The 55658-nt window shown below is 65.5% G+C and carries 56 protein-coding genes and 2 pseudogenes (2 of these 58 only partly in view); 20 read left to right on the top strand and 38 right to left on the bottom strand.

Annotation, left to right across the window (positions count from 1 at the left end; all coding sequences use genetic code 11):
• The 6 genes from HNR59_RS19640 to HNR59_RS19615 form a co-directional block, all read left to right on the top strand.
• Positions 1 to 609 carry the 3' portion of a TRAP transporter substrate-binding protein gene (locus HNR59_RS19640; RefSeq protein WP_183832841.1) on the top strand. It extends 396 nt beyond the left edge of the window, so 609 of the gene's 1005 nt are visible here — the last part of the coding sequence; the start codon falls outside the window, past its left edge; the stop codon is at positions 607 to 609.
• 128 nt (positions 610 to 737) lie between these two features.
• The gene (locus HNR59_RS19635) at positions 738 to 2579 is read left to right on the top strand and encodes an AMP-binding protein (RefSeq protein ID WP_183832839.1); all 1842 of its coding nucleotides are present in this window, start codon (positions 738 to 740) and stop codon (positions 2577 to 2579) included.
• Positions 2576 to 3514, top strand: coding sequence for a DUF1295 domain-containing protein (locus HNR59_RS19630; protein ID WP_210307466.1), 939 nt, complete (start codon positions 2576 to 2578; stop codon positions 3512 to 3514). The genes HNR59_RS19635 and HNR59_RS19630 overlap by 4 nt, the downstream gene beginning before the upstream one ends.
• A 12-nt stretch (positions 3515 to 3526) precedes the next feature.
• Positions 3527 to 4426, top strand: a complete 900-nt coding sequence (locus HNR59_RS19625) for an SDR family NAD(P)-dependent oxidoreductase (RefSeq protein ID WP_183832837.1) — start codon at positions 3527 to 3529, stop codon at positions 4424 to 4426.
• 154 nt (positions 4427 to 4580) lie between these two features.
• Complete coding sequence (locus HNR59_RS19620) at positions 4581 to 4733, top strand: hypothetical protein (RefSeq protein WP_183832835.1); 153 nt, start codon at positions 4581 to 4583, stop codon at positions 4731 to 4733.
• A gap of 45 nt (positions 4734 to 4778) precedes the next feature.
• On the top strand, positions 4779 to 5162 hold the full coding sequence (locus HNR59_RS19615) for a hypothetical protein (protein ID WP_183832833.1): 384 nt from the start codon (positions 4779 to 4781) through the stop codon (positions 5160 to 5162).
• Here the strand turns inward: HNR59_RS19615 and HNR59_RS19610 are convergent.
• The 13 genes and pseudogenes from HNR59_RS19610 to HNR59_RS19550 all read right to left on the bottom strand — a co-directional run bounded on the left by HNR59_RS19610 (position 5063) and on the right by HNR59_RS19550 (position 18770).
• Positions 5063 to 6220 (bottom strand): annotated as a pseudogene (locus HNR59_RS19610) (IS5 family transposase). The gene HNR59_RS19615 and the pseudogene HNR59_RS19610 overlap by 100 nt on opposite strands.
• Positions 6221 to 6644: 424 nt before the next feature.
• A complete protein-coding gene (locus HNR59_RS19605; RefSeq protein WP_183832831.1) occupies positions 6645 to 7520 on the bottom strand; it encodes an SDR family NAD(P)-dependent oxidoreductase in 876 nt (291 codons plus the stop codon).
• A complete protein-coding gene (locus tag HNR59_RS19600; RefSeq protein WP_183832829.1) occupies positions 7517 to 7969 on the bottom strand; it encodes a MaoC family dehydratase in 453 nt (150 codons plus the stop codon). Before HNR59_RS19600 ends, HNR59_RS19605 begins: the two co-directional genes overlap by 4 nt.
• Positions 7966 to 8781: an SDR family NAD(P)-dependent oxidoreductase gene (locus HNR59_RS19595; RefSeq protein WP_183832827.1), complete on the bottom strand. Its 816-nt coding sequence runs from the start codon at positions 8779 to 8781 to the stop codon at positions 7966 to 7968. The genes HNR59_RS19600 and HNR59_RS19595 overlap by 4 nt, the downstream gene beginning before the upstream one ends.
• Positions 8778 to 10550, bottom strand: coding sequence for an acyl-CoA dehydrogenase family protein (locus HNR59_RS19590; RefSeq protein WP_183832825.1), 1773 nt, complete (start codon positions 10548 to 10550; stop codon positions 8778 to 8780). The genes HNR59_RS19595 and HNR59_RS19590 overlap by 4 nt, the downstream gene beginning before the upstream one ends.
• Positions 10551 to 10595: 45 nt before the next feature.
• On the bottom strand, positions 10596 to 11540 hold the full coding sequence (locus HNR59_RS19585) for an NAD(P)H-dependent flavin oxidoreductase (RefSeq protein ID WP_183832823.1): 945 nt from the start codon (positions 11538 to 11540) through the stop codon (positions 10596 to 10598).
• A 160-nt stretch (positions 11541 to 11700) separates the two neighbouring features.
• A complete protein-coding gene (locus tag HNR59_RS19580) occupies positions 11701 to 12657 on the bottom strand; it encodes a winged helix-turn-helix transcriptional regulator (RefSeq protein WP_183832821.1) in 957 nt (318 codons plus the stop codon).
• An 83-nt stretch (positions 12658 to 12740) separates the two neighbouring features.
• Positions 12741 to 14051 (bottom strand): TRAP transporter large permease, encoded by a 1311-nt coding sequence (locus tag HNR59_RS19575; protein WP_183832819.1) that lies wholly within the window; start codon positions 14049 to 14051, stop codon positions 12741 to 12743.
• The gene (locus tag HNR59_RS19570; protein ID WP_183832817.1) at positions 14048 to 14563 is read right to left on the bottom strand and encodes a TRAP transporter small permease; all 516 of its coding nucleotides are present in this window, start codon (positions 14561 to 14563) and stop codon (positions 14048 to 14050) included. The genes HNR59_RS19575 and HNR59_RS19570 overlap by 4 nt, the downstream gene beginning before the upstream one ends.
• Positions 14564 to 14582: 19 nt before the next feature.
• The gene (dctP, locus tag HNR59_RS19565) at positions 14583 to 15587 is read right to left on the bottom strand and encodes a TRAP transporter substrate-binding protein DctP (RefSeq protein WP_183832815.1); all 1005 of its coding nucleotides are present in this window, start codon (positions 15585 to 15587) and stop codon (positions 14583 to 14585) included.
• A 231-nt stretch (positions 15588 to 15818) separates the two neighbouring features.
• Positions 15819 to 16184, bottom strand: coding sequence for an acyl-CoA thioesterase (locus tag HNR59_RS19560; RefSeq protein ID WP_183832813.1), 366 nt, complete (start codon positions 16182 to 16184; stop codon positions 15819 to 15821).
• Between the two features lie 58 nt (positions 16185 to 16242).
• The gene (locus HNR59_RS19555; RefSeq protein WP_183832811.1) at positions 16243 to 17070 is read right to left on the bottom strand and encodes an alpha/beta fold hydrolase; all 828 of its coding nucleotides are present in this window, start codon (positions 17068 to 17070) and stop codon (positions 16243 to 16245) included.
• Positions 17067 to 18770, bottom strand: coding sequence for a class I adenylate-forming enzyme family protein (locus tag HNR59_RS19550; protein WP_183832809.1), 1704 nt, complete (start codon positions 18768 to 18770; stop codon positions 17067 to 17069). The genes HNR59_RS19555 and HNR59_RS19550 overlap by 4 nt, the downstream gene beginning before the upstream one ends.
• A gap of 301 nt (positions 18771 to 19071) precedes the next feature.
• On the opposite strand from HNR59_RS19550, the gene HNR59_RS19545 reads away from it, so the two are divergent.
• From HNR59_RS19545 to HNR59_RS20855, 5 genes and pseudogenes are all read left to right on the top strand, one after another.
• Entirely contained in the window at positions 19072 to 20265 is a 1194-nt protein-coding gene (locus tag HNR59_RS19545; RefSeq protein ID WP_183832807.1) for an acetyl-CoA C-acyltransferase, read from the top strand.
• A gap of 26 nt (positions 20266 to 20291) precedes the next feature.
• Positions 20292 to 21788 carry a carotenoid oxygenase family protein gene (locus HNR59_RS19540; RefSeq protein ID WP_183832805.1) on the top strand — a complete coding sequence of 499 codons (1497 nt, stop codon included), beginning with the start codon at positions 20292 to 20294 and terminating at the stop codon, positions 21786 to 21788.
• 11 nt (positions 21789 to 21799) lie between these two features.
• A complete protein-coding gene (locus HNR59_RS19535) occupies positions 21800 to 23236 on the top strand; it encodes an aldehyde dehydrogenase family protein (protein ID WP_210307462.1) in 1437 nt (478 codons plus the stop codon).
• 11 nt (positions 23237 to 23247) lie between these two features.
• The gene (locus HNR59_RS19530; RefSeq protein WP_183832803.1) at positions 23248 to 24003 is read left to right on the top strand and encodes an SDR family NAD(P)-dependent oxidoreductase; all 756 of its coding nucleotides are present in this window, start codon (positions 23248 to 23250) and stop codon (positions 24001 to 24003) included.
• 235 nt (positions 24004 to 24238) lie between these two features.
• Positions 24239 to 25060, top strand: a pseudogene (locus tag HNR59_RS20855) (transposase); the annotation flags it as partial.
• A 343-nt stretch (positions 25061 to 25403) separates the two neighbouring features.
• Here the strand turns inward: HNR59_RS20855 and HNR59_RS19520 are convergent.
• The 9 genes from HNR59_RS19520 to HNR59_RS19480 form a co-directional block, all read right to left on the bottom strand.
• Positions 25404 to 26189 (bottom strand): alpha/beta fold hydrolase, encoded by a 786-nt coding sequence (locus tag HNR59_RS19520; RefSeq protein WP_183832798.1) that lies wholly within the window; start codon positions 26187 to 26189, stop codon positions 25404 to 25406.
• Between the two features lie 22 nt (positions 26190 to 26211).
• Positions 26212 to 27726 carry a carotenoid oxygenase family protein gene (locus HNR59_RS19515; RefSeq protein ID WP_183832796.1) on the bottom strand — a complete coding sequence of 505 codons (1515 nt, stop codon included), beginning with the start codon at positions 27724 to 27726 and terminating at the stop codon, positions 26212 to 26214.
• Between the two features lie 26 nt (positions 27727 to 27752).
• Complete coding sequence (locus HNR59_RS19510) at positions 27753 to 28343, bottom strand: PadR family transcriptional regulator (protein ID WP_183832794.1); 591 nt, start codon at positions 28341 to 28343, stop codon at positions 27753 to 27755.
• 3 nt (positions 28344 to 28346) lie between these two features.
• Entirely contained in the window at positions 28347 to 29837 is a 1491-nt protein-coding gene (locus HNR59_RS19505) for a tripartite tricarboxylate transporter permease (protein WP_183832792.1), read from the bottom strand.
• Between the two features lie 12 nt (positions 29838 to 29849).
• On the bottom strand, positions 29850 to 30299 hold the full coding sequence (locus tag HNR59_RS19500; protein ID WP_183832790.1) for a hypothetical protein: 450 nt from the start codon (positions 30297 to 30299) through the stop codon (positions 29850 to 29852).
• An 81-nt stretch (positions 30300 to 30380) separates the two neighbouring features.
• Positions 30381 to 31346, bottom strand: coding sequence for a Bug family tripartite tricarboxylate transporter substrate binding protein (locus HNR59_RS19495; RefSeq protein WP_183832788.1), 966 nt, complete (start codon positions 31344 to 31346; stop codon positions 30381 to 30383).
• Between the two features lie 39 nt (positions 31347 to 31385).
• The gene (locus HNR59_RS19490; RefSeq protein WP_183832786.1) at positions 31386 to 32144 is read right to left on the bottom strand and encodes an SDR family NAD(P)-dependent oxidoreductase; all 759 of its coding nucleotides are present in this window, start codon (positions 32142 to 32144) and stop codon (positions 31386 to 31388) included.
• On the bottom strand, positions 32137 to 33579 hold the full coding sequence (locus HNR59_RS19485; protein ID WP_183832784.1) for an aldehyde dehydrogenase family protein: 1443 nt from the start codon (positions 33577 to 33579) through the stop codon (positions 32137 to 32139). The genes HNR59_RS19490 and HNR59_RS19485 overlap by 8 nt, the downstream gene beginning before the upstream one ends.
• Before the next feature lie 277 nt (positions 33580 to 33856).
• On the bottom strand, positions 33857 to 34435 hold the full coding sequence (locus HNR59_RS19480; RefSeq protein ID WP_183832782.1) for a PadR family transcriptional regulator: 579 nt from the start codon (positions 34433 to 34435) through the stop codon (positions 33857 to 33859).
• A gap of 239 nt (positions 34436 to 34674) precedes the next feature.
• Here HNR59_RS19480 and HNR59_RS19475 point away from each other — a divergent pair, with 239 nt between their 5' ends.
• A complete protein-coding gene (locus HNR59_RS19475; RefSeq protein WP_183832780.1) occupies positions 34675 to 35379 on the top strand; it encodes an alpha/beta fold hydrolase in 705 nt (234 codons plus the stop codon).
• Positions 35380 to 35497: 118 nt separating this feature from the next.
• Here HNR59_RS19475 and HNR59_RS19470 read toward each other — a convergent pair whose 3' ends face one another.
• The gene (locus HNR59_RS19470; protein ID WP_183832778.1) at positions 35498 to 36376 is read right to left on the bottom strand and encodes a LysR family transcriptional regulator; all 879 of its coding nucleotides are present in this window, start codon (positions 36374 to 36376) and stop codon (positions 35498 to 35500) included.
• An 81-nt stretch (positions 36377 to 36457) separates the two neighbouring features.
• Here HNR59_RS19470 and HNR59_RS19465 point away from each other — a divergent pair, with 81 nt between their 5' ends.
• On the top strand, positions 36458 to 37252 hold the full coding sequence (locus HNR59_RS19465; RefSeq protein WP_183832776.1) for a phytanoyl-CoA dioxygenase family protein: 795 nt from the start codon (positions 36458 to 36460) through the stop codon (positions 37250 to 37252).
• 29 nt (positions 37253 to 37281) lie between these two features.
• Here HNR59_RS19465 and HNR59_RS19460 read toward each other — a convergent pair whose 3' ends face one another.
• The 6 genes from HNR59_RS19460 to HNR59_RS19435 all read right to left on the bottom strand — a co-directional run bounded on the left by HNR59_RS19460 (position 37282) and on the right by HNR59_RS19435 (position 42107).
• Positions 37282 to 37638, bottom strand: coding sequence for a TSUP family transporter (locus HNR59_RS19460; RefSeq protein WP_183832774.1), 357 nt, complete (start codon positions 37636 to 37638; stop codon positions 37282 to 37284).
• A gap of 408 nt (positions 37639 to 38046) precedes the next feature.
• Positions 38047 to 39249, bottom strand: coding sequence for a 3-oxoadipyl-CoA thiolase (gene pcaF, locus HNR59_RS19455; protein WP_183832772.1), 1203 nt, complete (start codon positions 39247 to 39249; stop codon positions 38047 to 38049).
• A 9-nt stretch (positions 39250 to 39258) separates the two neighbouring features.
• Entirely contained in the window at positions 39259 to 39942 is a 684-nt protein-coding gene (locus tag HNR59_RS19450; RefSeq protein ID WP_425488683.1) for a 3-oxoacid CoA-transferase subunit B, read from the bottom strand.
• Positions 39942 to 40649, bottom strand: coding sequence for a 3-oxoacid CoA-transferase subunit A (locus HNR59_RS19445; protein ID WP_183832768.1), 708 nt, complete (start codon positions 40647 to 40649; stop codon positions 39942 to 39944). Before HNR59_RS19445 ends, HNR59_RS19450 begins: the two co-directional genes overlap by 1 nt.
• Before the next feature lie 47 nt (positions 40650 to 40696).
• Positions 40697 to 40930 (bottom strand): hypothetical protein, encoded by a 234-nt coding sequence (locus tag HNR59_RS19440; protein WP_183832766.1) that lies wholly within the window; start codon positions 40928 to 40930, stop codon positions 40697 to 40699.
• Between the two features lie 31 nt (positions 40931 to 40961).
• The gene (locus tag HNR59_RS19435) at positions 40962 to 42107 is read right to left on the bottom strand and encodes a muconate/chloromuconate family cycloisomerase (protein ID WP_183832764.1); all 1146 of its coding nucleotides are present in this window, start codon (positions 42105 to 42107) and stop codon (positions 40962 to 40964) included.
• Between the two features lie 97 nt (positions 42108 to 42204).
• On the opposite strand from HNR59_RS19435, the gene HNR59_RS19430 reads away from it, so the two are divergent.
• The 5 genes from HNR59_RS19430 (at position 42205) to HNR59_RS19410 (ending at position 46698) form a co-directional block, all read left to right on the top strand.
• Entirely contained in the window at positions 42205 to 43152 is a 948-nt protein-coding gene (locus HNR59_RS19430) for a LysR family transcriptional regulator (RefSeq protein ID WP_183832762.1), read from the top strand.
• Positions 43153 to 43216: 64 nt separating this feature from the next.
• Complete coding sequence (locus HNR59_RS19425) at positions 43217 to 43993, top strand: chlorocatechol 1,2-dioxygenase (protein ID WP_183832760.1); 777 nt, start codon at positions 43217 to 43219, stop codon at positions 43991 to 43993.
• 148 nt (positions 43994 to 44141) lie between these two features.
• Positions 44142 to 45941, top strand: a complete 1800-nt coding sequence (locus tag HNR59_RS19420) for an FAD-dependent oxidoreductase (RefSeq protein ID WP_183832758.1) — start codon at positions 44142 to 44144, stop codon at positions 45939 to 45941.
• Positions 45941 to 46351, top strand: coding sequence for an acyl-CoA thioesterase (locus tag HNR59_RS19415; protein WP_183832756.1), 411 nt, complete (start codon positions 45941 to 45943; stop codon positions 46349 to 46351). The genes HNR59_RS19420 and HNR59_RS19415 overlap by 1 nt, the downstream gene beginning before the upstream one ends.
• 68 nt (positions 46352 to 46419) lie before the next feature.
• Positions 46420 to 46698, top strand: coding sequence for an OsmC family protein (locus HNR59_RS19410; RefSeq protein ID WP_183832754.1), 279 nt, complete (start codon positions 46420 to 46422; stop codon positions 46696 to 46698).
• Between the two features lie 91 nt (positions 46699 to 46789).
• Here the strand turns inward: HNR59_RS19410 and nrtS are convergent, their stop codons facing one another.
• Together nrtS and HNR59_RS19400 are read right to left on the bottom strand one after the other, a co-directional pair.
• Entirely contained in the window at positions 46790 to 47074 is a 285-nt protein-coding gene (nrtS, locus tag HNR59_RS19405) for a nitrate/nitrite transporter NrtS (RefSeq protein ID WP_183832753.1), read from the bottom strand.
• Positions 47075 to 47080: 6 nt separating this feature from the next.
• Positions 47081 to 48142 carry a maleylacetate reductase gene (locus HNR59_RS19400; RefSeq protein WP_183832751.1) on the bottom strand — a complete coding sequence of 354 codons (1062 nt, stop codon included), beginning with the start codon at positions 48140 to 48142 and terminating at the stop codon, positions 47081 to 47083.
• 318 nt (positions 48143 to 48460) lie between these two features.
• Between HNR59_RS19400 and HNR59_RS19395 the strand changes: the two genes are divergently transcribed.
• Both HNR59_RS19395 and HNR59_RS19390 read left to right on the top strand, forming a co-directional pair.
• A complete protein-coding gene (locus HNR59_RS19395; protein WP_183832749.1) occupies positions 48461 to 49333 on the top strand; it encodes an MBL fold metallo-hydrolase in 873 nt (290 codons plus the stop codon).
• 145 nt (positions 49334 to 49478) lie between these two features.
• Positions 49479 to 50414, top strand: coding sequence for a LysR family transcriptional regulator (locus HNR59_RS19390; protein ID WP_183832747.1), 936 nt, complete (start codon positions 49479 to 49481; stop codon positions 50412 to 50414).
• Here the strand turns inward: HNR59_RS19390 and HNR59_RS19385 are convergent.
• The 7 genes in view from HNR59_RS19385 to trbJ are tightly spaced (at most 16 nt apart) and all read right to left on the bottom strand, a layout consistent with a single transcriptional unit that may run on beyond the window.
• Positions 50371 to 50610 carry a DUF2274 domain-containing protein gene (locus HNR59_RS19385; protein WP_183832745.1) on the bottom strand — a complete coding sequence of 80 codons (240 nt, stop codon included), beginning with the start codon at positions 50608 to 50610 and terminating at the stop codon, positions 50371 to 50373. The two genes, HNR59_RS19390 and HNR59_RS19385, sit on opposite strands and share 44 nt — an antisense overlap.
• A gap of 2 nt (positions 50611 to 50612) precedes the next feature.
• Entirely contained in the window at positions 50613 to 51752 is a 1140-nt protein-coding gene (locus HNR59_RS19380; RefSeq protein WP_183832743.1) for a TraB/TrbI/VirB10 family type IV secretion system protein, read from the bottom strand.
• Positions 51749 to 52771, bottom strand: coding sequence for a P-type conjugative transfer protein TrbG (trbG, locus tag HNR59_RS19375; RefSeq protein ID WP_183832741.1), 1023 nt, complete (start codon positions 52769 to 52771; stop codon positions 51749 to 51751). The genes HNR59_RS19380 and trbG overlap by 4 nt, the downstream gene beginning before the upstream one ends.
• Positions 52768 to 53457 (bottom strand): conjugal transfer protein TrbF, encoded by a 690-nt coding sequence (trbF, locus tag HNR59_RS19370; RefSeq protein ID WP_183832739.1) that lies wholly within the window; start codon positions 53455 to 53457, stop codon positions 52768 to 52770. Before trbF ends, trbG begins: the two co-directional genes overlap by 4 nt.
• Entirely contained in the window at positions 53454 to 54806 is a 1353-nt protein-coding gene (gene trbL / locus HNR59_RS19365) for a P-type conjugative transfer protein TrbL (RefSeq protein ID WP_183832737.1), read from the bottom strand. Before trbL ends, trbF begins: the two co-directional genes overlap by 4 nt.
• 3 nt (positions 54807 to 54809) lie before the next feature.
• Entirely contained in the window at positions 54810 to 55097 is a 288-nt protein-coding gene (trbK-alt, locus tag HNR59_RS19360; RefSeq protein WP_183832735.1) for a putative entry exclusion protein TrbK-alt, read from the bottom strand.
• A gap of 16 nt (positions 55098 to 55113) precedes the next feature.
• On the bottom strand, positions 55114 to 55658 hold the 3' portion of the coding sequence (trbJ, locus tag HNR59_RS19355) for a P-type conjugative transfer protein TrbJ (protein ID WP_183832733.1). The gene runs 238 nt beyond the window's last position; the window shows 545 of its 783 coding nt (coding positions 239-783); the start codon falls outside the window, past its right edge; it ends in the stop codon at positions 55114 to 55116.

Genomic DNA, 55658 nt, shown 5'->3' with positions numbered 1-55658 from the left:
CAAACCGGGGACACGCTGCATGTCATCGCCGTCTGGACCACGGATCCCTATCTTATCCACACCGCCGAGCCGGTGAATGGCCCGGGCGACGTCGCGGGACTGCGGATGCGTGTGCTGGGGCAGACGCAGACAGAGTCGGTGCTGGCCTTGGGCGGCGTGCCGCAGGGGATGAGCATGACCGAAGCCCCGGAAGCGATCAGCCGCGGCACCCTGGACGGCGCGCTGGCCGACTGGGCGGTCTATGATATCTTCCGGCTGGGCGAGGTTGCCGACTATACCTATACGATGCCACTTGGCGTGCTGGCGATGGCGCTGGTGATGAACCCCGACAGCTATGCCGAATTGTCGCCCGCAGGGCAGGCGCTGCTGGACCAGGCCGGCGAAGAGTGGCAGCGGCTGCTGGCCGAGTTCTACGGGCGCGACCGGGCGCGGATCATCGAGGAGGGCGTCGCGCGCGGCCATGTGATCACCCAGGCCAGCGACGCCGACATCGCCGCGGTGAACGAGGTGACCTCGGGGATGCGCGAGTCCATGCGGTCCGTGGTGGGCGAAGAGGTGCTCGACGCTTACGGTCGGCTGCTCGACGCGTATCGCGCCGGTGCGCGCTGACCGCGCCGCCTCCTGAGGGGCTTGCTGGCGCGTTGACGGCTGACCGGGGTGGGGCGGCCCGGGCAAGATCGGCAGGTCTGGCAGCAGCATAACCGGGGTTTCGGGCGTGCTCTTGTAGCGGCGTGCCCGTGCCCCTGTCCGGGCAGGGGCGCCGCCCGCCTCGTCATGCAGGAAGGGGTTGCGGCCTTGCCGCGGCCATCCTTGCCGGGCTGCATGGGGCCGGGCTCAAAGCGCACGTTGAACACACACACAGAGGAACCGCGCACCGCGCGCCGCCCGGGGAGGGGCGTTCCATGCGACCAACGCAAGCGCAGATCGACCGTTACCATCAGGCCGGCCTTTGGGGGACGGAAACGATCGAAGCCCGGTTTCGCGCCAATGTACAGCGCCTGCCGGACCGCCTCGCGCTGGCCGATGCCCCGAACCGGACGGAGTTTTCGGAAGGGGCGCCGCGCAGACTGACCTATGCCGCCCTCGACCGCGAGGTGGAGCGGTTGACGGTGTTGCTGCGGTCCCGGGGCGTCACCCCCGGTGACGTCGTGGTCTACCAACTGCCCAACATCATCGAATCCGTTGCGCTGTTGCTGGCCTGCCTGCGCGCCGGTGCCATCGCCAGCCCTCTGCTGGTGCAATATGATCGAAACGAGGTCAGCCATGTCCTCGACACGCTCAAGCCGCGGGTGTTCGTGGCCGGGCGATTCAAATCCCGCGATCTCGCCGCCGAAGCCGAGCCGTTGTGCCAGGCGCTGAGCTGTGCGCTGCTTCGAACGGCGGATCTGCTGGCGGCACCCGCCCCGGCAGGCCCGGTTCCGGTGGGCGCACGCGATGCCGACGATGTCGCGACGATCTGCTGGACCTCGGGGACCGAGGGGCAGGCCAAGGGGGTGATGCGGACCTCGAACAACTGGTTCGTCACCGGGCGCAACATGTATTTCAGCGCCGCCCTGCGCGATGGCGACGTGATCCTGAACACCCGGCCGCTGGTCAACATGGCGGCGATCGGCGGCAGTTTCATGTCCTGGCTAGTGATCGCCGGAACGATGATCATGCACCACCCGCTCGATATTCCGCTGGTCATCCGGCAGATCCGGGACGAGCGCGTGACGATGACCCTGATGCCCCCGGCCTTCTTTGTCTCGCTGCTCAAAGACGAGGCCCTGCGGGCCGATGCCGATCTGTCCAGCCTCAGGCTGATGGGAACCGGCTCGGCCGCGATCCCGGCCTGGGCGATCGACGGGATCGAGCGCGAATTCGGCATCGAAATCGTCAATTTCTTCGGATCGAACGAGGGGACCAGCCTGCTCAGCACGCCGCGCGAAGTGCCCGACCCGGCGCTGCGCGCCACCCATTTTCCACGGTTTGGACGCCCCGAATTCGACTGGCCGACCTTTCCGCCGACCCATGATTTCACCACGCAGCTGGTCGACCCCGCAACCGGAGACGAGATTACCGAACCGAACAGGGCCGGTGAGCTGCGTATCGCCGGGCCGGGGATCTTTCTGGGCTATGCCGGCGAGCCCGCGTTGACGGCGGCGGCCTTTGACCAGCGGGGGCGCTATCGGACGGGGGATCTGTTCGAGATCGCCGGAACCGGCCCTATGGCGCGCTACTACCGGTTCGTCGGCCGCAACAAGGATATCATCATCCGCGGCGGCCTGAAGATCGCGCCGGCCGAGCTCGACGATATCATCGCCGGCTTTGATGCCGCTGCCGAGGCCGCCTTTTTTGGCTGCGATGACGACCGTCTGGGCGAAATCGTCGGCGTTGCCGTGGTTCCGCGGCCCGGGCGCAGCGTCTCGCTGGACGATGTCGTGGCCTATCTCAAGGAGCGCCGCGTGGCGGTGTTCAAACTGCCGCAACGGTTGGTGCTTCTCGATGCGTTGCCCCGCAACGCGCTGATGAAGGTGCAGCGCAATCTGTTGCGGGACATGGCACGGGATGTCCGAAATTTGGAGGAGGGACAGGAATGATCGCAGGATGGATTGCCTGGCTGGCGCTGGGCGTTGCATGGCGGCTGGCGATGCCGCGCGAGGCGCGGGGCCGGACCTGGAACTATGTGCAGATGCTGCTGCCGGGGGTTGTCCTGGCGCTTGCGCAATGGGGTCCGCCCGGCCTTCGGGAGCCGCTTGGGGCCTACCTGTTCGGCGGGGTGGCGGTCGTGGTGCTGGGTGCGCTGGGCTGGGCGCTCGGTCAGGCGCTACGCAATCACAGCATCATGGATGTGGTCTATCCGGCTCTCAGCTTCGGCGTCGCCCTGGCGACCGTTCTGGCGGCCACGTCAGAGGTGAACATGCGGCTGACGGTGCTTCTGGGCCTGATGGCGCTGTGGATGGTGCGGTTGGTTTTCCATGTGCGCGGCACGAATGTCGCCGTCGAGCAGGAGCCCTATGCCAGCCTTCGCAAGCGCTTTGGACCCCGCTGGACCGTCTGGAGCTTTTTCTCGGTCTACATGCTGCAGGGGGTGATCATCTGGATCTGGTGCGCGCCCTTTGCCTTCGCGGGAATCGCCGGGGTTGCGACGCTGCAGCCGACCGATTGGATCGGGGTTGCGGTCTGGCTCGTCGGGTTTGCTTTTCAGGCTGTCGGCGACCACCAGATGAGCGCCTTCAAGGCCGATCCCGCCAACCGGGGGCAGATTATGGATCGCGGCCTCTGGGGGTATACCCGTCACCCCAACTACTTTGGTGAATCGCTGATGTGGTGGGGGTATTTTCTGTTCGCGCTGGTGCATCCCTGGGGTTGGGTCAGCGTCGTCGGGCCGCTCTATGTCACCTGGTTCATGGGCTGGGGCTCGGCCACCCCGGGCAACGAGCGCCACATGCGCAAGACGCGTGGCGAGGCCTTCGAGGCGTATGCGCGCCGTGTTCCGATGTTCTTTCCGCGTCTGTGGCGCGCGCGTTCCTGACGGAGGGGTGTGATGCAAACCGATCTTACCGACCGCGTGGCGATTGTGACCGGCGCGGGCAAGGGGCTGGGGCGCGCCTATGCGCTGGCGCTGGCGCGGGCGGGGGCTGCGGTGGTAGTCAACAACCGCCGTCATCCCGGACAGGCCGACGACGAGACCTCGGCGGCCCGGGTGGTGGCGGAAATCGCCGCTGCCGGCGGCACGGCCATTGCCGACTATTCGTCGGTCGAGGCCGAGGACAGCGGTGCCCGCATGGTCGAGGCGGCGCTGCATGCCTTTGGCCGTCTCGATATCCTCATCGCCAATGCCGCAGCCCCGCAGGCTGCGAGCTTTCACAAGTTGTCGCTGGCCGAGTTCCGCGCGGTCTTCGATGTCGGTTTCCTTGGAACGCTGCATCTCGTCCATGCCGCCTGGCCGGTCCTGCGCGAAAACGGCTATGGCCGGGTGATCCTGACCAGCTCGAGTGCCGGGCGCTATGGTCAGCACGGCCTCAGCGCCTACGGGGCCTCGAAGAGCGCCGTCGACAGCCTGGTGCGCACTCTCGCCGCGGAAGGGGGGGCGCGGGGAATCCTAGTCAACGGGGTTTCACCCTATGCTCAGACGCAGATGACCGCGGCACATATCCGCGGTGAGATGGCCGAGGTGTTCGCGCCCGAGCGGGTCGCGCCGCTGGTGGTCTGGCTGGCAGGCGAGACCTGCACGGTGACCGGCGCAATCCTTGTTGCCGGGGGCGGACGGTTTCGGCGGGTCAACGCCGTTGAAACCCCGAGCCTTGCCGTCGAAACGGGCTTTGCCGACCTCATGGAGCGCCTGACGGTCGCACCGGCCGTCTCGCATTCCAGTTCCAACCGGGCCTTCGATACGCTGCTGGTGGAATGCGGGTTGGAGCCGCGCAGCCCGATCGGGGACTGAGCGGCCGACTGTCAGGGGCTGGTGCGCGGCTCATGCCGATTGACGTGCCAGCCATCCGGGGAGGACCTCGGCCGACTGGGGCACGCCCGGCTATGGCGAAAGGCCGGTGATCGAACCCGCAACCATCGAGACCTTCGCCGCCGCGGCGTAGGCGATGATCCGCAAGGAAGACACGGCCACGAACGTAGTTCTGGGCAATTCGATGGGGGCGCTGATCGGCCCGCTCTTGACCAACTACGAGGACAAGGTGAACGGGTTGATCCTGTCCGCCGGGTCGATGGGGCTGCCGAACCGCTCGCCCGGATAACAGCAGACCTTCCTCGACGAGCGGCTGGCCCCGATCGAGCGCGGCATGACCGTGCAGGAATACGCCCGCCCGCTGATCGCCCACATGATGGGCAAGGGCGCCAGCGGCCCCCTGGTGGACAAAGTGTTCGGGGTCGTCATTGGCATGTGCACCGAGACCTTCCGCACCTCGCTCAACGCGATCACGCTCTATGACGGCCAGCCCGCTCTCGAAGCCCTGAAAGAGCCGACCCAAGCACGCCGCGGAAATAGTCTCTGCTTCGGAACGCTATTCCTTCATCAGGGCCGGGCGGCGTGTTTGGTAAATGCGCTGGGGGCCGTTTCACCGCTTCATGCGGCCAGCAACCGGGGCAGTCTCGCGAGATTGTTGGCAGTCATTGTCATGATGAACCGCGACCGGACGCGTTCGACGCCGCGATACATGGCCTGAGCCATGCCGCCTACGGACTTGGCTCAGCCAAAGGCCTCCTCAATCCGTTCTCGGCGCATTTGGGACTGGCCGTAGCCCTCATGCCGGGTGGTTCGGCCATCGATTGCTGGATTTCGCGATTTCTGGGCGATGTGCGGCGCCGCACAGGCTTGTCGGAGGTCGGAAACGAACCCACCTGCGTCATAGCGCTTGTCGGCCCCAAGCGTCAGCCGCCGGGTTGATCCGGGAGAATGGCAGTGGACCATATCGAGGGCGGCCTTGCGCTCGGCATGGCCGTCGGCCTGGGTCAGGTCGCCTTGCACGATCAGACCGTTGCGGTTCCCCGTCAACGCATGTCCGGCGAAACACAGCATCGCCCCGGTGCCCGGAGATTTCTTGTAGAGCCGTGCGTCGGGGTCGGTGGTGGAGGCATGGGTGGCGTTCGAGCGCTTCTCGCCCTTGAAATCGACCTCAGCATTGCGGTGGCGGTGGGAATTGCGGGGCATCGGGTCGGTCTTGGTTGGAGTATTGGAAGGCGCGGGCTCAAACGTGGCATCCAGGGCCGGGGGATCGCCTGGCCCCTCATCGTCAGGCGGGGCGGCCTCGGCCTTTGGCTGGAAGTTCTTCATCAAAGCCCAAGCTTTCACCAGCGTGTCATTGACCGAGAAGTGGTCGTCCGACAACAGCGGCGCGACCTCGCGATGCGCAAGGATCGCGGCCATCTCCGTGCTCAGCAGCCGGTCCCGGTTCTTCGTGGACACGGTGGGAGCCCAGACCGGATCGTCGATGGCCAGCCCCACGAACCAGCGGAACATCAGGTTGTAATCTATCTGCTCCATCAACTGCCGCTCGGAGGGGACCGAGAACAGGATTTGTAGCAAGCTCGCCCGGATCAGGCGCTCCGGCGGGATCGAGGGACGCCAGAAATCGGTGTAAAGCGCCTCGAACTCTGCATCGAGACTGCCGAGCGCGTCATTCACGACTTGTCTGATCTTGCGCAAAGGGTGTCGCGCGGGGATGCGCACCTCCAGATCAACATAGCTGAACAGCGACCCGCTCGTCTCGTCGGTCCCGCGTATCTTCACCCCCCGCCGTTTACCGTGCAGAGGGTCAATCATGTTCTCAAATCGTTGTCGAGGCAGGACCATTTCGGCAACCTGCTAGTGGTCGCGGGCGGGTTCGACCCGGCCTGTTGCGCGGCGGGGATGCAGCTGATGCAAGAACTCGTGGGGCGCAGCGAACTCCTTATCATTCCCGTCGTTGGCCATTTGTGGCTTTGCGGAGGAGCCCGATATTTACGAAGGGATAGTGCTGGACTGGCTGTCGGGGACTTCCTGAAGCTGACCGGTTAGCCGAAGCAAGCCTTGGCTGGCCCGGGCCGGGCCGGAAATAGATTGGGGCGATGTCTGGCCTGGCATCTGCCCAAAACCCAACATCGCCCCTTTCACGTTGCTAGAACGACGGCCGTTCTATCTGGGGCAATCCCAAGAGCAGAGCAGAATATCAGGCCCCGGCCTTGCGGGCGATCTCGACGAATTTTCGCGTCTGGTCCAGGGCCGAGCCATGCGTCACCTCGCCCTGCCGGTCGGCGATCCGGTCCATGGCAGCGGCGATTCCCCGGGCGGTGCGCTCGGCCGGGGGCAGCCAGGCGCCTTCGGTCTCGGCGATATGGGTGACGGCAAAGACCCCTGCCCCGGCCCCCAGGATCACCCGCGACGGCGCGTCCTCATGCGTGAGGTACAGCACCCCGGGCGTCACCGTCTCAGGCGCCAGCAGCGCGGCTTCCTCGGCGGTGATCAGCCCCTCGGTCATGCCGGTCGCGGCGGTCGGGGCCAGGGTGTTGACGCGGATGTCGTATTTCGCACCCTCGAGATGCAGCACGTTCATCAGCCCGATCATCGCCGCCTTGGCCGCGCCATAGTTCGACTGGCCGAAATTGCCGTAGATCCCCGAGGCCGAGGAGGTCAGCACGATCCGCCCGTAGCCCTGGGCGCGCATGATCTCCCAGACCGCCCTGGTGCAATGGAAGCTGCCGGTCAGATGCACCGCCAGGACCAGGGCGAAATCGGCCGGGGTGAGCTTGGCGAAGGTCTTGTCGCGCAGGATCCCCGCGTTGTTCACCAGCACATCGACGCGGCCCCAGGCGTCCATCACCTGGGCCACGCCGCGCTCGACCGCCGCCATGTCGGCCACGTCGCAGGCAAGGGCCAGCGCCTCGCCACCGGCGGCGCGGATCTCTTCGGCGACGGTATTCGGCGCGGTCAGGTCGAACAGGGCGACCCGCGCCCCTTCGGCCGCCAGACCCAGCGCATGGCTGCGCCCCAGTCCGGCGCCCGCGCCGGTGACGATGGCCACGCGGCCCGCGAAATCCTTGTTCATGCGTTCTCTCCGAAATTCAGCATGACCAGCCAGTCGGCGACCAGCGCCGGGCGCTCGGCGCCCTCGACCTCGACCGCGACGGCGAGGCGCAGCAACTGGCGGTTGCCGGGCTTGTCCTCGACCGCGTTCAGGGTGAAGACCGCGCGGATCCGCGCGCCCGAGGGGACGGGGCTGAGAAAGCGGATCTTGTCGAAACCGTAATTCAGGCTTTCACGAACCTCGCCCAGCACCGGCAGCGCCTGCTCCGCCAGACGGCTCAGCATCGACAGGGTGAGAAAGCCGTGGGCGATGGTGCCGCCGAAGAGGCTGGCGGCGGCACGGACCGGATCCACATGGATCGGCTGGTGATCCTCGGTCACCGTGGCGAAGGCGTCGATCCGGGCCTGATCCAGCAGCACCCAGTCCGACGTGCCCCACACCGTACCGACCCGGTCGGCCAGCGCGCTCATGCCTCGTCCTCGCGGAACATGTGCAGCGGCGCCTTGGCCGAGATGCCGCCGTCGAGCGGCAGGATCGCGCCCGAGATATAGGCCCCGCCGCGACCGGTCAGGAACAGCACGCTCCCGGCGAGGTCGTCCTCGCGCCCGATCCGGCCGATGGGGACGACGGCCGCGGCGGCGGATTTTCCCGCCGCGTCGCCCAGCGAATAGCGGGTCATCCTGGTTTCGAACGGGCCGGGGGCAATCGCATTCGTGGTGACATGACGGCCCGAGAATTCATTCGCCAGAATCCGCGTCAGGTGATGCACCGCCGCTTTCGAGGCCGCATAGGAATAGGCGCCGTCGGCGATGGGCATCGTCCCCATGACCGAGCCGATGTTGACGATCCGCGCCGGGTCATCCGCGGTGCCCGCCGCCATCAGCATCGGCATCAGCCGTTGCGTCAGGGCAAAGAGGCCCGTCACATTGACCGACAGCACGCGGTCGAAAGCCTTGAACCCGTGGCTGCCGAAGGGCTCGCCCCAGGTCGCCCCGGCGTTGTTGATCAGGATGTCCAGCCGGTCGGTGCGGGCGGCGACCTCGTTGGCCAGCGCCTCCACCCCCGCTTCGGTGCCGACATCGCCCGCGAAGCCCTCGCAGGGGCCGAGCGCTGACAATTCCCGGGCCACGGCGACGCAGGCATCCCCCTTGCGCGAAGCGATGAGGAGACGCGCCCCGGCGGCCAGCAGCGCCTCGGCGGCGGTGCGGCCGAGGCCGGTGGCGCCGCCGGTCACAAGGGCGGTCTTGCCGGTCAGGTCGAACAGGCGGGCGGGGTCGATCATGGGGCGTCTCCGGTGAAGTCGAGCAGGGGAACGGGGTTGCCTAGGGCCAGGTCGAAGCCGCGATGCGCGCGCGGCAGCTCCGAGGCGATGAAGAATTGCGCGAGGATGCGGCGCTCGTCGCTGCCCGCGACCAGCGCCTGATCCAGCAGCATCCAGGCGGCCAGCGTCGTCCCGAAACCGTCCAGCACCTCGGTCGCGACGCCCATCCAATGGGCGCGGGGCAGCATCGGCAGCGCCTCGCGCACGGCAAGGAACTTGTCCCAGGCGGCCGAAAGCGCCTGCCCTTCCCCGGCCAGCCCCTGCCCTTTCGCCCGTTCAAGGGTCCGGGCGACGCGCTCGGCCAGCATCTCCAGCCCGGCGCCGCCTTCCTTCAGCAGTTTGCGGCCGACGAAATCGAGGCCCTGAATGCCGGTCGTGCCCTCGTGAATCGGGTTCAGCCGCTGGTCGCGGTAGAGCTGTTCGACATCGAAATCGCGGGTATAGCCGTAGCCGCCGTGGATCTGGATGGCGATGCTGTTGACCTCCAGCCCCCATTCCGAGGTCCAGGTCTTCGCCGCCGGGGTCAGCAGGCCCAGCAGCCGGTCCGCCCGGGCGCGGGCCTCGGGCGTCTCGGCGGTGTCGCGGTCGTCGACCAGCCGGGCGCAAAACAGGATGATCGACAGCGCCGCCTCCGCAATCGCCCTCTGCCGGGTCAGCATCCGCGCCACATCGGCATGCGCGGCGATGGCGACCGGGGCGCCGGCGGGATCGATCCGCCCCTGCAAGCGGGTGCGGGCATATTCGACGGAGAGCGCCTGCGCCCGCATCGCAATCGAGGCCGCGCCCATGCCGACGCCCAGCCGGGCCTCGTTCATCATGTGGAACATGATCGCCAGCCCCTGCCCCGGCTTGCCCACCAGCCAGCCGACCGCCCCCGCCTGCCCGCCCGGGCGGAACCGCGTGCCCTCGCCGAAGTTCAGCAGGCAGTTCGAGGTGCCGCGATAGCCCATCTTGTGGTTCAGCCCGGCCACGGCGATGTCGTTGCGCTCGCCACCCGGAAGGTGCTTCGGCACCAGAAACAGCGACAGGCCCCGCGTGCCTTCGGGCAGGGTGCCGTCGGCGTCCGGGATCTTGGCCAGCACCAGATGGTGGATCGTCGCCGAGATGTTCTGATCCCCGCCCGAAATCCACATCTTGTTGCCGGTCAGCCGGTAGCGCGCGCCGAGCTCATCCTGCCCCTCGGCCACGGCGCGGGTGCGCACATCGGCCAGCGACGAGCCTGCCTGCGGTTCGGACAGGCACATCGTGCCGAAGGCGCTGCCGTCCAGCTGTTTGGGCACGAAGGCCTCGATCTGCGCGGGGCTGGCGTTGTGGACCAGCAGCCGAGCGTTGCCGACGGTGAGCATCGCATAGCCCGCCGTCGTCACATTGGCGGCAAAGAAGCTGCCGGTCGCGGCCATATGCACCAGTTCGGGCAGGCCCAGCCCACCATGCCCGGTGGCGAAGGGCGCGGCCATGAACCCGGCCTCGGCATAGGCGCGCAGCGCCTCACCCGCCTGCGGCAGGACCTCCACATCCCCCTCGGCGGTCAGGCGCGGTTCGACCTGATCGGCGGTCTTGTAATGCGGCAGGAATTCCTCGCGCGCGATGCGGTCCGCCAGACCCAGCAGCGCGCTCACCGATTCGCGGTCGTGATCGGCGAATCGCGGGCGGGACAGAAGGCTTTCCAGCTCCAGCCAGTCGAACAGCAGGAAATCGACCAGATCAGCGGGCAGAAGGGTGTCGGTCACGGCGCATCCTCGGTCATGGATAAGACTTGCCCGGCAAATGCGAGGTCATTGGCTGCCGCCATAGCCCGCTTTCAGTTCGCGTATGATATCCGCTGCGGGCTGTCGCCGTGACGACGCCCCGACACCATGCCCTGCGGACCACAGGTCGCGCCAGCGCTTAGTGTTGCCCTCGATCTTGCTCAGATCGAAGGGGCGCCCGGACACCAGCGTATCGGGGTCGATCCCGGCGCGGAGCAGGCTTGGCCGCAGCTTGTTCGCGAGGGCGCCGGTGATGGCGTCGGTGGCGATGATGTCGTCATAGCTGGAGGCGACGACCATTTCCTTGAAATCGTCGACCGCCAGGCTTTCATCCGCGGCCAGGAAGCGCGTCCCGAGCGAGGCCAGGTCGCCGCCGATCTGGCGCACGGCACGGATCGCGCCGCCGGAGCTTATACCACCAGCGACGACCAGCGGGCCGTCGAAGAAGCGGCGCACCTCATCGACGAAGGCAAAGGGCGAGACCAGCCCGGTATGCCCGCCAGCACCGTTGCAGACCAGGATCAGCCCGTCGGCACCGGCCTCGACCGCCTTGCGCGCCAGTTTGGGCGAGTTCACATCGGCAAAGACCAGGGCACCCCAGCCATGCGCCGCCTCCAGCGCCGGGGCCGGGCTGCCGAGCGCGGTGATGATCAGCGGCACGCGCGCTTCGGCACAGGCCTCGAGATCGGCGGAAAAGCGAGGGTTGGTGCGATGCGTGACCAGATTGACCGCATAGGCCGCCCGCCCCGGCGCCCCGGCGCGGGCATTGAGCTGAGCCAGCCAATCGCGCAGCTCGTCGGTGCTGCGCGCGTTGAGCGAGGGGAAGGCGCCGACCATCCCGCCATCGCAGACGGCCGAGACCAGCGCCACGCCCGAGACCAGGAACATCGGCGCCGCCATCGCCGGGATCGTCGCGCCCAGCCGGTCCAGCAATGTTGCGCGCAAGTCGGAAGATCCAAAGCGTTCGGTCATGCCGAGATCCTTTCTCAAAGCGGTCAGAGTCCGTGATGCCAGAGCATTCAGCTACACTTAAAGAACATACCATTTGAGGGCGGTCAATGGCCAATCCTCGTTTCCCGCCGCGCAGTCCGCGATGGGGCAACGAGGCTTGAACAGCCGCCTCGGCGGGTGTTCAGCCCGAATGGTCGAGGAATTCGATCTCGGTCCGGCTGATACGTTCGCCGCAGACAGAGCAGCGATAGACCGGGGAATACTGATGGCCGCAGCTGCGGTGGTGAAACACCAGCGGGACGCCGGTCCCGTCATCGCACCAACGGTCGCCCCATTTCGCCAACATCGAGATATAAGGAAACAATTCCAGACCACTACGGGTCAGATGAAAGGCTTCATAGCGCTCGCTATCCTCGATCGACCGGCGGGTCAGGACGCCGATGGCGAGCAATTCCTTCAAGCGCATCGACAGGACCAGCGGCGGGATCTGGAGATAGGCCACGAGGTCGTTGAACCGCCGGACGCCGCGAAAAGCGCTGGCGACGATCGCTGGCGCCCACATGTCGCCGAACAGCGCCAGCGCCTCGGGCGAGCCCAGGGCCTCGGGGCCGTGACGGACGGCGGAATTGGCGCGGCGGCGCGAATGAGGCTCCACCCGCTGCTCATATCCCTGGCCTGGTCCCGGTTCAGCAAATGTATTGAATGGGCTCAAAGGCTGGGCGCAGGTATCGCAGCTGAGGATCAGGTCGCAAGCATGGCCGCAGCGCGTGTGACGAAACAGCGGAGTGGCGCCATTCCCGGGGTTCTGCCAGTGGCGCGACCAGCGGACGATGGCCGCGAGGGGTTCCCACAGCTCCAGCCCGGCTTCATCGAGGACATATTCCATCCGCTTGCCGCCCTCATGGGCCGGGGTCTTGCGGAACACGCGGGCCTCGACCAGGCGGTCCAGACGGTTGGCCAGAACGGCCTTGGGGATGCCCAGGTCGCTTTGCCAGTCCGAGAACCGGCGCGTCCCCTCCAGCGCCGAGCGCAGGATCAGCAGCGTCCAGGCATCACCGAGAATGGCGAGGGCACGCACCACCGAGTATTTCGCCACCAGGGCGGGCGCACCGGGGGCTTCCTCCTGCTCGCGGCTCATGCGCTTCCTTTCTCGCGGGGATTGCCGAAGTTCACGGGAAATACCCATCCTTGTCAAGCAACTGGCCCGGGAACCGGCACCAATCAGCGCGGCAGATCCAGAAGCGTCGGCAGCCACAGCACCAGCGCCGGGAACAGGATCACCAGCGTCAGCCGGATCAGATCCGACACCAGGAAGGGCACGATCCCGACGTAGATGTCGCGCAAACTACTCTGTGGCAACATCGACTTCATGATCAGGGCATTGATCCCGATGGGCGGCGTCACCATGCCGATCTCGATGACCATGACCATGACGATACCCCACCAGATCGGGTCCATCCCCATGTTCAGGATCAGCGGATAGACGAAGGGCATTGTCAGCACCATCGCCGAGACGGTGTCGAACAGCGCCCCGAGGATGATGTAGATGACCATCAGCCCGGCGACGATCATCAGCGGCGGCACGTCCAGATTGCCGACGATGGCGACCATGTTGGACGGCAGCCGCGACAGGGTCAGCGCATAGCTGAACACGCTGGCGCCGATCAGGATCACATAGAGCATCGCGCTGGTCGCGGCGGTGCTGTAGAGATTGTGCCAGAACACGGCCCAGCTGGTCTTGCCGCGCACGACGGCGATCACCACGGCCAGGATGGCACCGATCGACGCGGATTCGGTGACGGTGAACAGGCCCGAATAGATGCCGCCCGCGACCACCGCGGCCAGAAGGATGGTCGCCCAGCTTTCGCGCACGGCCTGCGCCCTTTCGCGCCAGCTCGATTTCTCGCCCGCCGGCCCCGCGTCGGGGTTGAGCGAGACCACGACCCAGATCGACAGCATGTATCCGACGACCGCCAGCACCGCCGGAACCAGCGCTGCGGTGAAGAGCGTCAGGATGAATTGCTCGGATAGGACGGCATAGAGCACGATGATGACCGAGGGGGGCACCAGGATGCCCAATGTTCCGCCCGCGGCGATGCTGCCCGTCGACAGGGTCGGGGCATAGCCGCGCTGGCGCATTTCGCCGTAAGAGACCTGGGTCATGGTCGAGACCGTCGCGATGGACGAGCCGCAGACCGCGCCGAAACCCGCGCAGCCGCCGATCGTCGCCATCGCCAGCCCGCCGCGGTAATGGCCGAGAAAGGCGTAGGCGAGGCGATAGATGTCGCGCCCCATGCCACCCGAGGCGGCAAAGCTGCCCATGATTAGAAACAGCGGAATGATTGCCAGTTCCAGACTGGCAAAGACCGTCGAGGCCTCGGTTCCGACGATGGCGAAAGCCGCTGACCAGTTGCGCAGAAGACCAAAGGTCAGCACGCCCGAAACGCCCATCGCAATGCCGATGGGCACATGCGTCAGGATCATCAGGAACAGGGCGGCGACACCCAGAAGGCCGATGGTTTCGGGGCTCATACGTGATCTCCATCCGCAGCGGGAGCGGCTTTGCCGGTGATGATCAAAAGCGTGACGAGACCCTGCATCGGCACCGAGACCCAGACGATGACCGCCGCCAGCCACCACAGCGGGCCGGTGGGAATACGGGCGACAACGGTGCTGGCGTGGCCCGCCGTCTCCTGGCCGGCGATGACCGTCATCTGCCAGGCCAGAACCGCGAGCGCGGCACTCGTGACCAGCGCCCCGAAAGCGGTCAGCCAGCGATGCGCACGGGATCCCAGCGCGCCGCCCAGGAATTCGATGGCGACATGCTTGCGCAACATGACACCCGTCGGAAAGCAGGTGGCGACAATGATGATGATCAGGAGGCTGGCCGCGTCATGCGCCCAGATCAACGGATAGTTGAAGACCGCCCGCGCCACCACCGAGGCGACGGTGATGAGCGCGATCAGCATCAAGCCAAGGATGCCGATCAGCGCGGTCGGCCTGCTCAGCCCGATGCTGAGCCTCTCCAGCCGGTCGTATTTCATGTCCAGCCCCCTTTTGTGCTCAGCGCGTGCCGCTGCGATGGTCCATCAGCGCCTGTTCATAGGCGGCCATCACGCCGTCACCGGCAGCCCCGGCGACGCGTTCGCGCAGATCCGCGGTTGCTTCGACGATCCCGGCGATCTGTTCTTCGGTGGGAGCGTTGATAACATGACCGCGCGCCGTGTAGGTCTCGAGGATGCGCGCGCGCTCGCGGCCGTAATAGGCGATCATCAGGCGCTGCCATTCCTCGCCGGCTTCGGTCATGACCGCCTGCCCCTCGGGCGAGAGTTCGGCATAGCTTTCGGGGTTCATCACCAGCGCCATTGCCAGGACGCCCAGCGGGATCTCGTAGCTGTAATGCGCGACCTCGCCCAGGCGGAAGATGTCGAACACCGACCAATCCGCCAGCGCGCCATCCAGCGTGCCGCGGCTGATCGCCTCGGGTGTTTCGGTGATGCTGACGCCCTGCGGCACGCCGCCCATCGCCAGCACGGATTCGGTCTGTGTCTGGCCCAGGACGCGAATGCGCAGGCCCTGAACGTCGGCCGGGTCGGTGATCGGGGCCGAGGTGTGGAAGATATAGGGGTCGGTGGTCCAGGCCGCGACCAGATGCAGGTCGTCGCCGGTCCGCAGGTTTCCGTCGTTGTGCATCTGCCAGACGGCATAGCTGCCCTCTTCGGCCGAACGCGCCAGTCCGGGCAGCTCGAACACGCCCCAGTCGGGATAGGCGCCGGCGTTCCGGCCCGGGACGATGACCGCCAGGTCGGCGATCCCTGACGAAACGATGCGGTCCTGCTGGCTCGGGTCACGGCCCAGCGTGCCGCCGGCGTAGACCGCCAGCGAGAACTCGCCGTTGGTGCGTTCGTTGATCCAGGCGGCCAGCGGTTCGAGCAGGTCCGTGACAAAGGACGAGTTGGCCGGAAGATAGGTCGCAACGGTCATTTCGCGGGCCATCGCAGGCAGTGCCGCCAGGCCGATTGCTCCGGTCAGGGCCGTGCCCAGCAGCAGGGTTTTCAGTGATGTCATGGTGTCCTCCCATTCGATTGAGCTGTCCCGAGGTGACGGGTGGGCGCTGTCGATTCGCCCCGTTTTCAGTGTATTCAGATCATATAAATGAACCTAAGTTGTCAATGAAATTTACACGGAGAATGTCGATTCTAGCGCGAAAATACTGCATTGGAGGGCCAAATTTCTAGGCATAAATGGGCATTTTCGGATCCAAGCTGGCTTGTGGAGTCCTTATATATAGTCTTTTTATTATACTTTGTGGCAGGCCATCCAGCGGGACAGCCTCAGGCGTTGCTCGGAAGACAGGGGAACCGGGCGGCGCTGTGCGCTGTCGATCAGAACCTGCGTGCAGCGACCCCGGGCGATCAGCGCGCCGTCGCGGCTGATCTCCTGTTCGATGTCAAAGCTGCTCGTCCCTAGCCGCCCGACGCCCAGGCCGATCTCGACCGTCCCGGGCCAGTGCATCTCGCACAGAAAGTCGATGGTCATCGTCGCCAGCACGACGGTCTGGCCTGCCGCCTCACGAAACCCGCCGGGCTGGCTTTGGAATTCGACGCGGTTTTGCTCGAACAGGGTCGCATAGATCGAGTTGTTCACATGGCCCAGCGGGTCCATGTCGCGAAACCGCAGGGCTTCGCATGTGCGAAACGGAAGTTGCGCGGGGGCGGGGCCGTCAGGCACGGGTTGCCTCGCGCCCCAGCACCGCCGCGGCCGCGGGAATGCGCCGCGTCAGGAAATCCAGGATTTCGCGGTTGAAGCCGTCGGGATCCTCGGCCCAGCCGAAGTGGCCGACGTGATCCATGCAGCGGTATTCGCCCTGCGCGATCTTGGTGGTGAGTTTCTCCATCACCTTGGGCGGCGCGGCCGACAGATCGTGCCCTCCGGCGATGCACAGCGTTGGTACGCTGATATGCGGCAGCACCTCGCGCGCATCAAAGCGCGAAACGGCCTCGATCGCCGCGCGGAAGGTTTCCGGTTTCATCTGCGAGACGACGCGGATCACCAGATCCGTCGCCGGATGAGCGGCGCCTGGCGCGAACATGGTGCGCAGCATTTCCGGCGCATAGTCTTCCAGCGACCGGCCCGCATCGAGGGGCGCCACGCGGTCGCGCACAAAGGCGCGCTGCCAGTCCCCTTCGGGGCGGCCAAAGGCCGCGCTGGTGGCGGACAGGATCAGCCCGTGGATCGCGTCGGGCATCATGCCATAGGTGCGGATCGCCACCATGCCGCCCATCGAGTGCCCCAGCACCAGATTGGTTTCGGTCCGCTCGCGGGCAATCAGATGTGTCAGTGCCTCGGCGGCGCGCTCGACCGAGAACCCCTCGGGCAGGGGGCTGACGCCGTAACCGGGCGCGTCCCAGGCGACGATGCGCAGCCCGCGCTCGCTGAAGGTCTGCAACTGGTTGCGCCAGTATTCCTTGGCGCCAAAGGCGCCGTGCAGCAGGAAGAGGGTGACCGGCCCCTCACCGGTAACGCTGTAATCGGGGAGGATGCGGGTCATGGTTCAGTCCTTTGTCTGGCCTGCGTCCGGGTCTGGTCGTTTGCGAACAGGCCCCGGATCGCCTGAAGATCGGTCTTGCCGCTGGGCATGGTGGGCAGGGTGTCGAGGGCGCGCAGGTGCTCGGGCAGCTTGTAGACGGCGACCTTGCACTGATGGCGCAGATGGTCGGCCAGATCCTGCAGCCGCAGCGCGGTCCCGGGGCGCAGCACCACGGCCAGGCCCACTGTCTCGCCCAGCTTTGCATCGGGCACCGGCACGGCGACCGCCTCGGCCACCGCGGGATGGGTGGTGGCAAGCCCCTGGATTTCCTCGGCCGAGATATTCAGCCCGCCGCGGACGATGATGTTCTTGAGCCTGCCGGTGAAGGACAGGTATTGCCCGCGGTCGCCGGCGATCTCGAACAGATCCCCCGTGCGGAACCATCCCTCACCATCGAAGGACTCCCGCGTCAGGTCCGGGTCATCCCAATACTGGCGCAGGATCGCGGGGCTTTTCAGCCGCAGTTCGCCGATCGTGCCCAGGTTGGTAATCTCCACCTCGGTTGCGGGGTCGACCAGGCGTGTCCGCGTCCCCTCCAGAACCGGCAGGCGCGAGCCCGCCTGCCCCTCGGCGTGGCGCAGGAAGCAGCGCGCGCGGATCTCCTCGTCGGCGATATCCTTGTCCGAGGCGATCAACATCGCCCCTTCGCTTGACCCATAGATATTGACCAGCGTGATCCCGAAACGCTCGCGAAAGGCGCTCATCAGCCGTGGGTCGAGCTGCGCGGAACCCGAGGTGATGTGGTGCAACGCCCCCATGTCGAGCGCCTCGCCCGCCTCGATCCGGCGCAGGATCATGTTCAGGATCGCCGGCGGGCAGCTGGTGACTTCGGGGCGCTCCTCGGCGATCTGACGCAGGAACACATCCAGATCGAAGGGGTGGTGCAGCACCATCCGCGCAGCCGAATACAGCCAGGCGGCCAGGCCGTTGGCAAGCGAGCCGATCGTGTTCAGCATCCGCGGCGACAGGAAGCAGCCGCCGACCGGCAATTCCGCGACATCCTCAAGAAAGCGGCGGACGGCCAGGATATCGACATGGCTGCGCGGCACCGCCTTGGGCCGTGCCGAGGTGCCCGAGGTGAAGACGATGAAGGCCAGATCGTCAGGCACAACCGCGGCTGCGGAGCGAAACCCATCCAGCGCCATCTGTTCGGCCCCGTTCAGTGGAGCGTCGAGATCAAGCCCGCGCACGCCCTCGGGCAGGCCCTCGCCGAAGCCGAAGACCATCGGCGCCAGAGGCGACCTGCGCGCCGCACCGGCCAGCATCGCCGCATTCGCATGCGAGCCCAGCCGGACATGGCCGATCAGCGCGCGCGGCGACAGGCGTTCGATCAGCGCATCGACCTCGCCTTCGCGGTACTGAACGGGTATCGAGGCGACCACCACCCCGAGCTCGAGGCAGGCAAGCTGCGCAGCCAGCGTTTCGTGCAGGGTTGGCGCGACCAGAAGCACGATATCGCCCTTGCCCAGGCCGGCCTGGGCAAGGGTCAGCGCCAGCCGGTCGATCCGCTCGCCGAGCGCGCGCCAGGTCAGTCGCCGGGCGGCGCCCTCAGCCACCCGCGCCCGGTCGATCGGGTCGATGAGGCACAATTGATCGCCATGCAGGCGACGATTGAGGCCCAGCAGATCCTGCAAGACTCTGATCTCGGTGCTGTCCCGCAACGTGCGTGCCTCCCTGCATCCCCGGATTTGGTGGCATTCTATTACATTAAAGAGACTTACTTGCAACACGCATTATGCGCCGCGCCGTCGACGAGCGGAGCCCGACACGCCGACGCAAACAGAACACATGCCTGTGCAACACGGTAAGAATCCCAGTTATTTCGCGAGTTTGGCTCACAGAAACCCATCAGTACGTCGCGGTCAGGTGGGGCTCAATAGCAGGCCATCGCTCTTTCTCCATTGTAATTAGGTTCGTTATATGTATCTTGATTCTCGGGTTGAGAGGGGAGATGGGTGATCCATGGATGCGTTTGTCGTTGATGCTATCCGCACGCCACGGGGGCGCGGCAGGCCAGGGGGCGCGCTGAGCGACTTGAGGGCGGCCGAGCTTTTGGCCGGATTGTTCACTGAAGTCGCGCGGCGTTTCCCCGGGGTGGATGAGTATGCCGACGATACGATGATCGGATGTGCGACGCAGGTCGGCGATCAGGGGGCCAACATCGGCAAGACGGCGTCGTTGTTGGCGGGCTGGTCGGTCGCTGCACCGGCCGCCACCATGAACCGGTTCTGTGCTTCGGGATTGTCCGCGACAGCCTTGATGGCCGAACGCGCCGCAGTGCAGGATGCCGTCACCGTCGCGGGCGGCGTCGAGATGATGTCGCGGACGCCGATGCTGGCTGACAAGGGAGCGATGTTCATGGATCCGCAGATCGCCGCAAGGCTGGGCGCGCTGCAGCCCGGCGTTGCGGCGGATCTTGTCGCAACCCAGTTCGGCTTCAGCCGCGCGGAATGCGACGCTTATGCAGTGCTGTCGCAAGAGCGCGCCGCCGCCGCCCAGGATACCGGGCGCTTCCGCTCTATCGTGCCGGTGCGCGACGCGGCCGGTGCGCTGGTTCTTGACCGGGACGAGACGATCCGGCGCACCAACACCCTGGAGTCGCTGGCCGCGCTGCAACCCGCCTTTGCCGAAGCCGCCGCCGGGCGCGACGGCGAGATCCTGCGCGGGCTCTTTCCCGACCTGCCTCCGCTGAACGCGGTTCATCACGCGGGGAATTCTCCGGCTATGGCCGATGGTGCGGCGCTGGTGGTGCTGGCCTCGGCCTCGGCCGCGCGGCGGCATGGGCTGCGGCCCCGGGCGCGGGTTCTCGCCACCGCCGAGGCCAGCGTGTCGATCACCCAGATCGGGGCGGTCGATGCCACCCGCAAGGCGCTGGCCCGGGCCGGCCTCAACGCCGCCGATATCGACCTGTGGGAGGTGCGCGACAGTTTCGCTGCCGTGACCCTGCACTACCTGCGCGAACTGGCGGTGCCGCTGGAGCGGTTCAACGTCAACGGCAGCTCGATTGCCCTTGGACACCCGATGGGGGCGACCGGGGCAATGCTGGTCGGAACGCTGCTGGACGAGATGGAACTCCGCGGCGTCGATCGCGGCGTCGTCGCAATCACCGGCGCGGCAGGAGTTGCCAGCGCCGCAATTCTGGAGCGCGTGGCCTGACCGGCGCCGCGAGTGGAGGACAAGACATGCCTGAGATCTTTTCGCACGGTCACTCGACCCTGAAATACCCCAACGACAATCCCTATCTGAACGGCGCCCACAAGCCGATCGACCTGGAATACACCGCCCGCGGCCCGGATCTGACGATCATCGGCGAGGTGCCGAAGGATCTTCAGGGCATGTATGTGCGCAACGGCCACAATCAGGTGCACGAGCCCATCGGCAAGTACCATCCCTTTGACGGCGACGGCATGCTGCACGCCGTCTGGTTCAACGAGGGCAAGGTCGAATACCGCAACCGTTTCACCCAGACGACCGGCTATCTGGCCGAGAAGGCGGCTGGCAAATCGCTCTGGCCCGGGATCATCGAGCCCAAGCGCAGGACGCGGCGCGGCTGGGGCAGCATCGGCGCGATGAAGGACAACACCGGCACCGACGTGGTGGTGCATGCCGGCAAGATCATTGTTGCGATGTCGCAATGCTCCGAACCCTACCGGCTGGACACGCAGACGCTGGACACTCTGGGCCCCGACGAGAACTGGGCCGCCGCCCTGGGCGACCGAGGCATCTGCTCGCATTTCAAGGTCGATGAACACACCGGCCACATGATGTTCTTCAACTTCTCGGAAAAGCCGCCGTACATGAATTACGGGGTGATTGATGCCGGAAACAATCTGGTGCATTACGCGCCAATCGAGCTGCCCGGTCCGCGCTGGCCGCACGATCTGGGGATGACCGAGCATTATTCCATCGTGCACGACCTGCCGATGTTCTTCGATCCCGAGAGCCTGAAGAAGGGCGGCCACCGGCTGAAATTCTGGCGCGATATCCCGGCCCGCTTCGGGGTGATCCCGCGCTTCGGCACCAACGAGGATGTCCGCTGGTTCGAGGCCGAGCCCTGCTACATCCTTCACCTGTCGAACAGCTATGAACAGGGTGACGAGGTGGTGATGGAGGGCTGCATCATGACCAATCCCGTCCCCGACATGCACAACATCCCGGCGGAAGGCTACGAGCGCCTGTGCAAGATGCTGGATCTCCACACGACCGAAACCCGGATGCATCGCTGGTATTTCAACATGAAGACCGGCGAGACGCGCGAAGAGCGGCTGGACGACGAAATCACCGAATTCCCGATGGTCAACGGCCTCTATAACGGGCGCAAGACGCGCTACAGTTACAACGCCGTCCCTCAGCGCGGCGAATGGCTGCTGGAAGGGCTCAAGAAATTCGATTTTGAAACCGGCAAGACCGACCGCTTCATCATGCCCGCGGGCGAATTCGTCAGCGAGGCGCCCTTCGCCCCCCGCCTCAACGCGAAATCCGAGGATGACGGCTATCTGGTCACCTTCGTGACCAACACCAACACCGGCAAGGGCGAATGCGTGTTGTTCGATGCGCAGAACATCGGCGCCGGGCCGATCTGTCGGGTGATCATGCCCTATCACATTCCCACCGGCGCTCATGCCTTCTGGGCCGGGCCGCACATGCTTTACGAAAACGGCGTCAGCCTGGCGGATTGAACGGACACACCATGAACGAGATGACATCTTCGGTCATCCGTGCGCGCAATCCGCGCACGGGTCAGGTGGATTACACCTGCCCTGCCTTCCCTGCCTCCGGGCTTGACGCATTGATCGCGGGGCTGCGCGCAGCGCAGCCGGGCTGGGTGACCGCGGGCATCGACGGCCGCGCCACGGTGCTGCGCGCCTTTTGCACCGCACTGGCCGCGCGCCGCGAGGACCTGCTCGACGCGCTTCTGGCCGATACCGGGCGCCTGCACGAAAGCCGGATCGAGGCCGATGCCGCCGGGGTCTGGGTCGACTGCTGGGTCGAGGTCGCGCCGCGCTCGCTCGATACACTGCCCAGGGACACGGGTCTGGCCGGGATCACCGGCACGGCAGGGTTCCGCCCCTATCCCGTGGTCGGCGTGATCGGACCCTGGAACTTCCCGCTGGCTCTGGGGCTGATGGATGCGATCCCGGCGCTGGTCGCGGGATGCGCGGTGATCCTGAAACCCTCGGAGGTGACGCCGCGCTTCGTTGACGTGCTCCAGGCCGCGCTGGACGAGGTGCCGGCCCTGGCCGCGATCTTCCGTGTGGTGCGGGGGGATGGCGCACTGGGGGCAGCGATCGTCGATCAGGTGGACATGGTCTGCTTCACCGGCTCCACCCGCACCGGGCGGCTCGTCGCCCGCCGCGCGGCCGAACGGTTCATCCCCTGTTTCACCGAACTCGGCGGCAAGGATCCAGCTCTGGTGCTGGAAGGGGCCGATATCGACCGCGCAACCTCGGCCCTGGCGACGGGGGCGACCCTGGGAGCGGGCCAGCAATGCTATTCGATCGAGCGCATCTACGTGCCTCGCTCGCTGCACGACGGCTTCGTCGCCCAGCTGGCTGCGAAGGTCGCGCGGCTACGGCCCAATTGGCCTGATCCCGCACAAGGGCATATTGGCCCGATCACCTTCCTGCCGCAAGCCGAGATCCTGCGGCGCCATCTGGACGATGCCATCGAGCGCGGCGCTCGCATCGTCACCGGCGGGGCGATCGAGACCCACGGCGGCGGCCTCTGGTGCCAGCCGACGGTGCTGACCGATGTCGATCATTCCATGCTGATCATGCGCGAGGAAAGCTTCGGTCCGTTCCTGCCGGTGATGGCCTATGACAGCCTCGACGAGGCGGTGGCGCTGGCCAATGACAGCCACTACGGCCTGTCGGCGGCGGTCTTCGGCCCTGAAGAGGCCGCGCAGGCGGTGGCGCGGCGACTCGACGCGGGCGGGGTCTCGATCAATGACGCAGGGCTGGCCCCGCTCTTCATCGGAAGCCCCCTGGTGCCCGAGAAGACCGCCTTCAACCATTCGGGCCTCGGTGGATCACGCACCGGCGCGGATTCCATCCGCCGCTTCGTGCGCAAGCAGGCCATCCTCTCCAACCCCGCCACAGGGCCATCGCCCTGGTGGTTCAGCCTGTGAACGGAAGATCAATGTTGAATTTCAAGGACAGCGTCGTCTGGGTCACGGGCAGCAGCACCGGCATCGGTCGCGCCGCCGCCCGCAAATTCGCCAGTCTCGGCGCGGATCTGGTGATCCATGGCCTGAACCAGCAGGATCTGACCGCTGAACTGGCCACCGAACTCACCGCCCTGGGTCGGCGGGTGCTGGTGCTTGACGGCGATCTGACCGAAGAGGCCGTGGTCGAGGGGTTTGCCCGCCAGATCGACGAAACCTTCGGCCGCCTCTCGGTGCTGGTCAATTGCGTCGGCGCCTCGCCTGCCAAGTCGCGGCTCGACGACATGCCGATCGAGACCTTCGACCGGGTGCTGGCGATCAACATTCGCACGCAGGTTCTGGCGACGCAAAAGGCTCTGCCGCTGCTGCGCCGCGCGGACGATCCCGCCATCGTCAACATCAGCTCCTCGGTGACGCGGGTCGGCGGGGTACCGGGCGGCATCGCCTATACCACGGCCAAAGGCGGGATCGACAGCTTCACCCGGGCACTTGCGCGCGAACTGGCGCCCGAGATCCGGGTCAATGCCGTGGCCCCCGGGCTGGTCACATCCCCCTTCCACGAGGAGGATCCAGAGCAGAAATATCCGTGGGTGATCAGCGCGGTGCCGATGAAGCGCGTGGGCAAACCCGAGGACATGGCCGGCGCCATCGCCTTCCTCGCCTCGTCCGAAGCCCGCTACATCACCGGCGAGACGCTGGAAGTCACCGGCGGGATGCGCCTCAGCTTCTGATCCTTCCCCGTTCGCGGCTCCTGCGCTCGGCGGGCTCGTGATGCAAGCCCGTTCGTCGGCGTGATCTGGATCGTCCCTATCGCGGTCGGCGGCACGGGCACTTCCGATCGCCCTGGCGTGACGCTTCCTACCACCAGCGGCTCGAACCCAACGCTCGTTTCGCGCCCCTCGCAGCCGGGAACGCGTAGCGGAATAACTCCAGCTTCAAACGGTCCAGTTTCCGGTAATCGGACCAGTCTTAACCAAGAACCGCGAACGGCGGCTGACGACCGACATGTTGCGCAAGGTGATGGCAGCGATCTTGGCGCACCGCGAAGTCGTGCCGCTGCTGTCGATGATCATTTCTCCGTCGATGGCACCTTGGTGAAGGCGTAGGCGTCGATGAAGAGCTTTCAGTCAAAGTCTGCGAGCGTGCCGCCGGATTGCGAGAAGCCGGACGATCCACTCGGCCCCGACAGCACCGCCAACGCCCAGACCTCTCAGACCCAGCTCGAGATCGAACCGATGACACACCCCACTCGCCGGAGCCGCAATGCCTAGGTCGGCTTCCGTGGCAGAAAGCGTACGAGCGTCGCCCATGCTTCGACCATCGACCCCGATGCCCGCTCTTCAAGAAGTCACAGGGCACCGGCGCGATGCTGTGCTTCATCAGGCATGCTCTGACCGAGAATCGCTGCGGTCGGATCGTAGAGGACGAGCTGACCCAGGCCGACTGCCACGCCGCGCGGCGCGCTGGACATAGTCAACTGCGGTTCCCCGAAACGAGCCAACAGCTGAAGCTGGAGACGGACAAAGAGTACGACGCGGCCGGGTTCGTCGCCAACCTCCGGCACGACTGCGTGATCCTGTATGTTGCACGGAAAGTGCGATATTCAGCGATCAATGGACGCACCGCCCGGTACCAAAGCCATGCCCTGTCCCGGAAACCCCGCAAGCGGATCGAAGAACCCTTTGGTGGACGAAAACCGTCGGTGGCATGGCACAGACCGTCCATCGCGGTGTTGAGCGCGTGCGATCCCACTTCATCCTGACAATGGCCGCTACCAACCTCGCCTGATCGCCCCGGCTGCAGGTAGCCTACGATCGTGAACGGTCGTCGAGCGCGCAAGACCTTCGCGGCGGCGCGCCGGACGCGTAAGACCACCAGTCCATTCGACGGAGAATCGTCATGGATCCTCGACTATCTCAGCGACCGTTAAAGGCTCAATTTTCCACGACGGAACACAGCGCTTCTATCGTGATAGCGGCGACACTACGCAAGTGTGGTTGCGTCAAGTGCTTTCGAAACCCGTGCCACCACATGAGACATCCATTCCGGTTATAGGATGGATCATCGATCCTCCGGCGCGCTGAACGCCAGAGGATCGATGTTGAAGCTACGCCCCGGTCCTCTGCCTAGCTTACCGGCTCGGAAAGTACCGCGATAGCCAGCCGAGGACCAGCGCCTTGTAGGCCTCGGGCCGTTCGGCGAAGCCGTAATGCCCAACCCCCTGCAGGATCTCGAACTCGCTATGCGGCGCGGCCTCGTGCATCAGGCGCATCCCCTCGGCCGGACAGGCCGGGTCGTGCTCGCCGGCGATCATCAGCACTGGCTTTTTCAGGGCTTCCAGCGCCACCCGCCCGTCATAGAGGGTCAGCGCGTTGAGCGAGGTGCGGAAGGTATCGGTCCGCATCGACAGCACCACCTCGAACACCCGGTCGACCAGCGGGCCGCTGGCCCCAGGCGCCATCATGTGGGTGATCAGCGGCCGCGCGTAATCCTGAACGCTCATGCCGCGCTCAAGCGGCGTCAGGCGTTCTTCCAGGAACAGGGCCCGGTCCTCGGGCGAGCGGTTGGGAATGCCCATCGAGCCGGCCGACAGGATCAGGCCGTTCACCCGATCCTCCATGTTGGTCAGCCGCGGACCGATCAGCGCGCCCATGGAATGGCCCAGAACAACGTTGGTTGCGCTGGCTTCCGCGCGGATCATCGCTTGCGCCGCATCGGCGAAGGCCTCGATGGTGGCGGGCTCGACCCGCGGGCTGTCGCCGTAGCCGGGCGCGTCCCAATCGACGACGCGATAGCCCGCCACCGCAAGGCTGTTGGCGAGATCGTCAAAATAGCGTCCGTCGCCATAAGCGCCGTGCAGCAGGAAAACCGTTGTGGGGCCGGACCCGCGGGCCCGGTAGACGGGAAGGCTGGTCATGGGGTTTCCTTTCGTTCGGAGCTCAGGCTTCCATCGTCGCCGGTCTGGGGACCGAGCCGGTTTCCCCCTGGATGCGATGCCCCTCGACCCAGCAGGCATGGGTGCCCTGGCAGATGCGCTCGGGCATCTCGATGGCGGCAATCGGCCCGGCGGCGATGTCGGCGGCGTCGAAGATCAGGGTTTCCGACATGTTGCGGATCATGTCGGTGACGATGGTGATGATATAGCCGTCATCCTCGGCCTTGGCGTTGGGCCTGAGCGCGACATGCGGCTCGCTGCCATAGCGTTCGGGCCCGTATTCGAAGCGGGTCTGGGTGCCGGTCAGCAGGTCGTATTTCTTGATTCCGGTGAACAGCCAGTCGCCCGGCTTGAACAGCGTGCCATAGCTGTAGCGATAGGGATAGCCGCAGACCGAATTGGCGAAGAAGGGGAATTCCGTCACCTCGTCGTCCAGGAATTCCTCGCGCGTTTCACCGGTCTTCAGGTTGAATTTCCAGCGATGCAGCCGGGTCTTGGTGCGGTGCTTGTCCAGATGGTCGAGGATCTTGTCATAGACATTGTCGATCTTGCCGATCGGCGGCTTGGCCGGATCGACCGAGATGCAGCCGTCCATGATGACCCAGTCGCCCTCTTCGTAGCAGTTCGACAGATGCAGGATGTAACAGGGCGTGGCCTCGAACCATTTCACGTCCGCATTCGTGCCATGCCGGGGGATTACGCCGAAGCGCGCGGGCACGTCGCGATGGAAGGTCAGCTTTCGCTCGCCGCGCTTCAGGGCTTCCTTGTCGAAGAAGAACGGCAGGTCGTGCAGGATCGAATAATTCTGCGTGACCCCCAGGTCGTGCGGCCAGCGCGGGCCGTCCAGCTCGATGGGGGTGTAATGGATGAGCTTGTTCTCGGCGTTCACCACGCCGTAGCTCATGTAGGGATACTGGTTCGAGAAGTTGAAGAACATCATCTCGCCCGTGTAGACATCGACCTTGTAATGGGCCGAGACGCCGATCGGCATCACCTCATGCGCCCAAGCCGCGTCCGGCCCGAGGTTCTCCAGCGTGACGGGATCCAGCCGCCAGGGTTCGGAGCCCTGGCTCATCACCGCGAGCAGCTTGCCGGCGTGACAATGCACATCGGTGCCAGCGTTGTCCTTCATTGCCCCGATTGCGCCCCAGCCCCGGCGCGTGTATTTCTGCGGCGCCAGAATCCCAGGCCAGAGCGGCTTGCCCGCGGCCTGCTCCGCCCACCAGCCGGTAGTCTCGATGAAGCGGTTGCGGTAGCGCGCCTTGCCATCCTGGAAATGCACCGCATGCAGCATCCCGTCGCCGTCGAACGGATGATAGATGCCGATGGAATCGTGCACCTGGTTATGGGTGTTGCGCACATAGATGCCGTGCAGGTCCCTGGGGATCTCGCCCCGCACCTTCAGCGTCTCGGTATCGGCGTTGTATTCATTGATATTGGGCGCGAAGGGGCCTTTCAGGAACGGGTTGTCCGTATCCGCGGGAACCGTGCTGCGCACGCTGCGAACGATCTCTTTCATCTCGGGTCCTTGCTTTGGAAGTTCTGTCAGGGTTCGTCAGGGGGGTCGGCCAGCAGGCCGAGAACGGTCTCGCACCAGCGCATTTCCTCACGACACAGGGCGAGGCGGCGCATGACCAGGATCCGGCGCGAGAATTCCCAGCAATCGGGATCGGTCAGCCGGTCGGGCGCCGCATCCGCCAGCGCGTCGCGCATCGCCTCGAAATAGGCGATCTCGCCCTTGAGCCAGTCCATCCGCTCGGCCATCAGGGCGCGGCGCTGCCCGGCCGGGGCGTGCCAGAGCGAATAGACCTTGCGCACGAATTCGTCGTTCTTGGCGGGATGGTGGGTCGGCCTCTCGATCCAGCCGTTCAGGATCACGGCGCCCCGGGGAAGGATCCGGTGCAGACGCTTGTTCGGCTTGCCCTGCTGCGTCACCTCGTTGACCTCGACCAGCCCGGCGGCCTCCATGATCGAGAGCGCCTGATAGACCTGGCTCAACTTGACCGGGCGGAAGCGGTGCAGCGCCTTCACGATGTCGTAGCCGGTCGTCGGATCGCGGGCGATGAGGCCGAGGATCTGATAGGCCAGCGGGTTCAGCTTGAGCCCGGCATCGGTCGGCTGGGGGTCATCCTGCATCCCTCAGGCCTCGCGTCTGGCGGGGGGGCGACGGCGCAGGGCCTTCAGCACCGTGTAGCCCAGCATGGCCGCGACGACGGCCACCAGCACGGCCGAGATCGGCCGGGTCACGAAGACAGTGTAATCGTCGCCCGAGATGAGCAGGGCTCGGCGGAAGCTGACCTCGATGATCGGCGACAGCACGAAGGCCAGCACAAATCCCGCGACGGAATAGTCCAGCCGCCGCATCAGATAGGCCCCGGCCCCGATGGCCAGCGCCAGCCACAGGTCGAAGATCTGCGCGCGCGAGGTATAGACGCCGACGATGGACAGGATCAGCACACCGGGGACCAGCACGAAATTCGGCGTCACCAGCGCCCGGGCAAAGCCGCGGCTGAGGAACTTGCCCATCAGGAACATGCCGAAGGTGGTGACGATGAAGCCCACGAAGATCCCGTGGATCAGGTCGGGATGGTCGCGGATCATCTGCGGGCCCGGCGTGATGCCGTGGATGATGAAGGCCCCGGCGATGATCGCTATGCCAGCGGTCCCGGGAATGCCCAGCGTCAGGAAGGGCAGCAGCGCGCCCCCGACCACGGCGTTGTTGGCGCTGTCGGGCGCGGCGATCCCCTCGCCGCTGCCCGTGCCGAATTTCTCGGGATGGCGCGACGCCGATTTCGCTGCCGAATAGGACAGCCAACCGGCCACGGTGGACCCGACCCCGGGCAGGATGCCCAGCAGCGTGCCGATCACACCCCCGATCATCCCCGCCTTCAGGCCGCCCAGCATCTCGCGCAGGGTCAGGGTGATCTTCATCTGTCGGGCATCGAACATGAAGCGGTGCCGCATGTTGCCGGCCATCATGAAGAAGGCTTCGGAAAAGGCGAACAGGCCCACCACCAGGGCGATCAGGTTCAGCCCCTCGTAGAGTTGCGGCACATCGAAGGTCAGCCGCGGCATGCCGGTGAAGACATCGAGGCCGATGGTCCCGGCGATCATGCCGAAGCAGATCGAGATCGCCACCTTGATCGGATCACGCTCGGCAAAGGCGGTCACGGCGACCAATCCCATCAGCCCGAGGAGGAAGAATTCCGCATCGCCGAGTCGCAGCGCGAACCGCGCCAGCGGCTGCGCGAAGAGGATCAGCACCAGCCCTCCGACCAGACCACCCAGCGTCGAGCCATAGAGCGAGAAGCCGAGCGCCCGGCCTGGCGAGCTTTCCTGCGCCATGGCCCGGCCGTCCTTGACGATGGGGGCGGCCATCACCGTGCCCGGAATGCCCAGGGCAATGGCCGAGATCGAGCCGCCGTATTCCGCGGCCTGATAGACCGCCAGCAGCATCAGGATCGCGTTCAGCGGCTCCATCGTATAGGTGAGGGGCAGGAGCAGCGTGATGGCGATGGTCAGCCCGAGCCCGGGCAACGCGCCGAACAGCATCCCGACGAAAAGCCCCAGCACGATGCTGCCCGCGGCCGACAGCAGCATCGCCAGATCGAGGTGAGCAAGCAGATCCATCACACACGACCCTCAGAAGCGAACGAAAAGAACGTAGGTGAAGAAGGCCTTGATCAACCCGATCACCACGGCGGAACCGGCCAGGTTCAGGGCCACAAGCCGCCAGCTCAGCCGCTCGTCCGCGGCATAGAAGCACAGCAGCCCGGCCAGAAAGACGAAGGCCAGCAGGAAGAAATGCCCGATGGTCTGCCACAGGCCGAAAAGCAGGATCATCGCCCCCAGCGTCACGGCGCCTTTCGCCGCGCCCGGAAACTCGAGCCGGGGACCGGCCGCGGCCCGCAGGGCGCGCAGGGCTCCGATGGCACAGAGCAGGATGGCGAGCCCGGCCATCAGCGTGGGGAAACCGCCCGAGCCGATGGTGCCTCCGAAGGGATTGGGCAGGGCGTGGGTCTGCCAGATGACGATCCCGGCCAGCGCGGCCAGCACCGCGTACATGAGCAGGTCAGCGGTTTTCGAAGGCATGGTCCGAGGCCTTTCCTTTCGTCGGGAGAAGGGCGGCGCCGGCCGTTCCCGCAGCGGGGCGCGCGAACGGCCGTCACCGGCTCACTGGCTGATGAGGCCCATGCGAAGCAGCTCGGCCCGATTCGAGGCGACGGTCTCGGTCAGGATCTGGCCGAAGGCCTCGGGACCGGCATAGGAGATCGGGTAATTGGCGTTTTCGAACAGGTCCTGCACGCCCGGATCCTCCAGCGCCGTTGCGATGGCGGTGCTCAGGACCTCCAGCCGGTCGGCAGGCGTTCCTGCCGGGGCTAGGAAAGCGGTGAAGAAATTCGCCACCGCCGGGATGCCCAGCTCGGTCGAGGTGGGGATATCGGCATAGACCGGATCGCTGGGCCGCATCGGTGTCAGGAAGACGATGGGCCGCACCTCGCCGCCGGTATGCATGTCCGGCATCTGCATCGTGCCCATGACCTGCCCGCCCATCAGGGCCGCGGTCAGCGGGGCGGTGCCCTCGAAGGGGATGTGGCGCATCTGGATCCCCAGTGCCGCCGCGAATTGCTCGGAAACGATATGGGTTCCGCTGCCGTTGCCGCCGGTCGAGGCATAGGTGAAGGCGCCGGGATTCGCCGTCGCCCAGGCCACGAGGTCATCGACGCTGCGGATGTCGGAATCCATATGCACGTTGAACGCGGCGGGGATCACGCTGACCTGGGCCAAGGGCGCGAAATCCTCGACCGTGAACGGGGTGCGGCCATAGAGCGGCTGAAGCGCGATGGGCGAGCTGGTGGTGAAGACGATGGTATAGCCGTCGGCCTCGGCATTGGCGACCTGCGTCAGCCCGATGGTCCCGGCGCCGCCCGGGGCGTTCACCACCACCACATCGGGCGTGTTCGGAAGGGCGACGCTCATGGCCCGCGCCAGGCTCCGCGCGAAGACGTCGGTGGCGCCGCCCGCCGCATAGGGTACGACAATCTCGATCGCGTGTTCGGGAAAGGTGTCGGCGATGGCGCTGGTGCCGCTCAGCGCCAGCAGCGCCGACGCCCAGGAAAGGGCCTTGGATGAGTTCATGATTTCCTCCTGATATGAACGCATTGACGGAAAAGGGGATCAGCGCACCCGCATGCCGCCGCTGGCCTCGATTACCTCGCCGGTCATGTAGCCGGCATGGTCCGAGGCCAGGAACAGGATCGGACCGGCCAGATCCTCGGGCTGGCCGATGCGCCCCAGCGGGATGCGGTTGACGAGATCCTTGTAAAGGACGGTGGCGTCCTGGTCGTGGAAGGGCGAGTTCACCAGGCCGGGCGAGGCCGCGTTGACCCGGATGCCATGCGGCGCCATTTCCTTGGCCAGCGCCCGGGTGAAGGCGTTCACCCCTCCCTTGGCCGCGGTATAGGCGGACGAGCCGACGATGCCGCCGCTGCGCTCGGTCATCGACGAGACATTGACGATGCGGCCCTTGCCGCTGGCCTTGAGCATCGCGAAACAGGCGCGCTGGGTGCGAAAGACGCTGCCCAGATTTCGGTCGAGCGTGGCCAGCCAGGTAGTGTCGTCCAGCTCCCAGATCGGCGCCCGCAGGGTCGGGGCGCCACCGGCGCAATTGACCAGCACGCTCAGCCCGCCCATCTGCGCGGCGATGTCGGCCGCCATGGCGTCGACGCTCTCGGTCGAGGTCAGGTCGCCGTCCACCACCAGGACGCGCCGCCCCATCGCCGCGATGCTGTCGGCCACCTGCTGCGAGGCATCGCGCTGGTTCAGCCCATGCACCACGACATCCGCGCCATGCTCGGCGAACAGCAGCGCGGTCGCCCGTCCGATGCCCGAGGCGCTGCCCGTGACCCAGACGATATCTCCCGTGAAATCAAACATCGTACCACCATGCTGAGGGTTCGTTCGTCACGTTGGTGACGATCATCTTGTGCCGAACGAACCGCAGGATCGAATCCGGCCCGGTGCGCGAGCCGCCCAGACCACTGGCGCCGAAGGGTTCCTTCGGCGTGACGGAGGGGTCGCCGATAAAAAAGGGCGTGGCCCCCGCATCGTTGACGTTGATGCCGCCGGCATTGAGCTGCCGGGCGACCGCCATCGCCCTTTCCTGCGGGCCGAAGACCGCGGCCGAGAGCCCGTAGCTCGACTCATTGGCCAGCCGGACGGCTTCGTGTTCGGAGTCGAAGGCCATGACCGGCATCAGCGGTCCGAAGGTCTCGTCTCGCATCACATCCATGGCGTGCGTCACCTGCGACAGCACGGTCGGCGCCACCCAGAGCCCGCCGCCATGCCGTTCGATCTCGCCGCCGCAGTGGACGATGGCACCCTTGTCCCGGGCGTCTTGCAGATGGGCGGTGATGATCTGTGCCTGCGGGGCAAAGATCAGCGGGCCGATCTGGCCGTCGGTCGGCTGCGGAAAGGCCAGTTTCAGCTTGCGCGCCTTCTCGGTCAGCAGCGCCAGGAAAGCGTCGTGCAGGGGCCGCGCGACGTAGATGCGTTCGATGGAATAGCATTGCTGACCGGTCCCCAGCGTCGCCCCGGTGACGATGGCGCGCGCCGCGCGCTCCAGGTCGGCGCCTTCCAGCACGATGGCGGGATCCTTGCCGCCCAGTTCGACGAAACAGGGGATCAGCCGCGCCCCGGCCCGTGCCGCGACTTTGCGGCCGGTGGCGGTGGAGCCGGTGAAGCAGATGCCGTCGACATGCTCGATCAGCGCGGCGCCCAGATCCCCGGCGCCGCGAATATAGGTCAGGACACCCTCCAACTCGGGGATCCGGGCGATGCTGCGCTCCAACGGCGCGATGAAATGCGGGGTGACTTCGCTGGGCTTGATGATGACCGCACAGCCCGCCAACAGTGCCGGGATCGCATCCATCAGCGACAGCGACATCGGAAAGTTCCAGGGGCTGATCACCCCCAGCACCGGGATCGCGGCGATTTCCGAGGCGCAGGTGAAGCTAGGGATCGAGGTCTGGCCCCCGCGCGGCGCCAGCGCCTTGGGGGCGATGGCCGACCAGCGGTCGATCCATTTTCCGATATTCGCCGCCTCGCGGCGCGATTCCAGCACGCGGCCGGTATCCTGCGACACGGCTGCGATCAGCGAATCCTGCATCGCCTCGATGACATCCCGCCAGCGGGCGAGGACGGCGATGCGGCCTTCGACGCCCCGGGCTGCCCAGGCCTTCTGCGCGGCGCGGGCCCGGGCGACGATGTCCTCAAGCTGGGCCAGCGGCGTTGCCGGGATGGGGGCGGAAGGCTGGCCATCGCGAGGATTGCGGGCACGAAATGCGTCCGTCTGGGGCGCCGTTAGGGTCAAGTTGCTCTCCTGTCGCGGGCGGGATCGGATGGTTGCCGATTCGTGTGACGAGAAGATTCATATGACATAAGTTATATATGTCAAAGAGTATCATGCTAGGCGCGCGTGCCGCGCGGATGCCGCTGCGACATCGCGGCGGCAAAGGCCTTGGCTTTTCAGAAAGATAGCACGGGCAACGGCGGCCAAGAAAAAACGCAGGGTCGTCGCCCTGCGTGCCGATATGTCAATTCTTGGGCTCTTTGCGGCGGGTGGGGGCGGGATGAGTTCCCTCGGGGAGTCAATCGTCGATGGGGTCGCCCGACAATTGGTAGAGCAGGCTCAGGCACCAGACCCGCTCGGCCTGTGCCAGCATCAGGCGGCGGCCTTGCAGGCTGTGACGGTAGAAACGCCAGCGGCTGGGGTCGCGAATCTCGACCGGATGGTCCGCGATCAGCCGCGCAAGGTCGGATTGCACCTGGGCCACCTGGCGGTCGATGCGCTCGATCCGGGCCTCGACCATGCGCCGGGTATCCGCGGGATCTTTCAGCCAGGCCGAATAGATCATGGTCAGGAAATCATCGCGAGAATAGGGAATTTCGGGTTCCGTGCCGATCCAGTCGGTGAGGGCTTGCCGACCCTCGGGCGTCGCCGAATAGACTTTCTTGTTGGGGCGCCCTTCCTGTTCGACATCCTCGGCGACGACCAAGCCGGCCGCTTCGAGTTTGGACAGCGTGGGGTAAACCTGCGAGGTCTTGGCCGGACGGAAATGTTCCAGCTGCTTCACGATATCATAGCCCGATCGCGGCACCCGCGTCACGACACCCAGAATCTGGTAGCCCAGATTGTTGAGCGCCTCGTGCCGGGCAGGGTTTTTCATGGCCAGAAGCTCCGTGTTGCACAAGTTACCCGATGCGCGGCGGCGTCAGAAGGTCGGATCGGCGGCAGGATAGTATCCGGCCTCAGCCATGTCACGGCATGTCGGGGCCGGGCGCGGAAAATCCGGCGCCCCCCCGGCCTGGGCTGTCCGCAGGGACCCTGCGCTTGCCTGTCAACCGATAATGTGTAACTAATTATCTAATGACACGCGCGTTCCCTTCTCCAGCGACCGAGGCCGCCATGACCCTCCTTCTCATCCCTGGCATCAACAACACCCCGGCGACCTTTGCCCCGATGATGGCCGCGATGCCCGAGGGCATTGCCTGCCTTGCGCTGGAGTGTCCCGCTCTGCCCGATGTCGACGCGATTGCGCGCAGCATCCTGGCTCAGGCCCCGCCGCGCTTCGTGGTCGCGGGGCATTCCTTCGGTGGGTACGTGGCGCTGGCCGTCCTGGCCCAGGCGGCCGAGCGTGTCGATGGCGTGATCCTGATCAACTCTGCTACCGGTGCCGACAGCCCGGCCGCCGCCGCCGCCCGTGAGGACCGCGCCCGGCAGGCCGAGGCGGGGGGCTATGCCGCCCTGGTCGAGGTAGCCTCGGCGCGGGCCTATCACCCCCGAAACGCCGCCAATCTCAGCTTGCAGACCGAGCGCGCGCAATCCGTGCGGGACTATGGCCCGGCGCGCTTTGCCGCCCACAGCCGCGCCTGCGCCCAGCGGCCCGACCGCACCGCATTGCTGCGGGACAGCGGAAAACCGGTGCTGGTGGTCGCTGCGGATCAGGATGCGGTGATCGCGACCGAGGCGCAGGCGGGGATGGCCGAACGCTTGGGCGCCCGCTTCTGCGTCATCCCCGAGGCGGGACATATGCTGCCGGCAGAACAGCCTCAGGCCCTCGCCTGGGTGATTACCGACTGGCTCAACTCCGGGGCGGTGCAGGACGCCTGAAGGCCCAATCCGCGGCGCGACCCGCCCCTGCCCTGCCACGTTTTCCCCGCCAAGGTTGCATTCTGTGGGGCAATGGAAAGGGCCTGCCCCCCGGTGCGCACCCCGTCAGAGAACTCGGTCAGAAGAACCCGGTAATGGCCGACAGGATGGGGCGCAGATCCGGGCGGTCGCTGCGCAGGGCCGACCAGAACAGGAACAGATCCGCCGCCGCGCTGGGGCTGGCGATGGGCCGCGTGACCAGCGCGCCGCCGTCGTAGCTGAGGCTGCCCGGCGGGTTGGAATAGCTGATGCCGATTCCCTTCCCATGCGCGGCGAAGGAGCGCATCAGCTCCAGCGATGAAGCCCGGTGCGCGATCTGTGGCGTCAGGCCCAGAGCCTCGAACAGCGACTGGACATAGGTTTCGGACAGGCCCTCGCTCGACAGGATGAGCGGATGCGCGGCCAGTTGTTCCAGCGTCACAGCGGGCAGGTCGGCCAGCGGATGCCCCTGCCGCAGGAAGGCCACCGGTTCCACGCTGCGCAGCTTGCGGCGCTCGAAACGGGCGTCGAAGCCGATGTCGTAGGAGAGGACGACATCGACCCGCCCCTCGGCCAGATCGCGGGCGAGGCTGGCAAAGCGCCCTTCCTGCCCGCGGAAGGACAGCCCCGGGACCCGCGCCTCCAGCCGGTCGAGGAGCGGGGCCAGATACCAGGGCGCGATATCCTCGAAACAGCCCAGGACCACGGGCCGCGCCGCCTCGGCCCCGCCTTCGAGGCCGCGGGCCAGCGCCAGCAGCTGGCCTGCCCGTTCCACCAGCCGGTGGCCGAAGGGGGTGACGACGATCACCGACCCCTTGCGGCGCAGGAAGATCCTTTCGCCGAGGATCGCCTCGACCCGGCTGATCGCCACCGACAGCGAGGGCTGCGACACATGCAACCGCGCGGCGGCGGCGGTCACGCTGCGGGCCTCGGCAACGGCGACGACATATTCGTATTGGCGCAGGGTAATGGATAGCATGAGGCTATTTATTCTATGAAGATATATGATTGGAAACTAAATTCTGGCGGGTCTACCTTGCCCTGACAAAGGAGACTCGCGATGCATGATCTGGTGACCGAAGCGGATATCGACGCCTTCCAGCGCGACGGGGTGGTGCTGATCAAGGGCCTGTTCAAGGACCATGTGGACCAGATCCGCGAGGGCATCGAACGCAACATGACCGAGCCCGGCCCCTATGCCGCCGAGAACCTGAAAGCCGGCGAGGGCGGGCGGTTCTTCGACGATTACTGCAACTGGACCCGCATCCCGGAATTCGAACAGGCGATCCGCCATTCCCCGGCGGCCGAGGTGGCGGCGGATCTGATGCGCTCGCAGCAGGTGCAGATGTTCCACGACCATGTGCTGGTCAAGGAGCCCGGCACCTCGAAGCCGACGCCCTGGCATCAGGACGGCCCCTATTACTTCGTCGAGGGCAAGCAGACCGTCAGCTTCTGGTCGCCGATGGATCCGGTGCGCGAGGCGAGCCTGCGCTGCGTCGCGGGCAGCCATGCCTGGCCGAAGCCGGTGCTGCCGACGCGCTGGCTGGCCGAGACCAGCTTCTACCCCGAGGACGACGCCTATATGCCGGTGCCCGATCCCGACGCCGAGGGTATGGATATCCGCGAATGGGCAATGGAACCGGGCGATGCGGTGGCCTTCAATTACGGCATCCTGCACGGCGCGCGCGGCAACACGACCCAGACCCGCCGCCGGGCCTTCTCGCTCAGGCTGGTGGGTGATGACGCGCGCTATGTGGAGCGTCCCGGCCGGACCTCGCCGCCCTACCCCGGGCACGGCATGACCCCGGGACAGGTGCTGCGCGAGGATTGGTTCCCGATCCTCTATCGGCGGTAGGTCGGACCGGGCGCCCTGCTTCTGCGCCGTCAGGCGAGGAAGAAGGCGATGGTCATCGCCGCGCCCACCAGCGTGATGAACCAGCGCAACAGATCCGTGCGCACGATGCGGCGGCTCAGCCGGGCCCCGGCGTAGCCGCCCGCCGTCGCACTCACCGCCAGGATCAGCGCCTGCTCCCAGGCAATCAGTCCGGCCCAGACGAAGGCTGCAGCCGAGATCAGCGACAATACCGCTGACAAGAGGTTCTTCAGGCCGTTCATCCCGTGCAGGTCGGTGTGGCCCAGCAGGCTGAAAGTGGCGAGTAGCATGATCCCGAGCCCGCCGTTGAAATACCCGCCATAGATTGACACCGCGAGGATCGCGCCGCCGCACAGGACCGGCACCACAGCCCCGCACCCACGTTTAGGAGGTCGGCCCTACCCCCAGCAAGGCGAAGTAGAAGCAGACCGGTCATTGTCTCGTGCACCAGGGGATGCATCTGCCTGAATGCTAGGAACTGCTTAGGCAACAGTTTCTTGCGAAACACGATCTCGCCGCCTGCTGTCGCTCCATGCGGTTGAAAGACCTGCTTCGCAAGATCAACACCAATTATAGTCACAGTGGCCGTAGCCTAGATCCGTCCGGGGAAAGGGGAACCGCGGTCAGACCCCGATTTGTGCAACAACGCCTCGAAAAGCTGCCCAATGAAGGCGGGCAAGTCAGCCGAGCCTCGACTGATGACAGTCACTCCTGGGGTCGTTCACGGGGCACCGACAAGTCAAATTTCGGCGCCATGGCTTCCCGAGTCGCAAACTTCACACCGCTTCCATGACCACCGCGATGCCCTGACCGACGCCGATGCACATAGTGGCAAGCACCAGTTTCCCGCCGGTGAGTTTCAGCTCCAGAGCCGCGGTCCCGGTGATGCGCGCGCCCGACATGCCAAGCGGGTGGCCGAGCGCGATTGCGCCGCCATTGCGGTTCACCCGCGCGTCGTCATCGGCGATACCGAGTTCACGCAGGGTCGCGAGCCCTTGGCTTGCGAAGGCCTCGTTCAGCTCGATCACGTCGAGCGCATCAACTCCGAGCCCTAGCCGCCTGAGCAGTTTGCTGCTGGCCGGAGCCGGACCGATGCCCATGATCCGGGGCGGAACACCTGCAGTCGCGCCGCCGAGGATGCGCGCGATCGGGGTCAGGCCATGCTCTTTCACGGCTTTTTCGGAGGCGACGAGTAGGGCGGCGGCCCCGTCGTTGACGCCGGAGGCGTTTCCTGCGGTCACCGAGCCGCCCTCACGGAAGGGCGCGCGGAGCTTGGCCAGCATCTCGAGCGTCGTATCAGGGCGGAGATGCTCGTCCGCGTCGACGAATTTCGGATCGCCCCGACGCTGCGGTATGACAACCGGCGTTATCTCCTGCGAAAAACGCCCGGCTGCCTGCGCTGCAGCAGCCTTCTGCTGTGAGCGGAGCGCAAAAGCGTCCTGGTCCTCGCGGCTGATGTTGAAGTCCTCAGCCACATTCTCGGCGGTCTCCGGCATCGAATCGACGCCGTATTGCTTCTTCATCAGCGGGTTGACGAACCGCCAGCCGATGGTGGTGTCATGGACCTCATTCGCGCGCGAAAAGGCGCTCTCGGCCTTGGGCATAACGAAGGGCGCCCGGCTCATGCTCTCGACACCACCGGCGATGATCAGATCGGCCTCGCCCGCCTTGATGGCGCGGGCGGCGACCAGAATGGCGTCCATGCCCGAGCCGCAAAGGCGGTTGATCGTGGTGCCGGGAACGGACTCGGGCAGCCCGGCGAGCAGGAGGGACATGCGGGCGACGTTCCGGTTATCCTCGCCGGCCTGGTTGGCGCAGCCGAAGACAACTTCGTCAACCGCAGCCCAGTCGAGGTCGTGGGACTTCATCAGCGCGCGCAGCGGAACAGCCCCGAGATCATCGGCGCGGACCGAGGCAAGGCCGCCGCCGAAGCGGCCGATCGGGGTGCGGGTGTAGGCGCAGATATAGGCGTCTTGCATGTTCTTCCATCAGACTTCTGGTACGACCAGATCGGAGACCGGCCCTTTGATGACCAGCACCGCGCCGGTCACGGATTGCAGATCCTCGACCGAGATGGAGGGCAGTTTCTCGCGCAGGACGAAATGGCCATCCTCGATGTCGACCACGCAGAGCGAGGTGTAGACGCGGGTCACGCATCCGACGCCGGTCAGGGGAAGCGTGCAGCTCTCCAGCAGTTTCGGCTCGCCCTTCTTGGTAGTGTGATCTGTGATGACCGCGACCCGCTTCGCGCCGTGCACGAGGTCCATGGCGCCGCCGACGGCTGGCACGCCGCCCCGGCCCGTCGACCAGTTCGCGAGATCGCCGTTCTGGGCCACCTCGTATGCGCCGAGGATCGCCAAATCGAGATGCCCGCCCCGGACCATCGCGAAGCTGTCGGCGTGATGGAAGAAGGCCGAGCCAGGCTTCAGCGTGATCGCTTTCTTGCCGGCGTTGATGAGGTCCCAGTCCTCTTCGCCGGCCTTCGGCGCCTCGCCGAACCCGAGCACGCCGTTCTCGGTGTGGAAGATGGCTTCGCGGCCTTCGGGCTGGAACTTCGCGACCATTTCGGGAAAGCCGATCCCGAGGTTCACGTAAGCTCCGTCCTCGATGTCCTGCGCGGCCCGCCACGCGATCTGCGCGTTCGAGAGCTTGATGGGGGAAAGATCGAGCATCATGGGTAAACCGCCTCCCGCCGGTTAAGGATCTCTTCCTGCGCCGGGTTCGGAACCTCGACGACTCCGGAGACGAAGATGCCCGGCGTGATGACGGCTTCGGGGTCGATGCCGCCCGGCGGGACCAGATGCGAGACCTGGGCGATCGTCCGGTTCGCCGCGGTCGCCATGATCGGGTTGAAGTTGCGCGCCGCCATCCGGTAGGTCAGGTTGCCTAAGCAGTCGCCCACCTTGGCCTTAATGAGCGCGTAGTCCGCCTTCAGCCAGCGCTCCTGCACATACATCCGGCCCTCGAATTCGGCGGTCGGCTTTCCCTCGGCAAGTTCGGTGCCGTAGGTCGTCGGAGTGTAGAAGGCCGGAATGCCCGCGCCGCCCGCCCGAATGCGCTCGGCCAACGTGCCTTGGGGCACGATCTCAAGCTCGATCCCGCCCGAGAGGTAAAGCTCGGTGAAGACCCTGGGGTCGGCCGAGCGCGGGAAGGAACAGATCATCTTGGCGACCTGACCCTGTTCGATCAGCGCCGCGAGCCCGACGTGGCCGTTGCCGGCGTTGTTGTTGATGACAGTGAGCCCTTTCGGGCCTGCGTCGATCAGCGCGTGTATCAGTTCGATCGGCGCGCCCGAGCCACCGAAGCCTCCTATCATCACCGTAGCTCCGTCGGGGATGCCGGAAACCGCCCCGGCAAGGCTGGATATCGTCTTGTCCATGTCGAAAATGCCCTAGCTGGATTTGCCGCGAAGGTTCCTGAATGGCTTCAGGCAAGGGACGGGAAGACCCGTTCAAGAAACCCGGGGCTCGGAACCTCGCCACCACCGGCGATCACCGCCCGCCGAATTGGACTGTTTTGGGCTTCGGATGGGAACGACACGGTTCCGGGGTCCACTTTGAAGCGATCACCGCGGCAAGCACCGCAGGCGCCGGCACATTGCTCTTTGGCACAATGGCCGGTGCCGGAATGCAGTTCAGATATGTCAGCCATCATGGTCATGGCTCTCTCCTTCCCACTTTGCGCGCGCGCATCACGCGCGGGTGAATCGGCGGACCCGGTCTTCGTCGAGTTCGATGCCGAGGCCCGGACCTTCCGGAAGCTGCGCTGCTCCATTTCTGTAGGAGACCGGATTTGCCGCGATATCCTCAGCAAGCAGCATGGGGCCGATGATTTCGCCGCCGAGCGGCAGCAGGCCGACCCCGGCCCCAAGGTGCAGCCCGGCGGCCGTGCCGAGCGACGTTTCGAGAAACGTCCCGAGGTAGAGCGGGATGCCCGCCGCTTCAGCGATGTCGGCCATACGCTTCGAGGCGCGCATGCCACCCGCTTTCATCAGCTTGAGCGAAATCAGGTGAGCTGCGTGCTTGCGAACCACCTCGATCGTGTCGGCCTCGGTCTGCACCCCTTCGTCGATCATGATCGGCACAGGTGACTTCGCAGCCAGCCTCGCAGAGGCGTCGATTGCACGCCGCTCAAGCGGCTGTTCGATCAGTTCGACGCCGATCCGCGCGAGTTCGGAAAGGGCGCCGAGCGCCTCAATCTCTGTCCAGGACTCGTTGGGATCGACCCTGAGACCGGCGCGCCCATCAATAGCACATGCCAGTCTTTCGATACGGACAATATCATCTCGGATCCGTGTCGCACCCATCTTGACCTTGAAGGCCGAGGCCCGACCGGAGGCGAGCATCGCTTCGATCTCATCGGCATCCCGTGCGGCATCGCCGCTGGCAATCGGCCAGGCCACCGGGCAGGCGTCGCGGCGCATCCCACCCAGAAGCACCTGACAGGGCACGTCGAGCAGCTTGCCGACCAAATCCATGAGCGCCATTTCGACGCCCGCCTTCGCAAACCGGTTGTCCCGCACGAGTCCGCCAAGTTCCGACATCAGCCGGTCGATATCGTAGGGGTTCTGGCCGATCAGCGCCGGCGCAAGGTATCGCTCGATCGTGATCTGCATCGCTTCGATACTGTCGCCAGACCACCACGGCCCGCAGGGCACGATTGCCTCGCCGATGCCTTCGGCCCCGCAACTGGTATTGATCCTGATCAACAGGGAGCTTTGGTTGCGGGCCTCGAAACGCGCGAATTTCTGGAGGCGACGAAAGGGAAGGTCGACGATCGTCGTCTGTACGCGGTCGATGCGTGCTACTTCCGGTATGGTGTCGAGTGTCGTGAGCATGGGGTGCCTCTAAATTCGGTTGAACCCATTTTGCGCAGGCGGCATCTTGCGGTAAAATACCGATGGATGCGCTTCTAAATACGGGAAAGGTATCAGGATGGAGTTTCGTCAGCTCAGGTACTTCGTTGCCGTGGCCGAAGAGGGCAACATTGGCCGGGCAGCTGAGAAGCTGCACATCTCGCAACCGCCGATCAGCCGGCAGATCCAGGCGCTGGAGTACGAACTTGGCGCGCCGTTGTTCAATCGCACGCCGAAGGGGGTGACGCTGACGGAAGCCGGGCGGACGTTCCTGCAGGATGCGCAGCGGGTTCTTGCCCATGCGTCCCTGGCTGTCGATCGCACGCGGGCGGCGCATGCCGGCGAGATCGGGCAACTCGATGTCGCGTTCTTCGGGTCGCCGGTCTACCTGGCCGTGCCGGTTGCCCTCCGCGCGTTTCAACGAGCGCTGCCTGAGACAGAAATCTCTCTGACCCGCATGGGCAAGCAGGAACAGATCAATGCGCTCAGGGACGGGCGGATCCATATCGGCTTTGCGCGGTTCTATCCGGTGGAACCCGACATAACCGTAGAGAAGGTAGCCGATGAGAGACTTTTTGCGGCGATCCCACAGGACCTGGCACTCGCTTCAGGGTCAGAAGTCACGATGGCGGATGTGGCGACCTTGCCGCTCGTACTCTTTCCAAGCGGCGACCGCCCCAGCTTCGCCGATGCCGTGCTTGCTGCATTTGCTGAAATGGCGATCACTCCACCGGTTCACAGCACTGCCGTCGACACCACAGCCGGTCTTGCGCTGACGGCAAGCGGGAAGCGATGCAGCATCGTGCCGGAATCAGTCGCGGCGCTCCGATTTCCGACGCTTCGCTTCCTGCCGATTGCCGACTGTCCCATCCGCGCCCAGATCGCCTGCGCCTATTCGAGCGAACGGAAAGCGCCAATCCTGGAGCACTTTCTCAATTGTCTCCATTCGATTTCCCTCGATCCCGGGAAGTTTGCCACACAGAGAGATACGGATTCGGTATTTGAAATCGAGAAAAAAGGTATTTGAGAGTATTATCTGGTCGGTCGTAGGGTCCAGGCGACAAATGCAGTCACTTTAGGAGGAGAGGCACATGTCAAACCGGACCAAAGACATCACCCTGGACATCGTCGAAGCCGTTCGCGACGTCCTTCGCAGGCACGAAGTCACCTTCGATGAATACCGTGCCGGGTTCCAGCACCTCGCGAAGACCCAAGGTGCGGGTGAGATCCCGCTGCTGATCGACGTGTTTTTCAACTCGACCATTGTCGAGATCGAGAACGAGAAGCGCCGCGGCTCGCACGCCTGCATCCAGGGTCCCTACTTCGTCCAGAATGCACCGAACGTGGCCGAGACACTGGCGATCCGCGACCAGGACGCCGGCCATCCCAAGATGGTGATGCGTGGCAAGGTGACCGGTCTCAATGGTCAGCCCGTCGCCGGCGCTGTGATCGACGTCTGGCATGCGACCCCGGACGGCAAGTACTCGGGCATCCACGACAATATCCCGCCGCAGTACTACCGCGGAAAAATCACGACCGCGGCCGACGGTAGCTACGAATGCCGCTCGATCCTGCCGGTTCCCTACCAGATCCCGAACGCCGGTCCTACCGGCGAGCTGCTCGAGACATACATGCAGTGGCACTCGTGGCGCCCGGCGCATATCCACTACTGGATCCACGCCGACGGTATGCGCGATCTGATCAGCCAGGCCTATTTTGAAGGCGACCAGTATATCGACGACGACTGCTGCAACGGCGGCGGCTCCGAGTTCATGGTGCCGGAGGTCTATGAAGGCGACGTCCGCGTGATGGAGGTGAACTTCACCCTCGATCCGCGCGCGGAAGCCGGAAGCGAAAAAGCTGCCTGATGACCGAGTGGCCGGGCATGGCCCGGCCCCCCATCCCCGCCGGCGACGTCCGGGCCACAGGAAAACCATTTCCCTTGCCGCGCCAGAACGGTCCCGCCTTGCCAAGGCAGGCGACCTTAGGCCTGGGCAAACCTTACGGAGGAAACACATGTCCGCGAGAATTGAAACTGATGTCCTGGTGATCGGATCCGGACCTGCCGGTGGAGGTGCCGCCGCGCTGCTCGCCCGTTACGGGATCAAGACCATGCTGGTTAACAAATATGGCTGGGTCGCCAACACGCCACGGGCGCATATCACCAACCAGCGCACCATGGAGGTGCTGCGCGACCTCGGTCTCGAGAAGGAGGTCAAACTTTACGCTACCCCGAACGAGCTCATGGGCGAGAATACGATCTGCGCTTCGGTCGCCGGCGAGGAGTTCGGACGCATCCGCACATGGGGCACCGATGTGCGCCGCCGCGCCGACTATGACGAGTCCTCGCCGACCGCGATGTGCGACCTCCCGCAGACCTATCTCGAACCGATCCTGATCGGCTCATCGGCACGCGACGGCGCAAAGCTGCGCTTCGACACCGAGTATCTGTCTCACACTCAGGATCGCAACGGCGTAACGGCACGGCTGCGCGACGGTCTTTCGGGCGAGGAATTCGAAGTGCGGGCGAAATACATGATCGGAGCGGACGGCGCCAACAGCAGAGTCGTCAGCGATCTCGACCTGCCGCTCGAAGGTGAAATGGGCAAGTCCGGCTCAATCAACATACTGTTCGAGTGCGACCTGACGAAATACGTCGCGCACCGTCCCTCCGTGCTCTACTGGGTCATCCAGCCTGGCTCGGACATCGGTGGGCTCGGGATCGGCGTGGTCCGTATGGTGCGGCCCTGGAACAAATGGCTGGCGATCTGGGGCTATGACGTCGAGCAAGGACCGCCCGACATCACCGAAGAATTCGCCCGCAAGATCGTTCACAACCTTATCGGCGATCACGATGTGCCGGTGAAGATCGAGAGCACCTCCACCTGGACCGTCAACGACATGTACGCCACGACGTTGCAAAAGGGTCGGGTCTTCGCTGCGGGCGACGCCATCCACCGGCATCCGCCGACAAACGGCCTCGGGTCCAACACGTCGATCCAGGACAGCTTCAACCTCGCTTGGAAAATCGCGATGGTGCTCAAGGGTCAGGCCGACCCGAGCCTGCTTGATACCTACACGACGGAACGCGCGCCGGTCGCCAAGCAGATCGTGCAACGCGCAAACAAGTCCCTGGGAGATTTCCCGCCAATCGCGGTTGCATTGGGGCTGCCGCAGGCCAAGAGCATCGACGAGATGTACGCCAACATGGCCAAACGCAAGGAGGCCGGCCATGAGGGCGAGGCGCAGCGGGAGGCGCTGCGGAAAGCCATCGCGGGAACCGACTACGTCTATAACGCGCACGGCGTAGAGATGAACCAGCGCTACACGAGCGATGCGATCGTTCCCGACGGCTCGGCGGCTGAAGTCTTCGCCGATGAAGAGCTCTACCACCAGGCCTCATCGCGCCCCGGTGCCCCAGTTCCCCACGTCTGGGTATACCGCAATGGCGGGCACAGGATCTCGACTAAGGATCTCTGCGGCCAAGGTCGCTTCACGATCCTTACCGGGATTGGGGGGGATGGCTGGAAGGACGCCGCAGCTGCCGCGAAGGAGAAACTCGGCGTTGAAATAGATGTTCACGTGATCGGCACCGGACAGGCCCTCGAGGATCAGTACGGCGAGTTCGCGGCAATGCGCGGCACGACCGACAGCGGAGCCCTGCTCGTGCGGCCGGATTTCCATATCGCTTACCGCTCGGACGCGATTTCCGATAGCGCGAGCGAAGATCTCATTGCCGTCATGGCCCAGGTCCTCGGGCGCAAGAGAGCGCCCGCGAATGGCGCAGCGCGGCCCGTCAAGGCGGTTGCGGTCTGATGTCTGACCGCGGCCTGCCGCCTTCGAAGAACCCGGCGATCCGAACGGTCGCCATGCCGGCGGATACAAATCCCGCCGGCGATATCTTTGGCGGATGGCTGATGTCTCAGATGGATCTCGCCGCGGGCTGTCTTGCCGCAAGCACCGCACGAGGGCGAAGCGCCACAATCGCGGTCGAGGCAATGCGGTTTCTCCGCCCCGTAAGGGTGGGCGACGAGGTTTCACTCTTCGCCGATCTGGTCTCCGTCGGCCGCAGTTCGATGCGGATCCATGTCGAAGCCTGGCGCCGGAGCCGCGACAGCATTGAGAGCGAGAAAGTCACCCAGGCGAATTTCACATTCGTGGCGCTCGATCCGCAAGGACGGCCGCGATCCGTGGACGTCGCGGCCTCACGAAGCTCAGAAAACTGATGCCCGTGCCAGGGCGCATGGAACAGCCGGCGGGCCACACCCCATCGTCTGGGCCTGCTGACACACCTTTGCGCATTCTTCGCCCGCACAAACTCGACATCGAGCGGCTGACGATCGAGCAACGGACCAATTTCTCGACGACGCTGGTGACGGATGCCGAGAAGGAAAGGGCATTCAAGGCAAGATGCGCGGGGGTGGAAACTCACGTCGTGGTCGAGTCGAAACATCCGGCGGAGGCAATCGAAAAGCTCGTCCAGGTTTCAGAAGAAGCCTGCATGGCGATGCAGGCGCTGATCTCGCAGGTGCCGACGCACACCCGACTTCAGCTGAACGGCAAGGAACTCTGATCGAGTCGAAAAGCAGCCGAAACGGCCCCGAGACGCACGCGTATCTCAGGGCCGTTTCATTTTGGGCGAAGCGGTTCCGGGATGGACCGGGTCACGGGGAGCTAGGGCTACTTCCGACGGGCGTGGGATCGCCCAACTGGGAAAGAAGGGCCTCTTGTTCACGGATCGAGAACACTGAGGACACCGTGGAGACAGTGTAGGGGACCAGGAAGGTGATGATAATCTTGACCGCCTCGGACAGATGCAACTCGCCCGCCAGAAGCGTGTCGCCATGGTTGATGATCGCGAGAACCGGGCCGACGATGGCCGCGATTACCGCGGCCCTGACGACGACCGATTGGCGGAAGGCCAGGTATCTTCTCGGCGCCCTGGACATCGGCGATCAGGAGCTCGGCCGTTCGCCGGCCCAGGCGGCGCGCATCAGGGCCTGCAGGGCGTCGCGTTCCAGTGGATGGGGATTGAAGTAGGGGTTTTCGAGCGTGATCTCGACCGCACGATCAATGCCCTCCTCGGGCATGCCAAGGTCCTTCAGCGCCGTTGGAGCACCGCTCTCGCGGGACAGGTCGAACAAGGCCGCCGCCGGGTTCTGCGAGCCCGTCGCGCGCCGCATTGCGGCCATGGCCTCGGGAACTGCGGGCGCGTTGTAGGCCAGCGCATGCGGCAAGACGACGGTATGGGTCTCTGCGTGCGGCAGATCGAACGACCCGCCTAGCACGTGACACAGCTTGTGATGCAGGGCCACGCCGCCCGAGCCGAGGCAAACCGCACAGAGCCAGGCCCCGTAGAGCGCGTCCGAGCGGGCGTCGAGATCGGCCGGGGCCGCGCGGACCCGCGACAGCGCCGCAGTCATCTTTGCGATGCCGTCCTCCGCCATCAGCGAGAGAACGGGGTTGGCGCCTTCGGCATAAAGGGCCTCGACGGCGTGGGCGATGGCGTTCATGCCGGATGTCACGGTCATGACGGCCGGGAGCGAAAGCGTGTAGCGGACGTCATAAATCACCGTTTCTGGCAACACTTTCAGGGTCTTCTGGGTGGTCTTCCGCCCTTGTTCGGTCTGCCCGATGATCGAAGTCATTTCCGAGCCGGCGTAGGACGTCGGCAGCACGATCTGCGGCGCATCTGTACGCAGCGCGATCGCCTTGCCAAGCCCGATGGTCGACCCCCCGCCGATTGAGACGACCCCGTCGGCTCGCAAGTCCTCGTACCGGGCCAGCGCCTCTTCCGTGATCTCGACGGGCGTATGCATGGCCGCACCGGTGTAGAGCCCGGCGGAGCGGGCCCCGAGAAGGTCGGCCAGTTCCCGGCCCTGATCGGCCTGCGGCGCCGTCGTGAGGATCATGGCGCGTTTCACGCCCAGGCGTTCAAGTTCGTCGGGGAGTCTGTCGGTGGTACCCACCCCAAATATGACGCGCGCCGGCAAAGCCGTGTAAGTGAAGGGTTTCATGGGATGTCCTCTTTTCAGTTACTTTCGGAACTCTCCGCTCCGAATGCCAATATCAATGGCGTCCGCGAGCGATACCGATTCAGTAATGCCCGGATTCCCACGAGTCTCCAGCTTGGCTTCAGGGCTAAGTTCCCTTCAGCATTCGTGCGGATTTGTATCCATACCAGACCGGTATCCGAAGTCGTGCGGAGAAGTATTGGAACCCAAAGGTCGGCACCTGCATGTTTCGCGAAGCACCTGCCGTCGCTCGGCCCACGTAGAGCGACGCCGAAACTCCAGACTAGGGACACACCAATGACGACCGGACCGCTTCCGCGAATGACCACCCATTACGTGGGAGACCTGCGGGTAGACGCACTCGTGGATTGCGTCAGCCCGACCCGCCCCGCGTCGGAGCTGCTCCGCGAATTCCCGTCCGGCATCGTCGAAGCAAACCGCGGTTGGCTGGTTCCGGACTACATGGAGGACGACACCGACAGGTTGATTCTCGCCTACCAGTCGTTCCTGATCCAGATGCCCGGCCACAACATACTCGTGGATTGTGCGGTCGGCGAAGATGGCAATTTCCCCGCCCGCCCCGACTGGCACCAAGGGAAATCCGATTGGCTCAACCAACTGGGGCTGGCCGGTCTGGCTCCCGAGGACATCGACATCGTCTTCCTGACCCATTTGCACATGGATCATACCGGCTGGCTGACACGCCGGCACGGCAACGAATGGCGACCGACGTTTGCCAACGCCCGGCACCTTGTGTCGGAGGCCGAACTTGCCTTCTGGACCGCCCGGCACGGCGAGTTTCCCTACATGTCTTCTTCCATTCTGGACTGTGTTGAGCCGGTGCTGCAGGCAGGGCTTGTCGAGACCGTGGCCGCCGGGGATGAGATCGCGCCCGGACTTTACGTTGTGGACCTCGCAGGCCACTCGCCCGGAATGATCGGCCTTGAATTTCGCCCGAACGGGGAGACGCTCGCCGCCTTCAACGCGGATCTCATGCATCATCCGCTGCAAATGACCTCGCCGGGCACGTCGACGCTTTTTTGCGCCGATCCGGCGGCCGCCGCAACGATACGCCGTCGAAAACTTGAAGAGTATTGCCGTGCCGGGACGCTCATATTTTGTGGCCACTTTCCAGGCGAATGCGCGGGCTACGTAGAGAGCCGCTCAGGTGGATATGCTCTAAGACGGGCCTGAAGATCTCATAACTGTTGATAGGAATCAATGTGTTGCCGGGTAGGAAGCTGCCGATAGGGCGCTGTCGCAAACTTTTCGGTTCACCTGCTGAGTTTGATCTGCCAGTCATGTCAATCGGTTGGTCGGTGTAAAGGGAACTGATTTGATGGCGAAGCCCCTCGATGCGATCGAGCTTCGCCATCTCCGCTACTTCGTGGCTGCGGCCGAGCATGGCAGCTTCCGCAAGGCGGGAACTGCCCTCGAACGGTCACCAGCAGCGGTCAGTCGCTGCATCGCTGATCTTGAGGACGAGATCGGGGCATCCCTGTTTCACCGGCACACATGGGGCGTATCCCTGACCTATGCCGGCGAGCGCTTTCTGCGACGCGCGCGCAAGGCCATCAGGGTCATTGGCGAGGGGGCGACTGACGTGGGTTCGGTCGGCCGATCCGAGAACGGACGTGTCCGAATCGGCATCTATTCCTCCATCGCCTCGGGCTTCCTGGCCGAACTGCTGCGCGCCTATGGGGAGCGGCATGGCAGGGTGCGGATCGAACTGATCGACGGCAATCCGGACGAACACGTCGCGGCGATTCGGCAACTCAGCCTCGACGTCGCCTTCATCACCGGAACGAGAGACTGGCCGGATTGCGAGCGCACGCCTCTGTGGTCGGAGCGCATTTTCGCGGTGCTGCCGGACCACCACCGCCTTGCGCGCCACTCCGAGCTTACCTGGCGGGATTTGATCGTGGAGCCCTTCGTTGTCACCGAGGCGGCGCCAGGCCAGGAGATCCACGATCATCTGGTGCGCGAACTGGCGGAACTGGGCCTGCACCCGCAGATCCAGGTGCAATCGGTCGGGCGGGACAATCTCCTGCCGCTGGTGGCGATTGGCCGGGAACTGACACTGGTAAGCGAGGCGATGACCGTCGCACGGTTCCCCGGCGTGACCTACCGCCCGATCCTCGGGGAAGTCCTTCCCTTCTCGGCAGTCTGGTCGGCAAGGAACGACAATCCCGCCTTCAGGCGCTTCCTCTCAATGGCGAAAGCAATGGCCGTCAGCCAGGTGTCTTCGACGATTGAACGGAGCGCCGAGCCCTAGCAAACGCCCGATCCGTTGCGATGAACCGCTCCAGCATCGGCACGATGAGCCTGACAGGATCGGCGACGGGCTGGCCGGTTTCGCGGGCCAGCACCTCGGCATAGGCGATCAGATCGCGGTGAAGCGGCGCGGGCAATTCCACTGTCACTTTCACCGGCTTGTCGTCGGGCAGCGGGCCGAGTTTCAGCTTGACCATGTTCAACCTCCTGCAGGCGCAAATACCAAATCTCGCGTCACGATGATCCTGACCGGGAAGCCGGGCCGGATCGTCAGCGTAGGCGCGACCTGCAACTGGCGCTGCACGATCTGCTGGCCCGCCTGGTTGATCGTGTCCACGGCCCCGTCCCGAATGGCCTGAACCAGGCGATCCTCATCATTGGCGGCAAGCTCCACTCCGACGGCAAGCAGTGTCGAGAGACCTGCCGCGCGCATCAGATCCCACCAGTGATAATCGACGCCATCCTCAAGGCCAGCGTAACCAGAAGCGTCCGCGCCCGGCAGGCGCTCCAGCACTATTGAACGTCCGCCCGGCAGGATCAGGCGATTCCACACCAGCAACACGCGGCGCTGGCCGAAACTCACGCCATCATCGTACTGGCCGATGATGCGTGTTCCCTGCGGAATCAGGAGCAGACTGCCGGTCGGGCTGTCATAGACGTTCTCGGTCACTTGAGCCGTGATCTGACCCGGTAGGTCTGAACGGATGCCGGTGATGAGCGCGGCCGGGATCACGGCCCCGGCCTGTAGTATCCAGGGCGAGGCCGGCGGCGTGACACGATCCGGTGCAACGGTCTGCCGATCCACCGGCCCGCCCAGGAAGGCGGCATGACGGTTCTGCCCGGCCGTTCCCTCTGGTCGCCCGCCGAGACCGGCCAGGCCGGGCATGGTCGTTCCCGGCATCGCTCCCGTGCGCGGGCCGGTCTGGAAGAACACGTTGCTCAGGCGCGCGGCTTCTTCCTCGGCGCGGCGGCGTTCCTCCTCAGGATCGACAGCGGGGCCGGCGATCGGCGGCGACGCGACCGGCAAGCCTCGCTCCTGTGCGTCGAGGATCGGCCGTCCGAGATCGCCGGGCAAGGCCGGACCAAGGACCGGGCCGGTATAGTCTGACGGCAAGCCCGTGAGCCCGTCCGCCGTGGGCCGGTTTTCGATGGAGTAGAGCTCGTCTCCTCCCGGCCCCGCCTCGCGGGTCTGGAGGGCATAGATCAGCGCCCCACCAATGCCGAGAAGCGCGACAGCGCCGACGCCTGCCAGCATCTTGCGGGACAGACGGGTGACACGCGGAGGCGCGGCGCGCAGGCGCATGGGCGCAGCGGTGTCGGTGATCGAGTTGTCTGTCATGACGGCGAGTCTCCGGTGGCTGCGGGCTGAGCGGCGGCCTGCCGTTGCTCGATACGGACGATCCTGACGACCTGCTGGCGATCGCCGCTGCCGAGGCGCAGTTCGGCCGCGCCGAAGAGGCGATCCACGATCAGGACGTTCTGGTGGATACGGGAATTGACGATCTGGGGTTCGCCATCGGCACCCAGGACGAAGAGCGGCGGCATCTCGCCCTGCGCGATGCCCGCCGGGAAGACCACATAGACGCGGCGGCCATCGTCGAAGACCGAGACCGGACGCCAGGGCGGGCTGTCGCCCGGAATCTGCAACCCATAGCGATGGTTACGCGCAGACGGCGCCGGGATGGTCGGCGAAGCCGCGACGGCCTGCCGCTGACCTGGCGGCGGTGCGGGATAAGCCCAGGCGACCGATGGCATGTAGAGGGCTTCCCGCGCACGCAGTTCGATCGTGTAAACCCGCCTATCTGTGGTGATCACGAGATTGGTCGAGATGTCCTCGCGGGTCGGCTTGACGAGGATATGGACGCGGGTGTTCGCCCCCGATCCGCTCTGGGTGTCGCCAATGATCCAGCGCGTCGTATCGCCCGCCGCAATCGGCCCCGCGCCGGTCAGGCTCTCGCCCGGCTCCAGCGCAATATTGGTGATCTGCCCCGGCGCGGCATAGACCTGATAGAGTGCGCCTTCGCTCCACGGATAGATTTGGATGGCGTTGTAATAGCCCTCGCGGCGCGGTTCGACGCGGGCGGCGGCGTTGGCGTTCTCGACGCGGCCATCGGGCGTGCTGGCGGCGGTGCCGCCGCGCGCCACGGTCCAGGCGGGCGGGACATGCAGCGGCCGGGGACGATCCTCGGCAGAGGTCGCGGGCGGAGTCGGCAGCGGCGGCACGGACTCATCGTAGCTGAATTGCGGCACCCGGTTGGTGGCGCAGCCTGCGAGCATGGTGGCGGAAAGCAGCAAAGCCGCCAATACGGGTTTACGGAAAACCGGAAGCCCGGCGTTACGGAAGGTCGAGGCGGTCATTGACTCATCTCCCGCGACCAGTTGATCGCGTTGACATAGATTCCGAGGGGATTGGCGCGCAGGCGCTCGGCGCTGCGCGGCGTCTGGATCACGACGGTCAGGATCGCGGTCCAGCGCTCGGTCGTGGAAAGTTGGCCGTTCTCGTAGTGGCGCTCGCTCCAGGCGACGCGGAACGATCCCGGCGAGGCCCGAATGACAGAGGACACCTCGACGGCGATCTGTTGACGACCGACGCGTGTGAACGGGTCGTTGGCGCGGGCAAAGTCATTCAGAGCAGCCGCCCCGCGATCCGTGGTGAACTCATAGGCGCGCAACCAGTTCTGCCGCACGATGATCGGATCGGCGGGGATGGACCGGACCTGTTCGATGAAGCGGCCGAGATGGAAGGCGATCTGGGGATCGGTGGGCTCGTAATCGGCGGAGGCCGGAGCGACAGCCTGGGCCTCGCCGAGCGCATCGACTTGAACGACCCAGGGCACTACCGTGCCACGTGCGGATTGCCAGACCAGGGCGCCGGCAAAACCCGCCGCCAGGATCAGGCTGCCAAAGGCCATGTAGCGCCAGTTGCGGGCCTGAACGCGGGCGGAGCCGATACGCTCGTCCCAGACCTGCGCGGCCTTCTGGTAAGGCGTCTCTGGCTGAGGTGTCTTGCCATAATGGGTGGCGGAGCGCCTGAAGAGGTTCATGAGCGATCCCTTTCGGAGAGATTGACGGAGGAGCCCGAGCCGTGGCTGTCACCCGACCGGACGGCATGGGCGGCAGCGCGCACGCCATGGCTCACGGCCTGGCTATGGCGCATGCGCTTCGCCCAGGCAGGCGGGCCATCGGCGGAGGATGGGCCGGAGCTGCCATGCTCGGATGCCGCACCGCCGACCGTGCCCATCGAGGTGGTTCCGCCCGTCGCCGCAACACCGCCCTTGACGCCCTCGACGAAGCTGGACTGGATCCCGCCAGCCGCGCGAGAGGAGGCCTTCTTGAGCGGTGATGCCGCGGCAGCAGCCCCGGCGCGCGCTACACCAGCCATCCCGCCGGCGAGACCACCTCCGCCCATCAAGCCAAGCGTGTAGGCGCTCGAGGCAGCACCCGCCGCGGTGACGCCGCCACGTGCGAGGGCGGCACCACCGGAGAGTGCAGAACCCGCCCCGCGTGCCGCCAGCATGCTCGCCCCTCCGGCGCCGATCACAGCGCCACCAACGGCAAGGCCGGTGCCTATGGCCGCCCCCGCGCTGAGTTGCGGCCCACCGGACACCAGTCCCGAGGCGATGCCAGGGCCGAAGATACCGAGGCCCAGCAGAGACAGGGCGGCCAGCACAATCGCCATGGCGTCATCGATGGTCGGCGTCACACCCCCGAAACCCGCGGTGAACTGGCCGAAGAGCGTCGATCCGATGCCGATGATCACGGCGAGGACCAGGACCTTGATGCCGGAAGAGATGACGTTGCCCAGCACGCGCTCGGCCATGAAGGCGGTCTTTCCGAACAGGCCGAAGGGGATCAGCACGAAGCCCGCGAGGGTCGTGAGCTTGAACTCGATCAGGGTGACGAAGAGCTGCACGGCGAGGATGAAGAAGGCGAGGATCACCAGCGCCCAGGCGAAGAACAGGCAGAGAATCTGGACGAGGTTCTCGAAGACCGCGACCCAGCCCATCAGATCGGAGATGCTCTCGAGCAGCGGTCGCCCGGCCTCGAGCCCGGTCTGGGCGACGCGGCCGGGGCGCAGAAGATCGGCGGCAGAAAACCCGGTGCCCGAGGCCATCAGACCAAGGCCCGCGAAGCTCTCGAAGACAATTCGGGCGAGGTTGTTCCAGTTGGAGATGATATAGGCGAAGACCCCGACAAAGAGCGTCTTTTTCACCAGTCGGGCAATGATGTCATCATCGGCGCCCCAGGCCCAGAACAGGGCCGCCAGCGTCACGTCGATCACGATCAGCGTCGTGGCGATAAAGGCAACCTCGCCGCCGAGCAGGCCGAAGCCCGAGTCGATATAGCTGGTGAAGATGCCGAGAAAATTGTCGATGACGCCCGTTCCGCCCATGGTTCACTGCCCTCCGTTCGGTGCCGGCGTCGCCGGGGCTGGCGTCCGGCCAAGGAAACGGTCGCGGTTTTCGGCCCAGGCGGCGAGGCAATCGGCATCGCTGCCGGCCGCCTCGCCGAGTTGCTGGCACCAGCGCAGCGTCGCGCGGAGGGGATCGGCCGGCGGCTGAAGTGAGGGAGCGGTGCTGGTCGGCACGGGATCATCCTCGCGCGTCATCTCGATCACCGTTGCGGTGATCGCGATCGCGACGAACACGATGGCCGCGATCCGGGCCAGCACCTTCCCCTCCATGCTCTGCCTCCTTTCCTCAGTTGAACATCTGCGCATTGCCGGGCTGGTAGCCCGAGCCCGGCGTCAGGAAGCGCTCGCGCTGGATGCGGCCCTGTTCGGCGGCGGTCGCACGTTCGGCCTCGGTCAGGGCATCGGCGCGGCCGTTTGCCGAAATCACCGCGATCAGGTCGGAGAGCTGCTGCGATTGCAGGGCGAGAAGCTGGTTGCCGGCCTGGGTTGCCTGAAGCGCACCCGTCGCGCCCTGGCTTTCGCCGACCAGCGCCGACATCTCGGTACGGTTGCTGTCAATATTGCCGACGACACCGGCCTGGACGCGCATGGCGTCCTGGAGGCCACCGACGGTGTTCTCCCAGCGGGACCGGGCATCGGCGATGAGTTGCTGGTCGGTCGCGGTCAGCGACAGGTTGCCGTAGTCCTGCTGGAACATCTGGTCGATGTTCTGCACATCGAAGGCGATGTTCTGGGCCTGCCCGAGAAGCTGCTGGGTGCGCTGGACATTCTGCTGAAGCGCCTGAAGCGAACTGTGGGGCAGGCTCGCAAGATTGCGCGCCTGGTTGATCA

The organism is Aquamicrobium lusatiense (assembly GCF_014201615.1).
Taxonomy (GTDB): domain Bacteria; phylum Pseudomonadota; class Alphaproteobacteria; order Rhizobiales; family Rhizobiaceae; genus Mesorhizobium; species Mesorhizobium lusatiense.
Note: the sequence above shows the minus strand (reverse complement) of the source record. Positions and strands in the feature narration are given on the sequence as shown.

What these genes read in the sequence shown, in the direction of transcription:
- HNR59_RS19630 (WP_210307466.1), top strand. Translation starts at nt 2,576, where the DNA reads ATGATCGCAGGATGGATTGCCTGGCTGGCGCTGGGCGTTGCATGGCGG.
- HNR59_RS19625 (WP_183832837.1), top strand. Translation starts at nt 3,527, where the DNA reads ATGCAAACCGATCTTACCGACCGCGTGGCGATTGTGACCGGCGCGGGC.
- HNR59_RS19620 (WP_183832835.1), top strand. Translation starts at nt 4,581, where the DNA reads ATGATCCGCAAGGAAGACACGGCCACGAACGTAGTTCTGGGCAATTCG.
- HNR59_RS19615 (WP_183832833.1), top strand. Translation starts at nt 4,779, where the DNA reads ATGACCGTGCAGGAATACGCCCGCCCGCTGATCGCCCACATGATGGGC.
- HNR59_RS19605 (WP_183832831.1), bottom strand. Translation starts at nt 7,520, where the DNA reads ATGAACAAGGATTTCGCGGGCCGCGTGGCCATCGTCACCGGCGCGGGC.
- HNR59_RS19600 (WP_183832829.1), bottom strand. Translation starts at nt 7,969, where the DNA reads ATGAGCGCGCTGGCCGACCGGGTCGGTACGGTGTGGGGCACGTCGGAC.
- HNR59_RS19595 (WP_183832827.1), bottom strand. Translation starts at nt 8,781, where the DNA reads ATGATCGACCCCGCCCGCCTGTTCGACCTGACCGGCAAGACCGCCCTT.
- HNR59_RS19585 (WP_183832823.1), bottom strand. Translation starts at nt 11,540, where the DNA reads ATGACCGAACGCTTTGGATCTTCCGACTTGCGCGCAACATTGCTGGAC.
- HNR59_RS19580 (WP_183832821.1), bottom strand. Translation starts at nt 12,657, where the DNA reads ATGAGCCGCGAGCAGGAGGAAGCCCCCGGTGCGCCCGCCCTGGTGGCG.
- HNR59_RS19575 (WP_183832819.1), bottom strand. Translation starts at nt 14,051, where the DNA reads ATGAGCCCCGAAACCATCGGCCTTCTGGGTGTCGCCGCCCTGTTCCTG.
- HNR59_RS19570 (WP_183832817.1), bottom strand. Translation starts at nt 14,563, where the DNA reads ATGAAATACGACCGGCTGGAGAGGCTCAGCATCGGGCTGAGCAGGCCG.
- dctP (WP_183832815.1), bottom strand. Translation starts at nt 15,587, where the DNA reads ATGACATCACTGAAAACCCTGCTGCTGGGCACGGCCCTGACCGGAGCA.
- HNR59_RS19560 (WP_183832813.1), bottom strand. Translation starts at nt 16,184, where the DNA reads ATGGACCCGCTGGGCCATGTGAACAACTCGATCTATGCGACCCTGTTC.
- HNR59_RS19555 (WP_183832811.1), bottom strand. Translation starts at nt 17,070, where the DNA reads ATGACCCGCATCCTCCCCGATTACAGCGTTACCGGTGAGGGGCCGGTC.
- HNR59_RS19545 (WP_183832807.1), top strand. Translation starts at nt 19,072, where the DNA reads ATGGATGCGTTTGTCGTTGATGCTATCCGCACGCCACGGGGGCGCGGC.
- HNR59_RS19540 (WP_183832805.1), top strand. Translation starts at nt 20,292, where the DNA reads ATGCCTGAGATCTTTTCGCACGGTCACTCGACCCTGAAATACCCCAAC.
- HNR59_RS19535 (WP_210307462.1), top strand. Translation starts at nt 21,800, where the DNA reads ATGAACGAGATGACATCTTCGGTCATCCGTGCGCGCAATCCGCGCACG.
- HNR59_RS19530 (WP_183832803.1), top strand. Translation starts at nt 23,248, where the DNA reads ATGTTGAATTTCAAGGACAGCGTCGTCTGGGTCACGGGCAGCAGCACC.
- HNR59_RS19520 (WP_183832798.1), bottom strand. Translation starts at nt 26,189, where the DNA reads ATGACCAGCCTTCCCGTCTACCGGGCCCGCGGGTCCGGCCCCACAACG.
- HNR59_RS19515 (WP_183832796.1), bottom strand. Translation starts at nt 27,726, where the DNA reads ATGAAAGAGATCGTTCGCAGCGTGCGCAGCACGGTTCCCGCGGATACG.
- HNR59_RS19510 (WP_183832794.1), bottom strand. Translation starts at nt 28,343, where the DNA reads ATGCAGGATGACCCCCAGCCGACCGATGCCGGGCTCAAGCTGAACCCG.
- HNR59_RS19505 (WP_183832792.1), bottom strand. Translation starts at nt 29,837, where the DNA reads ATGGATCTGCTTGCTCACCTCGATCTGGCGATGCTGCTGTCGGCCGCG.
- HNR59_RS19500 (WP_183832790.1), bottom strand. Translation starts at nt 30,299, where the DNA reads ATGCCTTCGAAAACCGCTGACCTGCTCATGTACGCGGTGCTGGCCGCG.
- HNR59_RS19495 (WP_183832788.1), bottom strand. Translation starts at nt 31,346, where the DNA reads ATGAACTCATCCAAGGCCCTTTCCTGGGCGTCGGCGCTGCTGGCGCTG.
- HNR59_RS19490 (WP_183832786.1), bottom strand. Translation starts at nt 32,144, where the DNA reads ATGTTTGATTTCACGGGAGATATCGTCTGGGTCACGGGCAGCGCCTCG.
- HNR59_RS19480 (WP_183832782.1), bottom strand. Translation starts at nt 34,435, where the DNA reads ATGAAAAACCCTGCCCGGCACGAGGCGCTCAACAATCTGGGCTACCAG.
- HNR59_RS19475 (WP_183832780.1), top strand. Translation starts at nt 34,675, where the DNA reads ATGACCCTCCTTCTCATCCCTGGCATCAACAACACCCCGGCGACCTTT.
- HNR59_RS19470 (WP_183832778.1), bottom strand. Translation starts at nt 36,376, where the DNA reads ATGCTATCCATTACCCTGCGCCAATACGAATATGTCGTCGCCGTTGCC.
- HNR59_RS19465 (WP_183832776.1), top strand. Translation starts at nt 36,458, where the DNA reads ATGCATGATCTGGTGACCGAAGCGGATATCGACGCCTTCCAGCGCGAC.
- pcaF (WP_183832772.1), bottom strand. Translation starts at nt 39,249, where the DNA reads ATGCAAGACGCCTATATCTGCGCCTACACCCGCACCCCGATCGGCCGC.
- HNR59_RS19450 (WP_425488683.1), bottom strand. Translation starts at nt 39,942, where the DNA reads ATGCTCGATCTTTCCCCCATCAAGCTCTCGAACGCGCAGATCGCGTGG.
- HNR59_RS19445 (WP_183832768.1), bottom strand. Translation starts at nt 40,649, where the DNA reads ATGGACAAGACGATATCCAGCCTTGCCGGGGCGGTTTCCGGCATCCCC.
- HNR59_RS19440 (WP_183832766.1), bottom strand. Translation starts at nt 40,930, where the DNA reads ATGACCATGATGGCTGACATATCTGAACTGCATTCCGGCACCGGCCAT.
- HNR59_RS19435 (WP_183832764.1), bottom strand. Translation starts at nt 42,107, where the DNA reads ATGCTCACGACACTCGACACCATACCGGAAGTAGCACGCATCGACCGC.
- HNR59_RS19430 (WP_183832762.1), top strand. Translation starts at nt 42,205, where the DNA reads ATGGAGTTTCGTCAGCTCAGGTACTTCGTTGCCGTGGCCGAAGAGGGC.
- HNR59_RS19425 (WP_183832760.1), top strand. Translation starts at nt 43,217, where the DNA reads ATGTCAAACCGGACCAAAGACATCACCCTGGACATCGTCGAAGCCGTT.
- HNR59_RS19420 (WP_183832758.1), top strand. Translation starts at nt 44,142, where the DNA reads ATGTCCGCGAGAATTGAAACTGATGTCCTGGTGATCGGATCCGGACCT.
- HNR59_RS19415 (WP_183832756.1), top strand. Translation starts at nt 45,941, where the DNA reads ATGTCTGACCGCGGCCTGCCGCCTTCGAAGAACCCGGCGATCCGAACG.
- nrtS (WP_183832753.1), bottom strand. Translation starts at nt 47,074, where the DNA reads ATGTCCAGGGCGCCGAGAAGATACCTGGCCTTCCGCCAATCGGTCGTC.
- HNR59_RS19400 (WP_183832751.1), bottom strand. Translation starts at nt 48,142, where the DNA reads ATGAAACCCTTCACTTACACGGCTTTGCCGGCGCGCGTCATATTTGGG.
- HNR59_RS19395 (WP_183832749.1), top strand. Translation starts at nt 48,461, where the DNA reads ATGACCACCCATTACGTGGGAGACCTGCGGGTAGACGCACTCGTGGAT.
- HNR59_RS19390 (WP_183832747.1), top strand. Translation starts at nt 49,479, where the DNA reads ATGGCGAAGCCCCTCGATGCGATCGAGCTTCGCCATCTCCGCTACTTC.
- HNR59_RS19385 (WP_183832745.1), bottom strand. Translation starts at nt 50,610, where the DNA reads ATGGTCAAGCTGAAACTCGGCCCGCTGCCCGACGACAAGCCGGTGAAA.
- HNR59_RS19380 (WP_183832743.1), bottom strand. Translation starts at nt 51,752, where the DNA reads ATGACAGACAACTCGATCACCGACACCGCTGCGCCCATGCGCCTGCGC.
- trbG (WP_183832741.1), bottom strand. Translation starts at nt 52,771, where the DNA reads ATGACCGCCTCGACCTTCCGTAACGCCGGGCTTCCGGTTTTCCGTAAA.
- trbF (WP_183832739.1), bottom strand. Translation starts at nt 53,457, where the DNA reads ATGAACCTCTTCAGGCGCTCCGCCACCCATTATGGCAAGACACCTCAG.
- trbL (WP_183832737.1), bottom strand. Translation starts at nt 54,806, where the DNA reads ATGGGCGGAACGGGCGTCATCGACAATTTTCTCGGCATCTTCACCAGC.
- trbK-alt (WP_183832735.1), bottom strand. Translation starts at nt 55,097, where the DNA reads ATGGAGGGGAAGGTGCTGGCCCGGATCGCGGCCATCGTGTTCGTCGCG.